Below are 56,673 nucleotides of genomic sequence, written 5' to 3' on the forward strand. Positions count from 1 at the left end.
GGCATCATTCCGCTCGGTAGACTCGGGGAATGCCCGCGCTCGATCTGTCGCTGTCCTCTGCTGAACTCACTCGCATCATCTGCGACATTCCGAGCGAGTCGGGCGATGAGAAGCTCCTCGCCGACGCGATCTTCGCGGAGATCTCCGCGCTGGATCACCTGGAGGTCTACCGCGACGGTGACACCATCGTCGCGCGCACGAGCCTCGGTCGCGCGCAGCGCGTCGTGATCGCCGGGCACATCGACACCGTGCCGATCAACCGCAACGTCCCGACGAAGGACGTCGAGCTCGAGGGGCAGCCGTTCATCTGGGGCCGTGGCACGGTCGACATGAAGGCGGGCGTTGCAGTGCAGCTCAAGCTCGCCGCCGAGCTGATCGCTCCACGCGTCGACATCACGTGGATGTGGTACGACCACGAAGAGGTCGACGCCGACCTCAACGGTCTCACCCGCTTGGCACGCACGCGCCCCGACCTCTTCGCCGGCGACTTCGCGATTCTCGGCGAGCCGTCGAACGGCGAGGTCGAGGGCGGCTGCAACGGCAACCTCCGCGCCATCGTGCGCACGCACGGCGTCCGCGCCCACAGTGCGCGGGCCTGGATCGGCGAGAACGCGATCCACAAGGCGGCGCCCGTGCTCGGCCGGCTCGCCGCCTACGAGCCGCGCGATGTCGCTGTCGAGGGACTCGTATACCGGGAGGGCCTCAACGCGGTCCGCATCGGCGGCGGCGTCGCCGGCAACGTCATCCCCGATCTGTGCGAGGTGGAGGTCAATTACCGCTTCGCTCCGAGCCGCGATGCCGCTGAGGCCGAGGCGCATGTGCGCGAGGTGTTCTCCGGCTTCGATGTCGAGGTCGTCGATGTGGCGGCGGGCGCTCGTCCGGGTCTCGACGCACCGCTGGCGCAGGAGTTCCTCTCAGCGGTCGGCGCCGAGCCCCGCCCGAAGTACGGCTGGACCGACGTCGCCCGCTTCAGCGCGCTGGGCGTGCCGGCCGTCAACTATGGACCGGGAGACCCGCACCTCGCCCACCACGACGAGGAGCGGGTGCCGGTGGCTCAGATCGAGGCGGTCGAGCAGGGCCTGCGGGCGTGGCTGGCGACGAGCTGACGGCCGATACCGCGCCCCGCCCCTCGTGGCGGAGTATCGCACTGCGGGTGGCGGCGATCTACCTGGGCGCGCGCCTGATCACCACGCTGTTCCTCTTTCTCGCGGCCGAGCTGTCGGGTTTCCAGAGCCGCATGGGAGCGGATGCCGGCCTCGGCGACACCGTCGTCGCGTGGGATGGCGCGTGGTATTGGCTGGTCGCGTTCTCGGGCTACCCGACCTCGCTTCCGCTGACGGATGCCGGGCAGGTGGCGGAGAACGCATGGGCGTTCCTTCCGCTCTACCCCTACCTCGCGCAGGCGGTCGCCGTGCCGTTCGGCGGCCAGTGGGGGACCGGTGCCCTGATCGTGTCGCTCATCGCGGGGTACGGAGCATCCGTCGCCCTCTACGGTCTGCTGCGGAGCCGCCTCGACGAATCGGCGACGCTCTGGGCGGTGGCGTTCTTCGCCAGTGGCCCGCTCGCCGCGCTGTTCCAGATCGGCTATGCCGAGTCGCTCAACCTCTTGTGGCTGTTCTGCGCTCTCTGGTGCGTGGCGCGGCGGCGCTATGGCTGGCTGTACCTGCTCATCCCTCTGATGGCGTTCACGCGTCCCGGCGTGCTGGCGTTCGCGTTGTTCCTGGCCCTCTTCGGCATCTGGAGGTGGTTCCACCGGGCGCGCGAACCGCTGCGCAGGGCCGAGGTCGCCCACATCATCGCGCTGGGCCTGCTCGCCGCCCTGGCTGGGTTCGCGTGGCAGCTCATCGCCGGCTGGGTGACCGGCGAACCCGGTGCCTACCTTGCCACCGAACTCGCCTGGCGCCGGAACTGGGTGCCCGGTGACCCGTCCTTCGCTCCGCTCGAACCGTTCCTCGCGGGGGTGTCGTTCTGGTTCGAGTCGATGTGGCATCTGCCGCTCGCTCTCGGCTACGCCCTTGTCGGCGCCGGGGTCCTGCTGATCGCGGCGGCGCTCGTCCTCCTGCCGCAGGTGCGCCGCCTGGGAATCGAGATCCGGCTGTGGAGCGCCAGCTATCTGGTTTACCTGCTGTTGGTCTTCTTTCCACAGTCGAGCATCTTCCGGCTGCTCGTCCCGCTCTCACCGTTGTGGGGTGCGTTCGCGGTGCCGCGGTCGCGTGTATGGCGTAGCGGGGTGCTCTTGCTGTGCCTGATCGGCCAGTGGTGGTGGATCTACAACATGTACGCGCTCGGCAACAGCACGTGGCAGGTGCCATGACGCGACATGACGGATGCCGCTTTCCCCAGGCGTGCCCGGGGCACGTGCCCTCACGATAAACTTGATCCGCAGACCATCGATGAAAAGGAGCCGCAATGGCAGCCATGAAGCCGAGAACCGGAGACGGGCCGATGGAGGCCGTGAAGGAGGGTCGACTCATCATCGTGCGCGTGCCGCTCGAGGGAGGCGGTCGCCTGGTCGTCTCGGTGAACGACGCTGAGGCCAAGGAGCTCTACGACGTACTGGGTGGCGTCGTCAACGCCGCGTAGTTGCACGTTGCGCGAATGGCCGGTCCCGACGGGACCGGCCATTCGCGTCTCTCCGGGACTGTCTCAGGAGAGGGCGACGGTGGTGAGCTGCAGCAGCCCTTCGCCGGTGATCGACAGTGCTCCGATCACGGCGGGCGATGCCTGCGTCTCCTGGATGAGCGAGCGGTAGGCGGTGGTCACCGAGTCGCGGCGGACCGGGTCGGCGACGCCGCCGCCGGCGAGGACGCGGGGGACGAGCACCGTGCCACCGGCGCGCACGAGGCGGAGGCCGTGTTCGACGTACTCGATGACGCCATCGGGATCGGCGTCCACGAGCACGATGTCGTAGGACGCCTCGTTCATGCGGGGCAGCACCTCTGCGGCGCGGCCGGTGATGAATCGGGCACGGGCCGGCGGGATCCGCGCTTCAGCGAAGGCCTGACGCGCGGCTCCGAGATGCTCGGGTTCCTTGTCGATGGTGGTGAGGGTGGCGCGGGGCGAACCGTGCAGCAGCCAGAGACCGGACACTCCGGCGCCCGTGCCGATCTCGACGATGTTGAGCGCCTGCGACGCGGCGGCGATGACCGCACATTGCGCGCCGATGGCGGGACTGATCGGCGCGGCTCCGAGCTCGAGCGCGTGCGCACGAGCTCGCGCGATGTGCTCCGGCTCGCTCGTCGCCTCATCGACGAACCGCTGGTTCGCGTTCTGCTCTCCCATCAGCATCCCTCCGCCCGCCAGCCTACGCGGCCCCGCGGTGCTGACCGCACAGGCACGGCGGTAATCTGAAGGCATGATCTTCGGCCTCACGATCGAGAAGCTTCTGCTGATCGGACTCGTCGCGGCACTCATCCTCGGACCCGAGCGTCTGCCGCGGTATGCGGAGTCCCTCGCGGGACTGACGAAGCGGGCGCGGGAGTGGGTGACCACCGCGCGCACGCGTGTGCGCGACGAGATGGGCGAGGACTTCGACGACGTCGACTGGCGCACCCTCGACCCGCGCCAGTACGATCCGCGGCGGATCATCCGCGAGGCGCTGCTGGACGATGCGCCGGTGGCCAGTGTCGCCGCCGCAGCGCAGGCCGCGCCCGCACCGACGCCCCCGACCACGCCCGTGGCGTCGCCCTTCCGCGGTCCGGCGGACGGGCCGACGCCCTACGACACCGAGGCGACCTGACGCCGAGCTGATGTCACCGCGGGCGGAACGGGAGCGAGCGTCCCGACAGGCCCCGCGGCGCACGCGCCAGTTCTGCGGCGATGCGTGCGATGACCTCGGCCGCCGGATCGCCGGGGTGTGCGAGGACGGCCGGGACGCCGGCATCCGCGTCCTCCCGCAGCGTCGGGCTGAGCGGGACCGAGCCCAGCAGCGGAACCTCGGCGTCGGGCTGAGACAGCGCCGCGGCGACCGCGGCGCCGCCTCCGGCGCCGAACAGATCCAGCGTCGTGCCGTCGGGAAGAGTCAGCGCGGACATGTTCTCGATCACGCCGATCACCCTCTGGCCCGTCTGACGCGCCACCAGGCCGCTGCGCACAGCGACATCCGAGGCCGCGGTCTGCGGCGTGGTCACGACCAGCACGTCCGCGTTCGGCAGCAGCTGGCCGACCGAGATCGCGACGTCGCCGGTGCCCGGGGGCATGTCGAGCAGAAGCACGTCGAGATCGCCGAAGTACACATCGGTGAGGAACTGCAGCACGGTGCGGTGCAGCATCGGCCCGCGCCATGCGACGGCGCCGACCGGGCTGTCCCCGTCCCGTCCGCGCAGGAACATCCCGATCGAGATCACCTTCACGCCGTGCGCGACGGGGGGCAGCATGAGGTCGTCGACGCGCGTGGGCTGCGGGACGCTGCCGTCGGCGGCCACGAGACCAAGCTGACCGGGGATCGAGAAGCCGTGCACGTCGGCGTCGACGAGCCCGACGGCCAGGCCGCGCTCGGCGAGCGCGGCGGCGAGGTTCGCCGTCACAGTGGACTTGCCGACACCACCCTTGCCGCTCGTGACGGCGATGACGCGCGTCAGGGTGCCGGGGCCGAACGGCATCTCGCGCGTGCGTCCGCCGCGGAGTCGCTCGGTGAGCGCGTGCCGCTCGGCCGGAGTCATGACGCCGACATCGAGCGCGACATCCGTGATGCCCGGGACGGATGCCGCGGCCGCGCGCACGTCGGAGGCGATGCGGTCGGCAGCCGGGCATCCGACGATGGTGAGGGCGATCGCGACATGGGCGACGCCGCCGTCCACCGAGATGTCGCGGACCATGTCGAGCTCGCCGATCGGACGGCGCAGCTCCGGATCGGGCACAGCGCCGACGGCGGTGCGGACGGCGTCCGCGTCCGTGGGAACGCTCATCTGGTGGCGCCCTCGTCGACCTCGGGGTTGTTGTCGAGCTTCTCGAGCAGGGCGCGCAGCTCGGTGCGGAGCACCTCGCGCGTCACGACCTGGTCGGCGAAGTCGTTTACGGCCATGCGCAGCGCCACGACCTCGCGCGCGAGGTACTCGGTGTCTGCGAGGTTGCGCTCGGCGCGCTGACGGTCCTGCTCGATCTGGACCCGGTCGCGGTCGTCCTGCCGGTTCTGCGCCAACAGGATCAGGGGGGCCGCGTACGACGCCTGCAGCGACAGGATCAGCGTCAGCAGCGTGAAGTTGGTCGCGGCAGGGTCGAACTGCAGCTGCGGGGGCATGAAGATGTTCCACGCGAGCCACACGGCCACGAAGACGGTCATGCCGATGAGGAAGCCCGACGTGCCCATCGCGCGGGCGAACGCCTCGGAGAAGCGCCCGAACCTGTCGCTGGACTGCTGCGGGCTGCGCTGCAGCATGCCGGAGCGGCCGCGCGGCGCGTCGAGTGAGGGCTGGCGGTTGGCGCGTGCCATCAGCGCCTCCTGCCGGTGCTCTTGGGCGTGCCGAAGGTCAGCGTGCTCGCCGTGTTCGTCGGTACGGGTTCGGATGCCGGGCGGCGTTCATCATCCTCCGCATCGTGAGATCGCCAGTCCTCGGGCAGCAGGTAGTCCAGCACGTCGTCGACGCTGATCGCGCCGACCAGCCGGTGGGCCGGATCCACGACAGGAAGCGAGACGAGGTTGTACGACGCGAGGAGTCGGGCCACCTCGGCGGCCGATGCGGTGGCGGGCACCGGGTCGAGCGTGTCGTCGATGATCGCGCCGAGGCGCTCGTGGGGCGGGTAGCGCAGCATCCGCTGGAAGTGCACGGTGCCGAGCAGCCTGCCCGTCGGCGTCTCGTACGGCGGCAGCGTCACGAAGACCGCGGCCGCGAGTGCGGGGTGCAGTTCGTGGCGCCGGATGAGGGCGAGCGCCTCGGCGATGGTCGCGTCGGCGGACAGCACGATGGGCTCGCTCGTCATGAGACCGCCCGCGGTGTCGGGGCCGTACTTCAACAGCGCGCGAACGTCCTCCGCCTCCTCGGGCTGCATGAGCTCCAGCAGCTCCTCGCGCTGGTCCTCGGGCAGCTGGCCCAGCACATCGGCGGCATCATCGGGCTCCATCGCATCGAGGATGTCGGCGGCGCGCTCGTCGTCGAGCGCCTCGAGGATGTGAACCTGCTCGTCCTCGGGCATCTCCTCCAGCGCGTCGGCGAGACGGTCGTCGGGGAGCTCTTCGACCACTTCGAGGAGCCGATCCTCGGGGAGGTCGAGCAGCGTGTTCGCCAGGTCGGCGGGGCGCAGCTCGGAATAGGTCGCGACGAGCTGCTCGGCCGACTGGGCCTCGCCCGGCACCTGGCTCTCGCGCACCGCATCCCAGTTGGCAAAGGTCGTCGGTCCCTTGGCGAAGGGAGAGGCGCTCGTCTTCGGCTTGCGCAGGAAGAGCTGTCCGACATCCCACTCGCCCAGACGGTTGCGCTCGATGGCGACGTCCTCGATCACGGCGGTGCCCGAGCCGTCGGCGAAGAACACCTTGCGCCCGAGCATCTCGGCCATCACGCGCACCTCGCCGCCGCGCTGCTGGAAGCGTCGCACGTTGATGAGTCCGGTGGTGATCACCTGGCCGGTGGCGATGGAGGTGACGCGCCCGATCGAGACGAAGACGTGGCGTCGGCCGGGAATCTCCACGACCAGTCCGATCACGCGGGGCGGATCGTCTTTTCGATAGATGACGACGACGTCGCGGACCTTGCCGAGACGGTCGCCGGCGGGGTCGAAGACCGAGCACCCGGAAAGGCGCGCGACGAAAACCCTCTGCGTGCTCACACGTCCCAGCGTAGTCCGCGTGCCATGGGAGGATGGGGAGATGACCATGATGGGAGGGCGCTCTCCGCAGGGTTCCGACGCGGTCGGCCAGACCGTGGCGAGTTTCCCGACGTACGAGGCGGCGCAGAAGGCGGTGTCGTCGCTGATCGCGGCCGACATCCCGGCGCGCGACATCGCGATCGTGGGTCAGGGGCTCCGTTCGATCGAGCGGATCACCGGTCGCCTCGGCTACGCGTCGGCGGCGCGTTCCGGCGCCGTGAACGGGCTCCTCCTCGGACTGCTGTTCTCCGCGATCCTGGTGATCGGATCCCCGTCGGTGCCTATCCAGGCTTTCGTCGGGGTGCTGTTCGTGGGCATCGCGATCGGCATGCTGCTGAGCATCGTGACGTACTCGTTCGTGCGCCGCCGCCGCGACTACGCGTCGGTGATGCAGGTCGTGGCCGACCACTATGAGGTCACCGTCACCGACAACAGCGTCCATCGCGCACGTCAGGTGCTCGGCCCACAGACGCCAGCGGCGCCGGTCGCGCCCGCGGCGCCCGCGACTCCGACGGCGCCTGCTGCGACTGCCGTGCCCGCTCCGGCCGCGTCGACGACGGAGCCGCCGAGGTACGGCGAGCGTGTCGTGCCGAACGCGGATGCCGACAGGCAGGATTCGCACCCTCCGGCGCCCGAGCCGCCCGCCGCAGAGGCATCCGCGGCTGAACCGGACGACGTCTCCGGTGCGCCTGCGGACGCCGCCGCCCCGGATGCCGCCCCCGGGGATCCGGCCCAGGGCGACGAGCAGGACGCCGTCGACGCGTCGAAGAAGTCGCGCGCCGGAGACAGCGAGCGCGCATGAGCGCAGGCGGGGACTCCTCACGGATCACCGTTGCGCTCCCGAACGGAAGCGCCGACATCTCGGCCGACCTCGTGGCGCCCGCGGCGCCCTGGGCGTTCGCCGCCCTTGCGCACGGCGCAGGCGCCGGCTACCGGCATCCGTTCCTGACAGGCTTCGCCGACGCGCTCGCGCACGAGGGCGTCGCGACGCTGCGCTTCAACTTCCCCTACCTGGAGGCAGGGCGACGGATGCCGGGCCCTGCGGCTCACGCCGTCGCGACGTGGGCCGCTGTGCACGCCGCCCTGAGGAAGAACGCGGCCGGGGCGCCGATCTTCGCGATGGGCAAGTCGTACGGCGGACGCATGGCGTCGATGGCTGCCGCGGAAGGCGTGATCGATCCGTCGGGGCTGATCTACCTCGGCTATCCGCTCCACCCGCCGGGGAGTCCCGACAAGGCCCGTACCGCGCACCTGCCGGATGTCTCGCAGCCGCAGCTGTTCGTCGAGGGCACCAACGATCCCTTCATCGATCCCCACGACCAGCTCGACGCGGCGGTCGCCTCGTGCCGGGACGCCGAGATCATGTGGATCGACGGCGGCGGCCACTCGTTCGAGGTCAAGGGCCGGAAGCGCCCGCCGGCGGAGGTCGCCGCCGGGCTCGTCCCCCCGGTCGTCGCGTGGATGCGCCGGAATCACTCCGACGCAGGACCCACGTAACGACCCCGGGGCCGCAGCCGCATCGGGCGCTCGTCGTACTCGTCGAGCGCGTGGGTGATCCAGCCCGCGATGCGACCGACGGCGAAGACGACGGCGCCGGCATCGTCGGGCATCTGCGCCCAGAGCGCGAGCGCCGCGAGGGCGAGGTCGAGGTTCGGTCGTGCGTCGGCACGGCGGGCCACTTCACCGGCGACCGCGTCGACGGCCGCCATCACCTCTGCGCTGCCGGGCGTCTCCCGCAGCAGTTCCATCAGCACGGCTGCCCGCATGTCTGCGCCGGCATACAGCGCCTGGCCGAAGCCCGGGATGCCGCGCCCGCCGTCGCGCACCGCGCGGGCGATCGCCGTGGAGGCCGGGTCTCCCTCCTGCACGGCGCGCAGCATGCGCACGGCGGCACGGCTCGCCGTGCCATGCAGGGGCGCGTCGAACGCGCCGAGCGCGGCCGTGACGACGGCGTAGCCGGATGCCCGAGCCGAGGCGGCGACCCGGGCAGCGAGCGTCGAGACGGCGAGGTCGTGGTCGATCACGAGGACGAGTGCGGCGTCGAGCAGGCGCGGTCCGTGCGGATCGCCGGACGCGGCCAGCGCACGCCACAGCGTGGGGGCGATCGCGTCGGCGTCGCCCTGCGGAGAGAGAGACGCGGGAACGCCGGTGAGCAGCCGCGCACCGACGCGGATGAGCTGTGACGGGTCCGGGTCGTCGCGCAGGGGATCGGTGGCGCCCAGCGCCGCGACGGCGACCAGTATGCGATCCAGCGACGAGGCCGTTTCGCCGAGGGCCGCGATCGTGCGGCGCGCCACGGCGAGGTCGGCGTCCGACGGACCGCGCAGCGACGGCACATCCCAGAGCCACGTCACGACCTCTTCGAACGACTGCTCGCGTGCGAGGCGGGACGCAGACCGCTCCCGGTAGTGCAATTCGTCGTCGTCGATGTGGGCGAGGTTCGTGTCGAGCACCATGAGGGGAGTCCCCGCTGCAACCGTGCCCGGCGCGGCACGGGGCGACCGGCGACGCCGTCGGGCGAAGGCCTCGACCTCGAGCGGATCGAACGACGAGCCGGCGGCGTCCCGCTCGCGTGAGAGGAGTCCCCGTGACACGTAGGCGTACAGCGACTCCGGTTTGACGCCGAGCCGCGCGGCCGCCTCCACAGCGGTGAGGCGGGGGAGGTCACTCACGATGTTGATCCGATCAAGATTGACGAAAGCGTGATCAAGTTCCGACACTGACTGTAGCGGCAATCGCCCGCCCGACACCCGGACGGGCGGCCCGGAACGACAAGGAGCCGACATGAGCACGACGACACAGTCCGCCACGAAGGACATCCCGCGAGGTCTCGCCGGCGTCATCGTGGCCGAGACGACCGTGAGCGATGTCCGCGGCGCCGAGGGCTTCTACCAGTACCGGGACCGCTCCGCGATCGAGCTGGCGGCCTCGGCGACGTTCGAGGACGCCTGGCAGCTGCTCGTGACGGGCGAGACGGCGACGGGCGCCTCCCGCGCCGGGTTCGCCGCCCGCGTCGCCGCCGCAGCCGGCCGCCGTGGCGACATCGATGCCGTCGTCGACGCGGTCGCGTCGGCCACGCCCGAGGTGCTCGCCGGCCTCGCGGCGGCGTGGCCGCTGCTCGGCGCGCGGCGCGGCATCCGTCCGCTCTACGATCTCGACGAGGACCAGCGCCTCGACGACGCGATCGCGTTCGGCGCGTCGACGCCCGTCCTGGTAGGGGCGCTCTGGAGGCGGGGCCGTGGGGAGGCGGCGCTGCCCGGGCTCGACGGCCGAGGCCTCGTCGCGAACTACCTGTACCAGGTGACCGGCGCCGAGCCCGACGAGGAGACCGAGCGCGCGCTCACCACGTATCTCATCGCCGTCATGGACCACGGCTTCAACGCGTCGACGTTCACGGCGCGGGTCATCGCCTCGACCGGAGCGGATGCCGCCGCGTGCCTGGCCGGCGCCCTCGGCGCTCTGACCGGACCGCTGCACGGCGGGGCGCCGTCGCGCGCGCTCGACGGGCTGGACGCCGTGGGAAGCGCCGACCGCATCGAGCCGTGGATCCGCGGCGAGCTCGCGGCCGGGCGCCGGCTGATGGGCTTCGGCCATGCCGTGTACCGCACGGCCGATCCGCGCGCCGAGCTCATGAAGCGCGTCGCGCTGCGCACCGGCGGTCCGCGCGTCGAGCTGGCGGTGCGGTTCCAGGAGACGGCCGAGCGGATGCTCGCTGAGGCCAAGCCCGGCCGCGAGCTGCATGCGAACGTGGAGTTCTGGGCGGCGCTGGTCATGGAGCGATGCGGGCTGCCGCGATCGATGTTCACGCCGACGTTCGCGGTCGCCCGCACCATCGGATGGACCGCGCACATCCTCGAGCAGGCGCGCGACCCGAAGATCATCCGGCCGTCGGCGCGCTACGTCGGTCCGCAGGTGCGAGCCGCAGCGGCCTGACCTCGGCCGGCGCATGAGCGATGCGCCGGCGCAGGACTATCGTCCCGCGGCGTACCCCTGCATGCCGCGAGGGTTGGCGGCACCCCAGACGACGCCGGCGGCGGCATCCCGTCCCACGGCCGACACCCGGCCGAGCGCCCAGTCGCCCGCGCGCGTCACGACGTGTCCCCGGCGCTCGAGGCCTTCGATCAGGGCGTCGCCCAGGCGGTTCTCGACGACGGCGCCGGCGGGCGTCCACGTGCGCGGCCAGAACGACTCGGGCAGCGAGGTCGTGTGCAGCGCGGGGGCGTCGATCGCCTGCTGCGGCGAGTAGCCGCCGACGATGATCCGCAGGAGCGCCAGCAGCTGCCACTGGTCCTGCTGGTCGCCGCCGGGGGAGCCGATCGCGAACTCGGGGGCACCGCCGCGCAGGACGAGCGTCGGCGTGAGCGTCGTGCGCGGCCGCCGTCCCGGCACGAGCGAGGACGGGTGCCCGGGCTCGAGCCACGTCATCTGCAGGCGGGTGCCCAGGCAGAACCCCAGCGCAGGAATCGTCGGCGACGACTGCAGCCAGCCGCCCGACGGCGTCGCCGAGACGATGTTTCCCCAGCGGTCGATGACGTCGAGATGACACGTGTCGCCCCGCGTCTCACCGGAAGACGACACGCGCTGCTCGGCCGCCGTGACGGTCGGCTCGCCGGTGCCGAGCGCCGGCGCATCGTACGTCGTACGCAGCGGGGGACGGAACGCCGTGCGCCCCGGGAGCGGGCCCGGCCGGAACTGCGCCGAGGCGGTCTCGGTGATCAGCGAGCGGCGCGCGTCGAGATAGTCGGCGGACAGCAGCGCGTCGAGGTCTACGTCGTCATCGCCGAACCAGCCGTCGCGATCGGCGTAGGCGAGCTTCTGCGCCTCGAGGATCGTGTGGGCGCCGGCCTCCTGCGACGGATCGAGGAGATCGTCGGCGAGCGGCTCGAGCAGACCGAGGGTCTGCAGCAGCGCCGGCCCCTGCGTCCAGGCACCCGCCTTCGCGATCGTGCGCCCGCGGAACTCCCGCGTCACGGCCGGTTCATAGCCGGCGTCGAAGCCCGCGAAGTCGTCGGGCGTGATGACGCCCGCGTGCGCGCCGCCGTCCGAGTGCCGATGCGGCTGGGCCAGGAACGCCGACGCCTCGTGCGCGACGATCCCCGTCTTCCACTCTCGGCGTGCGGCGTCGATCCGGGCGGCGCGCCCGACCGGACCGTCGTCGCGCACGGTACACGATGCGTGCACCAGCCCGTCGAGGACGGCGGCATACGCCGGATTGCGCATGACCCGCCCCGCGGCGGGAGGTTCGCCGTCGGGCATCCACAGCTCGGCGGAGGTCGGCCAGTCATCCCGGAACAGCTCGGCCACGCGCGCGATGGTCGCGGCGGCGCCTGCCACCAGCGGGTGCCCGTCGCGGGCGTAGCCGATCGCATATGCGAGCACGTCGGTGAGCTCCCACGTCCCGTGGTCGCGCAGCAGCAGGAGCCAGGCGTCGACCGCCCCGGGCACCGCCGCGGCGAGGCCGCCCGCACCGGGTACGAGGTCGAGCCCCTCATCGCGGTAGTGCTCGATCGTCGCTCCCGCGGGTGCGGGTCCCTGGCCCATGAGCACCGTCGGGGCGGCGGCACCCGCCGGTTGGAAGATCCCGACGAGGTCCCCGCCGGGGCCGTTGAGGTGTGGTTCCACCACGTGGAGCACGAAGGCCGCGGCGACCGACGCGTCGAACGCGTTGCCGCCGCGCTCGAGAACCGCCTGCGCGGTGGCCGTCGCAAGCCAGTGGGTCGATGCCGACATGCCGAACGTGCCGGTCAGCGTCGGGCGCGTCGTGAACGGCGCCGGAGCGGTGTAGGCCACGGGCTCAGCGCCCGCCGGCCGCGATCCAGGCCTCGACCTCATCCGCGGTACGCGGGATGGCGGCCGACAGGTTGACGGGGCCGTCATCGGTCATCAGGATGTCGTCCTCGATGCGCACGCCGATGCCGCGGTACTCCTCGGGAACGGTGAGGTCGTCGATCTGGAAGTAGAGTCCCGGCTCGATCGTGAAGACCATGCCGGCCTCGAGGATGCCGTCGTAGTACATGTCGCGGCGGGCCTGAGCGCAGTCGTGCACGTCGATGCCCAGGTGGTGGCTGGTGCCGTGCACCATGTAACGACGGTGGTGGCCGCCGCTGTCGGCGTCCAGCGCTTCCTCCGCCGTCACCGGCAGCAGGCCCCATTCGGCGACCCGTGCCGCGATGACCTGCATGGCGGCCTCGTGGACGGAGCGGAACCTCACGCCCGGGCGAGCCGCGGCGAAGGCGGCGTCGGCGGCTTCGCGCACCGTCTCGTAGACCTTGCGCTGCACATCGGTGAAGCGGCCGCTCACCGGAAGCGTGCGCGTGATGTCGGCGGTGTAGAGGCTGTCGACCTCGACGCCGGCGTCGATCAGGATGAGGTCGCCCGGCACCACGGCGCCGTCGTTGCGTGTCCAGTGCAGGTAGCACGCGTGGGGACCGGATGCGGCGATCGTGTCGTAGCCGACCGCGTTGCCGTCGCTGCGGGCCCGCTGATGGAACACGCCCTCCACGACGCGCTCCCCGCGGGGGTGCTCGACGACGGCGGGCAGGTTCGCGACGATGTCGTCGAAGCCGGAGGCGGTCACCTGCACCGCGAGCTCCATCTGCCCGATCTCGTACGCGTCCTTCACAAGCCGCAGCTCCGACACGAATCGCGTGAGGTCGTCGTCCTCGTCGAGAACGACATCGCCGTCGCCGGACTCGAAGTCGTCGATGTGGGCGGTCGCAAGGGCGAGATCGGCGGCTACGCCGGCGAGCGCAGGCCGGGGGCCGATCCAGAACTCGCCGATCGAGGCATCCGAGTAGAACTCGCTCGTCGTGCGGTCGGCGCGCTCGCGGAAGTACAGCGTGACGTCGTGGCCCCCCGAGGAGCGGGGCTCGAAGACCAGCACGGCGCCGGGTTCGGAATCCGACGCCCACCCCGTGAGGTGCGAGAACGCCGAGTGGGCGCGGAAGGGGTAGTCGGTGTCGTTGCTGCGCGGCTTCAGCTCACCGGCGGGGATGACCAGGCGCTTGCCGGGGAACGCGGCCGAGACCGCGTCGCGGCGCCGCGCCGCGAAGGGCGCCTGCGGACGCGCCGGGGGTGCGGTGTCAGGGCGCTCGGCCCACCCGGTGGAGATCGTGTCGAGGAAGCCCTGACCGAACGGCTGGCGCCGGTTGGTGCTGGTCGTCGGCGGTGTGGCGGTCTCCGTGGTGCTCGTGGCGCCGGTGGACTGCTCGCTGGCTGCGCTGCTCATGCGTCCCAGTCTCGCATGCGCGGGCGGCTGCGAGACAGGCTCAGCCGGCCGGCTCGTACTGGACGATCAGCGGGCGATGATCCGACCCGGAGTCGTCGAGCGACCGCAGCACGAGCGACCCCGATGCGCGCCACTGCGGGGTGGCCATCACATGGTCGATCGGCGTGCCGAGGACGGCAGGGAGGTCGGCCGACCAGGTGCCCAGCGCTCCGTTGCCCGTCTCGACGGCGGCGTCGGTGCAGTGGCCGAGGGTGGCGCCGTCGAGCCCCAGACCCGCCATGTGGTCGACGGTCGCATTGAAGTCGCCGGCCATGATCACGTTGCCGTCGCCGCACTGGTCCGCCAGCCACTGCAGGTCGTCGCGCCAGCTCTGCATGTAGCTCGGCCGCGGCGCGACCGCGTGGACGGCGACCACGATGGGGCCGTTGCCCGAGACGGGCATCGCGACCGCGCTCGGCACGGTGGAGGTGTTGCTGGTGCCGTCGAGTGAGGACTCGATGACCGCGTAGTCGCCCAGGTCGGGCGAGATCAGGAGGGTCGTAGACCCGGCGTCCCATTCTGTCGACGGATCCGAGGCGTGGTGCGCCCACATCCGGTGGCCGAGGTCGCGCATCGCGAGCGCGACGCTCTCACCTGTCTCGATCGTGGTCTCGGGCAGGGCGACGATGTCGGCATCCATCGCGACGGCGATCTTCGCGATGGTCTCGGGTGGCGTCGCCGGGCCGGCCGTGTTCCACGTCATCACCCGGACGCTGGCATCCGTCTTCGCCGGCAGCGGGTCGGTGCCGAGGCCGCCGCGCGCCGACAGCACGGCGACGTTCGCCACGGTCGCGACCCCGGCGACGAGCGCGATCGAGAACGCCAACGGCCGCAGTGGCCGTGCGATCGCGAGGAGCAGCGCGAGCAGCGCGGCCGCGGCGAACGCGAGCGCGAGGATGCCACGGAACGACACGATCTGGGCGATCGGGTAGATGCGCTCGACCCGGAAGAACCCGGGGAACGTGAGCACCGCTGCGGCGATCGCGCACAGCACGGTCACGAGGATCCCGAGCAGGCGAAGCACGACGGCGACTCTATGCGAGCAGGCTGGGAGATCCGTCAGCGCACCGGGCGTGGCGCGAGGTAGCGCCCGCGCTACGCTCGGAGGATGCCCGGATCGTCCCGACGCCCGTTCCATACGTCGCCGACGCGGCGCGCGGAGCCCCGGGACGCGGGCGCGCAGCGCTTCGAAGGGCCGAGCGATCTGCATCTGCACTCCGCGAACTCCGACGGCACGCAGCCGCCCGCCGAGGTGATGGCGTCCGCGCACCGCTACGGGGTGCGGACGGCGGCTCTCACCGACCACGACACGACCTCGGGGTGGGCGGAGGCCGCCGACGCCGCGACGTCGCTCGGCATGACCTTCATCGCCGGCATGGAGCTCTCGGCCCGTCACGAATGGCGCAGCGTCCACGTGCTGGCGTATCTGCCGGATCCCGATGAGCCGGCGCTCCGCGCCGAGACCACCCGCATCCGCTCTTCGCGTCTGGATCGCGCCCGGCTCATGGCCGACCGGATCTCTCGCGACTACGACCTCGTGTGGGACGACATCCTCGAGCAGACGAGCGACGGGGCGACCGTGGGGCGGCCGCACATCGCGGACGCGCTCGTGGCTCGCGGGCTGGTGCGCGACCGCGCAGAGGCATTCGCCGGCATCCTCAGCCCGGGCGGCGACTACTACGTCGCGCTGTACGCTCCCGACCCGGTGACCGCCGTGGGCCTCGTCGCCGGTGCCGGGGGAGTGCCCATCATCGCCCATCCCGCCGGACGGGCCGGCCTGCTGCCGGTGCGGCTGATGGAGCGGATGCTGGATGCCGGCCTCGCCGGCTTCGAACTCGGACACCGTGAGAACCGGGATCCGGCCCTCACCACGCTGCGCGACCTGTGCCGCGAGCGCGATCTCATCGTCACCGGCTCGAGCGACTACCACGGTCTGGGCAAGCCCAACCAGCCGGGCGAGAACACGACCAGCGACGACATGGTGGCGCGGATCATCGAGCGGGCGACCGGAAACGCCCCTGTCTACCCGTGAGGGCGGACAGAGGCGTCTCCTTGCAGTGCGTGCCGCAGCTCAGGTGATCAGCTCAGCGCCTTGGCCTTGAGCGCGTCGTACTCGGCCTGCGTGATCGTGCCGGCGTCGAGCAGACCCTTGGCCTTGGCGATCTCGTCGGCGGCGCTGGCGCCGCCCGATCCCGCGACGGACTTGATGTAGGCGTCCTGGGCGCTCTGCAGCTCGGAGGCCTGCTTCGCGCTGCGCTGGGCCATGCCGCTGCCGCGTGCGATGAGGTAGACCAGCAGCGTCAGGAACGGCACGAAGATCAGGAAGATGATCCAGACCGCCTTCCACCAGCCGTTCAGCTTGTGGTCGCGGAACAGGTCGCCGATGACGGCGAACAGCGCGAACAGGTACGCCATGAAGAAGAAGATCCAGAGGAACCACCAGATGATGTCCCAGAAGGAGCCCCAAAAGCCCTGGTACTCATATCCGGTGGTGACGGCATCGAGGATGTGCACGATACGCCTTTCTTGACTGCGAGGTAGCGGCGCGACGTGCGCCGCTTGCGCTCACCATAGCGCGGTCGCGGTGCCGCATGACGGCACCGCGACCGGACAAGACGAATCAGGCGCCGACCGTGGCGCCGCCCGCGGGCGCGGACCCGCCGCCGCTGCCGCCGCGACGGCGACGGCGCCGACGCGGCGCGGGCTTTCCGTCGTGGTGCTCCTTGCCGCCGCCGTCGTGGGTCCCGCCGCCGTCGTTGGAACGGTCGCCGTCGGTCGACGGCCCGCTCTGCCCGGCCGAGGCGGATGCGCCGCCGCCGGCGGGCTCGAAGGTCGAGCCCACACGCTCGGAGTCGCCACCGCGACGCCGGCGACGCCGGCGGCCCGGGGCCTCGCCGTTGGTCTCGACCTCGGCCGCGGCATCCGCTGCTCGTTCGGGCTGCACGCGAACCGCCTGCGTCTTCGGGGCGGTCACGATGCGCCCCTTCGTGCCGGCCGGGATGTCGAGATCGCTGAACAGGTGCGGGCTGGAGGAGTACGTCTCGACGGGCTCCGGCTGCCCGAACTCGAGCGCGCGGTTGATGAGGGCCCACTTGTGCAGGTCCTCCCAGTCGACGAAGGTGACCGCGATGCCGGTCTTCCCGGCGCGGCCGGTGCGGCCCGCACGGTGGAGGTACGTCTTCTCGTCGTCGGGGATCGTGTGGTTGATGACGTGGGTGACGTCGTCGACGTCGATGCCGCGCGCGGCGACGTCGGTGGCGATGAGCACGTCCTTCTTGCCGGCCTTGAAGGCGGCCATCGAACGCTCGCGCGCCTCCTGGCTCATGTCGCCGTGCACCGAGGCGGTATTGAACCCGCGGTCGCCGAGCTCGTCGGAGAGCCGCTGCGCTGCGCGCTTGGTGCGCGTGAAGATCACCGTCTTGCCGCGGCCGTCCGCCTGCAGGATGCGGGCGATGACCTCGTCCTTGTCGAGCGAGTGCGCACGGTAGACGAGGTGGTTGATGTTCGCCTGCGTGAGGCCCTCGTCGGGATCGGTCGCGCGGATGTGAATCGGGTTCGACATGAACCGGCGGGCCAGCGCGACGATCGGCCCGGGCATGGTGGCCGAGAAGAGCTGCGTGTGGCGGATGGCGGGGACCTTCGAGAAGATCTTCTCGATGTCGGGCAGGAATCCGAGGTCGAGCATCTTGTCGGCCTCGTCGAGCACGACCTCGGTCGCGTGCGAGAGGTCGAGCAGCCGCTGGTTGTTGAGGTCGATCAGGCGGCCGGGGGTGCCGACGACGATCTGGGCGCCGGCCTTCAGCTGGTCGATCTGGCCCTCGTACGCCTTGCCGCCGTAGATGGCGACCACACTGGTCGGGCGATTCGACGTGAGCATGTCCATGTCTTCGTAGACCTGGACGCACAGCTCGCGGGTCGGCACCACGATGAGCGCCTTGACGCCCGGCGCGGGGGTCGGACCGAGCCGCTGGACGACGGGGATGCCGAAGCCGAAGGTCTTGCCGGTGCCGGTCTTGGCCTGGCCGATGATGTCCTGGCCCGGGAGGCCGAGGGGGATGGTCTGCTCTTGGATGGGAAATGCGTCGACGATGCCCTTTGCGGAGAGCGCCTCGACGATGTCCTGATCAACGCCGAGTTCGGCGAAGGTCGTCACGATGTGTGCCTGTCCGGCAGTGAGATGCTGCCTGGGTTCTTGCCCGGGCGCGGTTCCGGCCTCTTCGAGGTCGCCGCGCGGGCGGAAGTGCGATCCACGCCCTTCTCTCCCACAGGCGCGGGCGCCCCGATCCGACGCCGGGGACGTGACCCACGATACCGGAGGTATCCGGCGTGAACACGTGAAGGGCGCCGCCTCGTAGGCTTTCGTGCATGGTGAAGTGGTTCTGGGAGCGGCGCGAGACCGGCCGCAAACTGCAGCTGCGCTCGCGGGACGAGCTGAGCGGCGGCAATCGTGTGGACTTCGAGGAGCTCGCCCCCGACATCGACACGTTCCTCGGACAGGCCGCCTATCTGCAGCTGGGGTTCTTCGAGACCCTCACCGAGCTGATCCAGACGACTCCGGAGCTCGGAGAGAAGGAGGCGGTCTCCCGCGCCGCCGGCGCCGCGCTCACCAAGCACGAGGCTCTGGTCGCGCTCATCCGGGAGCGCGGCGACGATCCGACCGAGATCATGCGGCCGTTCCGCGAGCCGCTCGACGGCTTCCGCGCGGCGACCCACGGGGTCCGTTCTCAGGAGACGATGCTGTCGGTGCACATCACGGCGGGCATGCTCGACGACTTCTACCTCGCGTTGTCGGCGAGCTACGGCGAGACCGGCGACCGCGTCGCCCGCATCCTGCAGGCCGACGACGACCGGCAGGCCATCGTGGAGCTGATCACCGAGACCATCGCGAGCGACGCCGAGTGGAAATCGCTGCTGGCGCTGTGGGGCCGCCGGCTCGTCGGCGACACGCTGCTCATCGCCCGTGCCGCGCTGCGGCCGATGTCACTGGGGCGCGCGGAGGAGCAGAAGGTCGAGCCCGTCTTCACCGAGCTGATGGCCGCTCACTCGCGCCGCATGGACGCGATGGGGCTGGCGGCCTGAGCCTCCGGCTGCAAGCCGCTGACTGGCGCGGGCGTTCGCCCGCGGTCGCGGTGGGTCCGATGTCCGGCGACGCTGCGCCAGATCAGCCGATGCCGAGGCGGGTCTTCTCGCGCGCGTCGTGAGCGACACGGATGCGGGAGATCGCGATGATCGCCGGGTAGGTGACGACGATCGGGACGATCAGCGCCGCGAGCCACGGCCACGGGGTGTCGATGCCGACCCCCGCCCACGTCAGGATCGCCCACGCGAGTCCTGCCGAGACGGCGCCGATCATCGGGGCGACCACGACACCGCGCGTCAGCCGCTGGTGCAGCTGGAAGTGGATGCCGAGGCCGATGACCGCGCCGACGATGAAGGCGATGAGGATCTGCACGTCGAGAGTCCGATCAGGCCACGAAGCCGACGCGGCGGGACTCCTCGGAGCCGAGCTCGATGTACGCCAGGCCGGCGGTGGGGACGATGTACGAGTTGCCCTTGGCGTCGGCGAACGTCACGTGCGTCGCGCCCGCGTCCAGCGCCGCGGCGACGGACTTCTTCACGTCGGCCGCCGGCTCGTTCGTCTCGAAGTTGAGCTCGCGGCCGGTGTTCGCGATGCCGATGCGGATCTCCACGTGACTGACCTCCTGCGCGGGGCGACGGTGTACTAGCCGAAAGGCTGAGGGCTCCCCGGACGCATGGCAACTCTACGACACAGCGGAGGGGCATCCGCCCGCCCCGGACACGCTCTGGGCGAACGGCCGATGTCGGCCGGCCGCGCTACCGTCGAAGGGTGAACTCGGGGAGCCAGCAGCGCGCGACGTACGCGCCGGACGCGCCGCAGCGGTCCGTGCTGGCCCTCCCCGTCGAGGCATCGGGTGTCGTCGTCGGCGCACCCGGAACGGGCAAGACCGAGACGCTGGTCGCCCGGGTGGCGGCCCTCGTCGAGGCGGGCGTCGACCCCGACACCGTGCTCGTCCTGACACCCTCCCGCCAGACCGCGACGGCCCTGCGCGACCGGCTCGGACTCGCCGTCGAGGTGGCGACGACCGGTCCGCTCGCACGTTCGGTCGCGTCGTACGCGTTCCAGATCGTCCGGGCGCACGCGGTAGCCGTCGACGCCGACCCGCCGCAGCTGCTCACCGGTGGCGACGAGGACCAGATCATCCGCGATCTCCTCGAAGGCGACGAAGAGGACGAGGCGGCCGGGGCCGTGCGCTGGCCGGACTGGCTCGGCGCCGCGATCCGCGGCACCGCCGGCTTCCGCACGGAGGTGCGCACCTTCCTCGCCGAATGCACCACGCTCGGCATCGGACCTCGGCGCCTGCGCGAGCTGGGCGAGCGTCACGAGCTGCCCGCCTGGGTCGCGCTCTCCTCGTTCTTCGCCGAGTACCTGCAGGTGCGCGACGGCATGCGCGGCGCGCATCGGGATGCCGCGGGACTGGTCCGCGAGGCCGTCGGCCTGTTGCGCACGGCGCCGGCCGGCAGCCCGGCAGTCGACCGGGTGGGAGTGGTGCTCGTCGACGACGCGCAGGAGCTGACGCTCGGCGGTGTCGAACTGCTGGAGGCCGTGCGCGCGCGCGGTGCCGCCGTGCTCGCCTTCGGCGATCCGGATGTCGGCTCCGGCTCGTTCCGCGGCGCGACGCCCGAGAACTTCGCGCGCCTGGCGGCGTCGCTCGGCACGGTGCACGTGCTCAGCGGCGGGCATCGCGGCACGGTGTGGCAGCGCGAGCTCGTGGGAGGGGTGACCCAGCGCATCGGCGCGGTCGGCGTGGTCGCCCATCGCGGCGCCGCCGCCGACACCGAACCCGACGCGTCGGTGCGGGTGCTCACCGTGAACTCGACGGCCGAGGAGTACGACGCCGTCGCCCGCGTGCTGCGTGAGCGTCACGTGCACGACGGCGTGCCGTGGCGGGAGTGCGCGGTGATCGCCCACGACACACGCCAGGTGGCCGCGCTCGAGGCCGAGCTGTCGGCCAGAGAGGTGCCCGCGCGCTCGAGCGGCCCGGGCCGGGCGCTCGGCGCGGTGCGGCCCGTGGCCGACCTGCTGCGGCTCGTCGAACTCGCCTCCCGCGACGAATGGACCTTCGAGGAGGTGTCGGCGGCCTTGGTCGGCACGTACGGCCGGCTCGACGTGATCGAGCTCCGCCGGCTCCGTTCGGCCCTGCGCCACGCCGAGCTGCGTCGCGTGCTCGATACGGGCGCCGACGAGGTCGAGGACGCGGATGACGCGCAGGACGGGCGGACCGCGGAGCGCTCGGGGCGCGACCTGGTGCTGTCGGCGATGCGGCAGCCGCTGGAGTTCGATCTGCTCGACACGCGCGAGGCGCGGCGCGCGGGGTCGCTCGCGCGCACCCTCCAGGCGCTGCGCGACGACCTCGACCGCGGCGCGACCGCCCACGAGCTGCTCTGGACCGCGTGGGACCGCAGCGGGCTCGCGCGCCCCTGGGCGGAACTGGCGCGAGGGAACGGCCCTCTGGCCGAGCAGGCCCACCGCGACCTCGACGCCCTGGTCGCGCTGTTCCAGGCCGCGAAGCGTTTCGTGGAGCGCTCGCTCGACGCCGATCCGCGCGTGTTCGTACGGTCGATCCTCGACAGCGGCGTCGCGGAGGATCGCCTGGAGGCTCCGACGCGCGACGACAGCGTCCGCATCATGACGCCGGCCGGCGCACTGGGCCTCGAATTCGACACCGTCGTCGTCGCCGGTGTGCAGGACGGCGTGTGGCCGAACACGCGACTGCGAGGGAGTCTGCTCGACACCTGGCGACTGGCGGATGCCGCCACCCGCTCCGACGGCGAGACGCTCGGCGCCTTCGACCGTCGCCGCGCGGCGATGCACGACGAGCTGCGGCTGCTCGCGCGGGCTCTGTCGCGCGCCACTGCGCAGCTGATCGTGACCGCCGTGGACGATGACGACACCGGCCCGAGCGTCTTCTTCGAGCTGCTCCCCGACCCTGAGCCGCTGGAGCTCGACCATCCGGTGTCGCTGCGCGGACTCGTGGCGCGACACCGGCGGACGCTCACCCAGCAGGGATCTCGCACGCTCATTGCGGCCGGAGCGCGTCCGGGCACGGCACCGGCGGGTCCGTGGGCGACCTCCGCGGCACGCGCCGCCGAACAGCTCGCCCTGCTGGCGGATGCCGGAGTACCCGGCGCCGCTCCGCGCGAGTGGTACGGCGTCTCCCGTCCGACGTCCACCGGCCCCCTCCGGGACCTGTCGCGAGAAGACGTGCGCGTCTCGCCATCCCGCCTGCACGCTCTCGAGGAGTGCGAGCTGAACTGGGTCATCGGGGATCTCGGCGGCGACCCGGGCGGGACGACGGCAGGCCTCGGCACGATCATCCATGCGGCACTCGAGCACGCTTCGGGTCACGACGAAGCGGCTCTCTGGGCCGAGGTGGAGGCGCGGTGGGGCGAGCTGACGTTCGAGGCCGCGTGGCGGGACCGCGCCGAGCAGACCCGCGCGCGCGACCTGGTGCGGCGCCTGCATCTGTATCTGCGGCGTTTCGAGGACGCGGGAGGCGCGCTGATCGGGGCCGAGCCCCACTTCGAGGTGCACATCCCGCTCTTCGACGGCGAGGTCGTACAAGCTTCGGATGCGAGGCTTGCCGATCCCGCACCCGACGGCACCGGCGCCGACGACCACCGCGTGATCCTGTCGGGCTACATCGATCGCGTGGAGCTCACGCCCGAGGGGACCGTGGTCATCATGGATCTCAAGACGGGCAAGCGAGAGCCGCAGACCGATGCCAAGGTGCTCGACAATCCGCAGCTCGCGGCCTATCAGCTGGCGTTCGAGGCCGGCGCGATCGCCGAGGCGAACGGATACCCCGCCGGCGGCGCGAAGCTTCTCGTCCTCCGCCCGACCGCGACGAAGTCCGACTATGCGACGCCGTGGCAGCCTCCGTTCGACGAGGAGCGCCGGGACGCGTTCCTCGGCCGCATCCGCACGGCCGTGGCGGTCATGCGCGGAGAGACCTTCACCGCACCCTACGAAGAGCACTGCCGCGACGAGCACTCCTACGGACTGTGCCGCATCCACACGGTGGGCGCGGTGAGCGCCTCGTGACCGTCGTGCAGGGTGTGTCCACCCAGCCGACGCTTGCAGACCCCATCGCATCCACGCCGATGCTGTCGGCGCGCGTCATCGCGGCCGCGCTCGGCCAGTTCCCCCCGACGGACGAGCAGACCGCGGTCATCGAGGCACCCCTGGCACCGGCTCTCGTCGTCGCGGGTGCCGGCAGCGGCAAGACCGAGACGATGGCTGCGCGGGTCGTGTGGCTGGTGGCGAACGGCATCGTCCGCCGCGACGAGGTGCTCGGTCTGACCTTCACCCGTAAGGCGGCCGGTGAACTGGCCGAGCGCATCCAGAAGCGTCTCGCGCGGCTGGCCGAGTTCGAGCGCCGTGGCCTGCTTCCCGCGCTGCCGGGCCTGGCCGAGGCCGGAGCCCTTGCCCCGTTCGGCGAGCTCGAGAGGTCCGGAGCAGATGGCGCTCGCGCGACCGCCGAGCGCCACCGGCTGCTCGATGCCCTCGCGCACGCGGTGGATGCGACCCCGCAGGATTCCGCCGACGACGCCCTGCTTCATCGGCCGACGGTGGCGACGTACAACAGCTTCGCCGACCAGATCGTCCGCGAGCATGCGCTGCGGATCGGGCGGGATGCCGAGGCCGCCGTCCTCTCGGAGTCGGCGGCTTGGCTGCTCATGCGCCGCGTCGTCTTCGCCTCTGACGATCCGCGCCTCGAGGCGCGTGGTGAGGCGGTGCGGTCCATCGTCGACGCGGCGCTGCGGATCGCGCGCGACGGGGTCGACAACCTGGTCGACTTCGACGCGCTCGCCGCGTTCCCCGAGCGCTTCCGCACGGTGCGCGAACTGCCGTCGACCAACCGCCGGACGACCGTCTACGCCGACGTCGCCGACGCGGTGGAACGGGTCGATGCTCTGGCGCTCCTGACCGATCTCGCCCGGGAGTACGCCGCAGAGAAGCTCCGGCTCGGAGTCATCGACTTCTCCGACCAGGTGGCCGGCGCGCTCGAAGTCGTCGCCAGTCATCCCGCTGTGGCGGACGAGCTGCGCGACCGCTATCGCGTCGTCCTCCTCGACGAGTATCAGGACACATCGGTGGCGCAGACCGACCTGCTGGCGGCGCTCTTCGCGGGCACCGGGGTGATGGCCGTCGGCGATCCGCATCAGGCGATCTACGGCTGGCGCGGCGCGAGTGCCGGCAATCTGGGCGGCTTCGCCGACGCGTTCTGCCCGGGCTCGCCCTGCCCGCGGTACGCGCTCCTGACCAGCTGGCGCAACAGTGCCTCCGTGCTGACGGCGGCCAACGCCGTGCTCGCGCCGCTCGCGGCGTCCGCCGGAACGGTGGCGGTGGAGGAACTGCGCGCGAGGCCCGGTGCTCCGGCGGGTGACGTCGAGCTCGGCTTCGACGCCGACCTCGACACCGAGGCCGATCGCGTGGCCCACTGGTTCGCGCGCGTGCGCGCAGAGCGCGCGCAGGAGGGTCGGCCGACGACCGGCGCCATCCTCTTCCGCAGCAAGAAGCACATGGTGCGCTTCGGCGACGCGCTCGGGCGGCGCGGCATCCCGCATCGGATCCTCGGCCTCGGCGGACTGCTCTCGACGCCCGAAGTGGTCGACGTGGTCTGCGCATTGCGGGTCATCAGTGATCCGTCCGCGGGCTCGGCGCTCATCCGTCTGCTGTCGGGTCCTCGCTGGTCGATCGGCCTGCCGGATCTGCGTGAGCTGGCGGCGCTCTCGCGACGCCTCGCACGGCACGACACCGCCCTTCAGCCACTCGCGCCCGAGGTCGTCGAACGCATTCGCGGCAGTGCCGGCGACGATGACGGCTCGCTCGTCGACGCGCTCGACTTCGTGCTGCGGCAGAAGCCCGACCACAGCTGGCTGGCGGGATTCACGCCCGAGGCCCGCGAGCGACTGCGCGACGCCGCATCCGTCTTCGCCGGACTCCGGCAGGCGAGCGGGATGCCGATTCCCGAACTCGTGCGACTGATCGAACTAGAGCTGCGCCTGGACATCGAGCTCGCCGCGAACGAGACGCGAGGACCCGCGCGCATCGCGTCGGCTCAGCTGCGGGCGTTCGTCGACGAGGTGCACGCCTTCCTCGCGGCAGACGAGACCGGCTCGCTCGCGAGTCTGCTCGCCTGGCTCGACCACGCCGAGCAGCTCGACGAGTTCGCGCCGCGCACCGAGCCGCCCGAGGACGACGTCGTGCAGCTGCTCACCATCCACGGCTCGAAGGGCCTCGAGTGGGATGCCGTCGCGGTCGTGCGCCTCGTGAAGGATGAGCTGCCGAGCGCACCCCGCGACACCAAGGCCTGGCTGGGTTTCGGCGTGCTGCCCTACGCCTTCCGCGGAGACTCGGCCTGGCTGCCGGCTCTGGGCTGGCAGTCCGCCCAGACGCAGCAGGAGCTCAAGGAGGCGATCGACGCGTTCGTCGAGGCGAACCGGGGCCGACAGCTCGAGGAGGACCGACGCCTCGCCTACGTCGCGGTGACCCGCGCCCGCGATCACCTGCTCCTCACCGGGGCGACGTGGTCGGGCACGAAGCGGCCGCGCACACGGAGCGTCTTCTTCGCCGAGATCGCCGAGGCGCTCGGCGTCACGCTGCCGGACGACGAGGCCGGTGACGATCCGTACCAGGGGGAGCGTCGCATGCTGCAGTGGCCGATCGATCCGCTCGGTGGCCGCCGCGCGGCAGTCGAGGATGCCGCGCGCGCCGTCGAGGCCGCCTCGGCGGCGCCGCGCGGAGAACTCGACCCGCAAGCGGCGCTGCTTCTCGCCGAACGCGACGCGCGCCGCGCGCGACCGGTGCACACCGCTCCGACCCGCATCGCGGCGTCGCGCTACAAGGAGTACGTGGCCGATCTCGAAGGAACCCTGGCGGGCATCGCGCGTCCCATGCCGGAACGTCCCTTCCGGCAGACGCGGCTCGGCACGCTCTTCCACGCCTGGGTCGAGCAGCGGTCCGGACGCGCCGGTCTCGGCGGCTCGCTCGACGACGCACTGTGGGAGACCGACGAGGAGGTTCCCGGCACCGAGGCGTCCGTCGAGGACGCCGCCGCGCTGGCGGCGCTGCGCGAGCGGTTCCTCGCATCGGAGTGGGCGTCACGGCAGCCGATCGAGGTCGAGACCGAGATCGACTTCACGACGATCGGCCCGGACGGGCTCCCGCACATCGTCATCTGCAAGCTCGACGCGGTGTACCGACGCGAAGACCGCGGCGGCCGCATCGAGATCGTCGACTGGAAGACGGGCGTCGCGCCGCGAACGCCGGCCGAGAAGGACGAGCGGATGCTGCAGCTCGAGCTCTACCGTCAGGCCTACCACGCCAAACACGGCGTCCCGCTCGACGAGATCGACGTCACGCTCTACTACGTCGCGGAGGACGTCATCCTGCGCGGCTGACCTCGGGACGGCGGGGGCCAGCCTCCGCTGGGGGGCTCGCGACGCGGTGCCGGTGTGGGCGCACGGCGCGCCACCATTGCGGCGCGCGGCACCTCCGTGTCGCGACGCAGGTCGAACGGCGGGACCAGCGTCGCGCCGTTCGACGTCGAGTTCAGTCCGCGCGCCAACGGCGGAGCGCCGCCTCGGAGGCGCGTTCGGCCTCGGCCGCGGCATCCGTCCCGGTCTCGTCGTCGTGCGTCGCGGGCGCAGGGAACTGCGCGGGCGACAGATGCGGCAGCGCGATCGGTGCCGTGGAGACGTCATCGGAGGGAGGGATCGCCTCCGCCGCCGCAGTGACGGGGGCGCGGTCGGCGTCACGGACCACGTCGCGGAAGGCGGCGAGGTCGGCCTCGGTGAGCTCCTCGGTGTCGAAACGTGCTGCACTCTCCCGCACCGGACCCGTGTCGGCCTCTTCGTCGGCCACCCACTGTGCGAGCTCTTCCGGATCGTACGCGTCGGTGTGCATCGAGGTGTCGACCGTCGACGGCGTCGCGTCGGGCGTCCGTTCGAGGAGGGCGATGGCGTCATCGACGTCGAGCGCGGCATCCGACACGATGTCGTCTCCGGACACTCCTGCGGCCAGCGATTCCAGGAGTTCGACGGCATCGGCGACGATGTCGTCGCGGTCCACGTCGTGCCCGTGCACCAGCCACTTCGCGAATTCGAGCTCTGCGTACAGGCGCGAGCGCTCGCGGGCACGGGCATCCGGGGCACGATCGCTGCCCGCCACGTAGGCGGCGTACACGTCGGCCGCCGCCTCAGGGGCGGACGCCAGCCACTGCAGATCCGTCGCCGGGTCGCCGATCGACAGTCCGTGCCATTCGAGCAGGCCCGTGACCGTGGGCACGCCGTCAAGGTCCTCGAACAGGAACGAGGCTGCACCCGCGCCGCCGAGCACGACGGCGGACTCGAAGCGCCAGAGGTCGTCGGAGTCCGCCGCGCGATGCCAGCGGCGCGCGAGACTCACCGGGAGCCGGCGGGTCGCGACGGCGCGTTCGATGAGGCGCGTGACGTCGGCGCGGACCTGGGGCGGTGTGCGGGCCGGGAGCCCCTCGCCTTTGACGATCGACTGCGGCAGTGCGTGGAGCGCGGCCAGCGCGGCACCGAGAGAGGTGGCTGCACCGCGGCCGGCCGGCAGGTGCGCGGCATCGACCCGGTAGCCGGGAAGGAAGTCGACGACCACGACGCGCGTATCGCCGAGTCCGGCTTCGCCCAGCAGCTCCGGCGCGCGGAAGGGAAGCAGACCCCGCACACCCGGGGTCAGTGCGCGCAGCGCGCGCACCTCGGCGGCGAGCTCGGTTCCCGCCGACGGATCCGCGGGAACCCGCACCACGACGCGCCGGCCGTCGTCCAGGTCGGCGACCGCGGCGTCGTAGCGACCGGTCGATCCCTCGGTGAGGGCCCCGACCCCGACGACGCCGACCCGAGGCAGAGCCGACGTGACCGACGCGGCTAGAGTGAGGGGTGAGCGTGCCATGTGCCCAGGGTAGGTCGGTCGCGCTCGTCCGTCCCCGCGCCACGCCCGGCCCTGAACGACGAAGCGGAGCATGTTCGATGACGGCGCCCGACAGCACGAGCCTTCCTCCGCTGGCACGCCCCGGTCTCGACCGCGCGGCCGAGGAGCGACTCACGCCCGGTCTGGTCGAAGCGCTGAAGTCGGATGCCGCGACCCGCGTGCTGGTGATCGCGGGCGACTCGGCACCGCTGGTGACACCTGATGCACTGCTGTGGCGGGCGCCGGCGGACGTGCCCGACGGTGCCGAGTGGGCCTTCCTCGGGCGGCACCCCGACGGTGGCGCGCTGCTGGCGGCGGTGTTCCCGACGCCGGAGGACGAACTGTTCTCCGCTCCGGCGGGCTGGGCGGGCCTGCGCTCGGCCGGTGCGGCGCTCTCGGCGGCGGAGGCGGGCGCCTTCGTCGAGGCCCTGAGCCTCGGGCGGTGGCTGCTGGACGCCCCGTTCTGCCCTGCGTGCGGCCACCGGACCACCCTCGGCGACGCCGGCTGGTCCCGCCGATGCCCGAACTGCGGGCGCCAGCACTTCCCGCGCACCGACCCCGCGGTGATCGTCGCCATCACGAGCGCCGAGGACCCCGACCTGCTGCTCCTGGGCTCCAATGCCCTGTGGGGCGCCGACCGGTTCTCATGCTTCGCCGGATTCGTCGAGGCCGGGGAGTCGCTGGAGGGGGCCGTGCGCCGCGAGGTGGCTGAGGAGGCCGGAGTGGAGGTCGGCGTCGTCACCTACCGCGGTTCGCAGGCATGGCCGTACCCTCGCTCGCTCATGGTCGGCTTCTTGGCGGCCGCGCTCGACGACGCCGCGGCGGAGGCCGACGGCGAAGAGATCGCCGCCGTGCGCTGGTTCACCCGCGACGAGATCGGCCGTGCGCTCGCGGGCGAAGGCGATGTCGTGCTGCCCGGTCGCGCCTCCATCGCGCATCGCCTGATCGCCGACTGGCACGCGGAGCACGCATGAGCGTCGACGTGCTCGCGGGGCTCGACGACAACCAGCGGGAGGCGGCGACCGCGCTGCGCGGGCCGGTCGTCGTGCTCGCCGGCGCCGGCACCGGGAAGACCCGCGTCATCACGCATCGCATCGCCCACGGGGTCGACACAGGCGCGTACTCGCCGGGACGCGTGATGGCGGTGACATTCACGACCAAGGCGGCCGGCGAGATGCGCGGGCGGCTGCGGGCGATGGGCGTCGGCGGCGTCGCGGCACGCACCTTCCATGCGGCGGCGCTCGCGCAGCTGAACTTCTTCTGGCCGACGCTGGCCGGTGACAGCGCTCCGGGGATCATCGACAACAAGGTGCGCCTGCTCGCGCACGCGGCCGACAGCATCGGCCTCTCGCCCGACGTGGCGACGCTGCGCGACGTCGCCTCCGAGATCGAGTGGCGGAAGGTGTCGATGCTCAGCGTCGACGGCTACGTCGCGGCGCGGCCCAACGGCGTGGGGCGCCTCGGCGTGGATCGGGTCGTCGCGCTGCAGCACGCGTACGAGAAGCTCAAGGACGAGCGGCGGCAGCTCGACTTCGAGGACGTCCTCCTCGCGTGCGCGGGCATGCTGGAAGCGGAGCCGCAGGTCGCCAAAGCGGTGCGCGAGCAGTACCGGCACTTCACGGTCGACGAGTTCCAGGATGTCTCGCCGCTGCAGAACCGACTGCTCGAGCTCTGGCTGGGGGACCGCCGCGACATCTGCGTCGTGGGCGATGCCAGCCAGACGATCTACTCGTTCGCCGGCGCCGATGCCTCCTTCCTCCTCGACTTCCCGTCGCGGTACGAGGCCGCCCGCGTCGTGCGGCTCGAGACGAACTACCGTTCGGATGCGCCGATCCTGGCGGTCGCGAACGAGCTGATGCGCGGACGCCCCGGCGCCCTCCACCTGACCGCGGCCGCTCGGCGATCCACGGAGGCCGCCGCCGAGGCGCCCGTCCCGACGGTGACGGCGTTCGAGGACGACCGCTCCGAGGCTCGTGCGGTGGCCACGCGCATCGCCGAGCAGATCGCGGGAGGCGCCGACCCCGGACACATCGCGGTGCTCTACCGCGCGCACGCGCAGTCGGCCGAGCTCGTCGCGGCTCTGGCCGACGCCGGCATCGCGACGAGCGTGCTGGGCGGGCGGCGCTTCTTCGACATGCCGGAGGTCCGGCAGGCGGTCATGGAGCTGCGTGCGGCGTCGGTGGCGCCCATCGAGAGCGGCTTCGTCGACACGGTGCGCGACATCCTGCGCTCCCGGGGCCTCACCGATGAGCCCCCGGAGGCCGGCGGTGCGCTGCGCGATGCGTGGGAGGCGCGTGCCGCGCTGCTGCGTCTGGCGCAGGAGGCGCCTGCTGGCACCACCCTGCGGGCGTTCACCGACGAGCTCACCGCTCGGGCGAAGGTCCACGACGAGCCGGCGATGCGCACGGTCACCCTGGCGACGCTGCATGCGGCGAAGGGTCTGGAATGGGACCACGTGCATCTCATCGGCGTCGCGGAGGGGCTGCTGCCGATCTCGTACGCGACGACCTTCGAGCAGGTCGACGAGGAACGGCGCCTGGCGTACGTGGGCATCACGCGGGCTGGGCGAACGCTGTCGCTGACCTGGTCGCGAGGCGTACGGGAGCGGCAGCCGTCGCGGTTCCTGCGAGAGATCGGCAGCGGCACTCTGCGTGCGGGCGGTGCGACCGGACGTTCCGGTGGAGCGAACCGGCGCGCAGGGTCACCGACCGCGTCCGCGACGCCGAGGGACTCCGCGCGCGCTCCGCGATGAGCCGCGCCGCCACGATCCCCGCCTCCCACAGCACTGCCGGCTCCGTCTCGACCGGTCGTCCGAGCAGCTGCGCCGCGACGGCCGGCCACGACGGGTCGTCGTCGCGGCGCTGTGCGGCCACGCATGCGAGGCAGGCCGTGCGACCCGGCTCCACGAAGGGGCCGATCTCCGCCCCCGAACCGGTGAGCGCCACCGGCACGTGGGCGATGTCGGCGCCCATCAGGGCGGCGGCCGCACCGGGCGCGACGAGGCGGTGCACCACGAACACCACGGCAGCCGCGTCGGGGTCGGCATTGTCGAGGCGATCGAAAGGATGGGCGACATCGACGTCGCAGCCCGCCGCCGCGAGACCGGTGCCTACGACGTCGCGATGATGTGCGGGCACGTCGGGCGCGCAGTGCAGCGCGACGCGACGCCGGGCTGCGGCATCCGTCGTCAGCGCACGCCGGATCCGGCTGAGGAACCGGGTGGCCGCGGCGGCGTCAGGCGCGCCGAGCGCCCGCGCGAACGGGTCGAACGCGCCGTCGGGGACCCCGCGCTCGAGTTCGCGCAGCACGCGCAGCTGCCAGGGCTCGGGGTCCTCGAGGATCGCGACCGGCTCGGAGCCGAACTGGAGGGCGGTGTCGGTACGCCACACCGGCGGATACGAGGGGTCGAGTCGCAGCATGCGCCCGATCCTGCCGCACGCGATGTCGGGCTCGGCCGGTTTCCACAGGCGCCGCTCCTGTCCAGCGGGCTGTCACGGCCTGGGGAGGAGCCGCCCCCGACCGGTCACACCGGCCGGTGATCGTCGGGAGCGCCGCCCCCGTCCTCCTCGTCCGACGCGTCCTCCGGCGCGGTTCCCTCGGATCCGCTCCCGGCTGCCGGCGCCGCACCGCCGGGCTCGGCCTCGGCCGCCCCTGGCTCCTCGCCCGCGAGGAGACGGGCGAGAGCATCGTCCATCTCGTCGCGCGCCGGTTCCTCGCCCCGTGCGCGGGCCTCGAGGCGGGCCACGAGAGCGGCCGGGTCGTCGATGTCGGCGGCGGCCGGCATGAGATCGGGGTAGTCCCACAGCGCGTCCCGCGCCGCCGGACCCACGGCATCCGTCACGGCACGCCACATCGCCGCGGCCTCGCGCATGCGGCGCGGACGGATCTCGAGGCCCACGAGCGAGCCCAGCGCGCGCTCGGCGGGGCCGCCGACCGCGCGACGACGACGCACTGCCTCGGCGATACGCTGGGCGGCGGGCAGGCGCGATGTCGCATCCTCGGTGACGACCTCGACCCAGCCCTCGATGGTCGCGAGGAGGTTCTCGAGACGCGCGAGGGCGGCGTCCTGCGCCTCCGAGCGTGCCGGGAGCAGCGCGCCGCTCTCGATGGCCTTGCGGAGCTCTTCCGGCTCGGACGGGTCGAAGCGGGTGGCGAGATCCTCCAGCGCGTCCGTGTCGACGTGCACGCCCCGCGCGAAGTCAGTCACCTGCGAGATCACGTGCAGACGCAGCCACCGCGCGTGGCGGAACAGGCGCGCATGCGCAAGCTCGCGTGTGGCCGCATACAGCGCGAGCTGGTCGTCGGGCACTTCGAGGTCGCGGCCGAAGTCGGCGAAGTTCTGGGGGAGGATGGCGGCCTCGCCGTCGGGCATCAGCGGGATGCCGACGTCGCCGCCGCTCACGACCTCCTTGGAGAGGTTGCCGACGACCTGGCCGAGCTGCGACGCGAAGAGTGAGCCGCCCACCGTCCGCATGAGGCGTCCCGCGCCCTGCACGAGGCCCTGCATGTCCTCGGGCGCCTGCTCGCTCAGCGCTGTGGTCAGCGCATCGGCGATGCTCGTGGCGACGGGTGCGGCGAGCTCCTCCCACACCGGGAGGGTGGCCTCGACCCAGGCGCCGCGCGTGAGCGTCACCGGGGGAGCGGGCAGCTCCGAGATCGTGGTCGCCTCGCTCAGCCACAGGGTGGCCAGCGAGAACGCCTGATCCAGGTCGGTGCGCTGGCCGGTGGTGACGCCCAGTCCCTCCTGGTTCGCGATGTGCAGTGCCTGGCGCTTCGCCATGTCCCACGAGATGCCGCTCTCGTCTGCGTTCTCGAACGCGCCCTGGAGCTGGCGCATGACCGCCTGCATCATGGCGGGATCGATGTTCATGCCCGACAGTCGGGAGAGCTGCTCCGGATCGAAGTCGCCCGCGGAACCGCCGAACAACTGGCGGATGAGCTCCTGGAAGTCGTCCTCTGGGCTGGGCCCGTCGCCAGGAGTGTCGTCGTCTGCCACTTCAGCCGCCTTTCAGCCGGTCGATGACGTTGCGCTCTACGCTAGTCGCAGCATCCGTCGCACTCCCCGGCAGGGACCCCGAACGCCTTACGCCGGTCGCGAACGACCGCGCATCCATCGACAAGGCACGGAAGAGAGGTCCCGCGTGGCCCTGTTCGACGAGAACACGACGATCGAGCCCGCCCCGCGACAGCGGATGTCCCGGCGCACCCTCGTCGGCGTGTGGGCGCTCGCCGTCGCGATGGTCGTGCTGCTGATCATCACGTTCCTGCCGACGTCGTACGTGATCCAGCGGCCCGGACCGGTCTACAACACCCTCGGCACCGCCGAGAACGCGGACGGCGAGGAGGTGCCGCTCATCTCCGTCGAGGGCGCGGAAACCTTCCCCACCGACGGCTCCCTCGACCTTCTCACCGTGCAGGTGCAGGGCAACCGCGAGCACACGCCGTCGTGGTTCGAGCTCGCGATGGCGTGGTTCGACCCCAGCCGCGCGGTCATGCCGATCGACACCGTGTTCCCCGCGAACCAGACCACCGAGGAGCGCAACGAGGAGAGCGCTCAGATGATGGTCGACTCGCAGCACGAGGCGACGGCGGCCGCGCTCACCGAGCTCGGCTACGACGTGGGCGCGCAGCTGTCGGTGTACTCGGTCATCGACGGGGCCGCCGCCGAGGGCATCCTCGAGGACGGCGACATCATTCTCGAGGCCGATGGCGAGGCGGTGACGGAGGTGTCGACCCTGCGCAGAGTCATCAACGACGGCGACGGCGCCCCGGTGGAGCTCGTCATCGAGCGTGGCGGGCAGCAGCAGACGGTCTCGGTGACACCGAAGGAGCTCACCGACGAGAGCGGCGAGACGGCGTGGGTGCTCGGCGTCAACCTCATCACCGACTACGACTTCCCGATCGACGTCACGATCCAGCTCAACAACGTCGGCGGCCCGAGCGCGGGAATGATGTTCGCGCTCGGCATCATCGACACCCTGACGCCGGACGAACTGAACGGCGGCGAGCAGTTCGCCGGCACGGGCACGATCACGGCGGACGGCGAGGTCGGCCCGATCGGCGGCATCCGTCAGAAGATGTGGGGCGCACTGGACGCCGGCGCCGACTGGTTCCTCGCGCCCGACGCGAACTGCGACGAGGTGGTCGGCCACATCCCGGGCGATCTGCGGGTCTTCTCGGTCGAGGACCTCGACGACGCGCTCGCCGTCCTCGACGCCGTGCGCGACGGAGGCGACCTCGACGCGCTGCCCACCTGCAGGGCGAAGTGACGCGGGGGATCGTGCCCGAAACGTTGCGCGATTCCGAGAGTTCGCCCAGGGAGGACAAGGCGGCCGCCCTGAATCCGCCGCCTAGGATGGGACGGTGACCACGACCTCGTCGCCGACTCCGGCCACACCCTCCCGCACCCGCCGCGTCATCGCCATCACGCTCGCGATCATCGCCGCCCTCGTGGTGGCGTTCTTCGTCTTCGCGAGCCTCTACGCGGACTGGCTCTGGTTCGACCAGCTCGGGTTCACGGAGGTGCTGCTGACCCAGTGGGTCGCTCGTGTCGTGATGTTCGTGGTCGGCTTCCTCGGGATGGCCGTGCCGGTGTGGCTGTCGATCCAGCTCGCGTACCGCCTCCGCCCCGTCTACGCACGGCTGAGCTCGCAGCTCGACCGCTATCAGGAGGTCGTCGAGCCGCTGAGGCGCCTCGCGATGTGGGGCATCCCCGTCTTCTTCGGCTTCTTCGCCGGCTTCGCGGCCTCGGCCCAGTGGGAGACGACGTGGCTGTGGTTCAACGGCGTCGCCACCGACACCACCGACCCCGAGTTCCACCTCGACACCGGCTTCTACATGTTCGCCATGCCGTTCTGGAGCTCGCTCATCGGCTTCGCTTCGGCAGTGCTGCTGATCTGCCTGCTCGTGACGGCTCTCGTGTCGTACCTCTATGGCTCGGTGCGGGTGGGCCAGCGAGAGCTGCGGATCTCCAAGTCCGCACGCATCCAGCTCGCGGTCATCGCGGGCCTGTACCTCCTGGTGCAGGGCGCGAGCCTCTGGCTCGACCGGTACAAGACCCTCGTCGAGTCCGGCGCGGACGACCGCATCACCGGCCCCGGCTACACCGGCGTCAACGCCATCATCCCCGGGCAGACGATCCTTGCCATCGTGGCGGTCATCGTCGCGATCCTGTTCTTCGTCACCGCCATCATCGGCCGCTGGCGCTACCCGCTCATCGCGACGGCCCTCCTCGTGGTCTCGGCCATCGTCGTCGGCGTCGGCTACCCGTGGGTCGTCAACACGTTCCAGGTGCAGCCGAACCGCTTCTCGCTCGAAGAGGAGTACTACCAGCGCAACGTCGACATGACGCATCAGGCGTACGGCGTCTCCGGCCTCGAGCAGGAGGACTTCGCCGCGGTGACGGATGCCGAGCCCGGCCAGCTGCGCGACGATGCGGCCACGACCGCGCAGGTGCGGATCATGGACCCCGCGATCATCTCGCCCAACGTGCGCCAGCTCGAGCAGTATCGGTCGTACTACCAGTTCGCCGATCCGCTCGACGTGGACCGCTACGAGCGGGACGGCGTATCGCAGGACACCGTCGTGTCGGTCCGGGAGCTCAACCTGGACCAGCTCGGCAATGCCGCGGACTGGCAGAACTCCGCGGTCGTGTACACGCACGGCTACGGCATCGTGGTGGCGAAGGGCAACGACCGCACCGGCGACGGCGACCCGGTGTTCCTGGAGCGCGGCATCCCGGCCAGCGGCTTCCTGACGGATCAGGACGACTTCCAGCCCCGCGTGTACTTCGGCGAGTCCTCGCCGCCGTACTCGATCGTCGGCGCGCCCGAGGGCACCCCGCCGGCCGAGCTGGACTACCCGGAGGGCGGCGACGCCGCCTCGGGCGAGCAGAAGACGACGTTCGAGGGCGACGGCGGGCCGAGTCTCGGCAACGTGTTCAACCGCCTCGTCTACGCGCTGAAGTTCCAGGCCGAGCAGATCCTGTTCTCGGACTACGTCAACTCCGAGTCCCAGATCCTCTACGACCGCAACCCCCGCGAGCGCGTGCAGAAGGTGGCCCCCTACCTGACGCTCGACAACGACGCCTACCCGAGCGTCGTCGACGGCCGCATCGTCTGGATCATCGACGGCTACACGCTGAGCGCCAACTACCCGTACTCGTCGACGGTCAGCCTGACGTCGGCGATCTCGGACTCCAGCAACCCCGCGCCGCGCTTCGCGCTGGACGACATCAACTACATCCGCAACTCGGTGAAGGCCACGGTCGACGCGTACGACGGTTCGGTGAAGCTGTACGCGTGGGATGAGGAGGACCCCATCCTCCAGGCGTGGCAGAAGGTGTACCCGTCGACGATCGAGCCGATCAGCGAGATGTCGGCCGACCTGATGAGCCACGTGCGGTACCCGACGGACCTCTTCAAGGTGCAGCGCACGATCCTCGGCGTGTACCACGTGGACGACGCGCGGTCGTTCTACCAGAGCGACAACCGCTGGCAGACGCCGAACGACCCGCAGGACGACACCGCGCTGCAGCCGCCCTACTACCTGACGATGCAGATGCCGGGTGAAGAGGCGCCGACGTATTCGATGTTCACGTCGTTCATCCCGTCGTCGACGGGAGGGAACGCCCGCAACGTCCTCATGGGCTACCTCGCGGTCAACTCGAATGCCGGAAGTGAAGCCGGCGTGAAGAACGACGACTACGGCAAGCTCCGGATGCTGGTGATCGACGCCGACACACCCGTCTCGGGACCCGGTCAGGTGCAGAACGACTTCGACTCGCAGCCAGAGGTGTCGTCGTTCGTCAACATCCTGAAGCAGGGCGACTCGGATGTGCTGAAGGGCAACCTGCTCACGCTGCCCGTCGGCGGTGGTCTGCTCTATGTGCAGCCCGTGTTCGTGCAGTCGTCCGGCGCGACGAAGCTGCCCAAGCTGCAGAAGGTGCTGGTCTCCTTCGGCAAGGACATCGCGTTCGAAGACACGCTGAACGAAGCGCTCGACACGCTGTTCGGCGGCGATTCGGGCGCTGACGCCGGTGACACCGACGTCGAGCCCACCCCGGGCGCGACGCCCGCACCCGAGCCGTCGCCCGAGCCCACCGAGCCCACGACGCCGGAGGAGCCGACCGACGAGTACCAGGCCGCGCTGCAGGACGCGCAGCAGGCGCTGGTCGACCGGCAGACCGCACTCGAGCAGGGCGACTGGGCGGCCTACGGAGAGGCCGACGACCGGCTCACCGCCGCCATCGAGAAGCTCATCGAGCTCGGCGAGCAGTAAGCCCAGATCGACGCGAAGGGCCGTCCAGCGGAAGCTGGACGGCCCTTCATGCATGCGGGCGACTCGCGCCAGGGCCGGCAGGGCTGGAACCGCCGGGCAGTAGCCGGGCTCAGCCGGTGAGGACGGCGTACCAGATGAGCAGCAGCGTCACCACGAAGCCCGACAGCTGGTTCAGCCAGAGGAAGCGCCTCCAGCCGCCGGTGGCGGTGGCCGCGTCGGCGTCGGTGACGGAGCGGTACGGCCAGACCGTCACGAGGTAGGGGATGGCGAGCACCGCGGCCAGCGGTCCGGGCCAGGTCGTGGCGAGCATGGCGAGGCCGGCCGCGACATAGCAGGCGAGCGCGAAGCGCACGGTCCAGCGCGCCCCTCGTGCCGTCGCGATCGACGCGATGCCGGCCTCCCGGTCGGCGACGACATCCTGAACCGCCCCGAACGCGTGGGAAGCGACGCCCCACAGCGCGAAGGCGACGATCAGTGCCACGAGCGGGAGGGTCCAGGTCGCGCCGGCGAGCACGAGCGCGTACACGGCGGGGGAGAAGAAGTGGATGCTGCTGGTCGCCGAGTCCAGGAACGGCCGCTCCTTCAGCCGCAGCGGCGGCGCGCTGTAGAAGACGACGAAGAACAGGCTCGCGGCGAGCACCAGCCACGAGACGGGTGAGCCGATCACCAGGAGGTACGCGACGAAGGGGAGGCACAGCAGGCCTGCGGCCCACAGCGTCACCCGGTGCATCCGCCGGTCGAGCACGGCACCGTGCGCGCCTCCCTTGCGGGGGTTGCGCAGGTCGGACTCGTAGTCGAACACGTCGTTGATGCCGTACATCGCGAGGTTGTACGGCACGAGGAAGAACAGCGTGCCGATGACGAGCGTCGCGTCGACCTGGCGTGTGGTGAGGAGGTACGCGGCGGCGAACGGGTACGCGGTGTTGATCCAGCTCACCGGCCGTGAGGCGATCAGCAGCTGCCGTGCCGCGGCGCCGGCGCGAAGCGGTGGTGCGGCGGTCACGGTCGCGCCTCCTGCCGCGGCGACCGCGCCGCCCCGAGGAGCGTGTACACCGAGGGCACGAGGAACGCCGCGCACACCGGGTACGCGAAGTCCTCGATCGGAGCCAGGCCGATCCGCACCCCCGAGATGAGCGATGCGGGATAGGTGAAGAGACCGGCGGCGATCATCAGGTTGTCGAACACGGCGGTCAGGACGACCAGGAGTCCGGCGGCGATGGCAGACGCCGTCATCCTCCGCGCGAAGCCGGGCCGCCGGGCCGTCAGCAGGGTGACGACCGCCGTGATCGCCACGAACGGCAGGACGATGAGGGGATAGGTCATCGGGCTGCCTCCGACGGCGAGGCGGCGGCATCCGTCCGGCGACGCTCCAGCATGCGCTGCGCGCCCGCCCAGGCCACCAGCGCGAGATAGCTCAGGAAGGCCAGGAAGAACGGCTCCTCGAGCGGGAGGTGCGGTGCGAGGTCGATTCCGAGCAGCAGCGGACTGTCGCCTTTGACGAAGACGCCCGTGGCGATGCCGACGGCATCCCAGACCAGGAAGAACGCCGTGCCGATGCCCACAGCTGCCAGCGTCCGGCCACGCGCCGCCCACGCGGCGAGCCGCCAGCGTCGATCGATCAGCAGCACGCCCACTGTGGAGGCGAGGATCGCCGCGAGGTAGATTCCGGGCACCGTCACACTCTCGCAGGTTCCGCGAGGGGACCGGGAGACCGGTCACCGCGGAGCCGCTTGACGACGAGCTCGGCAGAGATGAGGCACATCGGCAGGCCGATGCCGGGAAGCGTCGAGGCGCCGACGTAGGACAGTCCGTCGACCGTGCGAGAGGCGTTCCGGGGCCGGAAGACGGCGCTCTGACGGAGCGTATGTGCGAGGCCGAGCGCGTTGCCGCGCCAGGCGCCCAGGTCGTCGGCGAAGTCGCCCGGCGCGACCGTGCGGCGCACGACGATGCGGCTCGCCAGGTCGGGGATGCCGCACCAATCGGCGATCTGCGCGATCACCCGGTCGGCGGCGGTCTCGATGCGAGGCTCTCCGTCGCCGTCTATGCCCCCGTGCCCGAGGCTGGGGTCCGCGGGCACGGGGACGAGCACGAAGAGATTCTCGTGCTCGGGAGGCGCCACGTTGGGGTCTGTGGCGCTCGGGCGGCAGATGTAGAGGGAGGCAGGATCGGGGATCCGCGGATGCGGGCCGAAGATGTCGTCGAAGCCGGCGCGCCAGTCCTGCCGGAAGAGCAGTGTGTGGTGGGCGAGCTGCGGCAGTGCGCCCTCGACGCCCAGCATGACGAGCAGCGCGCCCGGGCTCGGCGTGCGCGAACGCCACCACTCCTCGGGGTACGTCTGCTCGGCGCGAGCGACGAGCTGCGTCTCGGTGTGGTGCAGGTCCGCGCCCGACACCACGAGATCGGCGCTGACACAACGCCCGTCGGCGAGTTCGACGCCGGTCGCAGCCCCGGCTTCCGTCGTGATCGACGTGACGCGCGCTCCCGTCTCGATGACGACTCCGGATGCCTCCGCCAGGCGCTCGACCGCCCGGATCAGCTCGGTGAAGCCGCCGCGCGGATACAGCACGCGATCGTCGAGATCGAGGTGGCTCATCAGGTGGTACAGGCTGGGCACGCCGTACGGCGATCCCCCCAGGAACACGGCGGGGTACTCGAGGATCTGACGCAGGCGTGGATCTGCGAAGCGGGTCTCGACGTGGCGCGCGAGCGTTCGGGTGAGCAGGGGCGCGAGGCGCGGCATGCGGCGCAGCAGGGCGGGGTCTCTGAGTCCCGCGGTCGTCTCGTACGTGTCGTACAGGAAGCGGTTGACGGCGAGGTCGTACGCGTCGGCGGCGGAGTCCAGGTAGGCGTCCAACCGTGCTCCGGCACCCGGCTCCACGCTCTCGAAGAGCGCCGTCGCGGCGGCGCGTCCGGATCGGACGTCGAGTGGGTCGAGACCGGTGGACGGGTCCGAGTAGACGCGGTACGCCGGATCGAGCGGCACGAGGTCGAGCTCGCGATCGGCGGTCGTCCCGAGCAGCCGGAAGAAGTGGTCGAACACCTCGGGCATGAGGTACCAGCTGGGCCCCGTGTCGAAGCGGAAGCCTTCGTGCTCCCACGATCCGGCGCGTCCGCCCAGCTCATCCCGTGCCTCGAACAGAGCGGTGTCCCAGCCCTCGGCGGCCAGCAGCGCCGCTGCGGCCAGCCCTCCGATGCCGCCCCCGATGACGACCGCGCGTCGCGGCGAATCCTGCGTGCTCATGCGCGTGCCTCCCGTGGAGCGAATCCCAGCAGCGCGCGTGCCGCGAGCCGCGCCTTGACGGCGTCGGGTACGCGCACCCGGGCGTCTCCGTCGGCGCAGGCCCGAAGGCGTGCCGCGAGTTCGGCGAACAGGTCGTGTGCGGCGGTCACGGCGCGGCGGCAGTCCGCCGGCAGCGCCGGGATGGCGCGGGCGGCGGCGGCGAGATCCGCGTCGATGCGATCGAGGACGGCGGCACGGTCTCCGTCGCCGGCGGCCGGGCCCAGGTAGTCGCGGCCGAGCACCGCGTCGTCGTGGCTGCGGTCCCGCAGGAAGTTCACGTCTTGAAAGGCGGCGCCGAGCCGTCGGGCGCCGTCCACCAGCTCCGCTGACGGAGCGACGGGATGCGGAGCGCCCGCGTTGACGAACACCTGCAGGCACATCAGGCCGATGACCTCGGCCGAGCCGTAGACGTAGGCGTCGTGCGAGGCGGCGTCGTGCCGGTGCGTGTGGAGATCGGTCCGCATGGACGCGAAGAACGGTGCCACCAGGTCGGCGCCGATCCCGCATTCGCGCGCGGTGCCGGCGAAGGCGTGCACGACGAGGTTCGAGCTGAAACCGCGGAGCGTCGCGTCGAGCACCTCCTGCTCCAGCTGGTCCAGCACGTCCTCCATGGCTTCCCGCGACAGCCCCGCCTCGGCGGCCGGCCCGTCGACGATCTCGTCCGCGATGCGCGCGAGCGCATAGATGTTCCGCACGTGCGGGCGTGGCCGCGGCCCGAGAAGGCGGCACGCGAGCCCGAACGAGGTCGAGTAGCGGGCGATCACGATGGCGGCGGCATCCGCAGCAGTCCGGTCGTAGAGCGCCAGCCCGGTCGCCGCGCGGCCGCGGGTGCCGCTCACGGGACTCGCCCTTCGATGCCGTCGGCGAGAGTGCGCAGGAGGACGCCGGCGCGAGCCGGCAGAGCCGGGTCGTCGGATGCCGTGCGCACCGCCTCGAGGGTCTCGCAGATCAGAGCGACCATGCGTTCGCGCGCACCACTGGACTCGAGGACGGACTGCGCCTCGCGAACCGCCACGGGGCCTGTCCGGGCGAGGGCGAGGGCTTCGTCGACGCGGCCGGCGGCGGCGGATTCGCGCGCCAACGCGACCAGCGGTGTCCGCTTGTTCTCGCGGAGGTCAGGCCCGGTGTCCCGGCCCGTCTGCTGCGTGGTGCCGAAGGCGCCAATGAGGTCGTCGACGAGCTGGAAGGCGAGTCCGAGGCGTCCGGCCGCGTCTCCGAGCACGCGCAGCGCTTCGGCGTCCGCGCCGCCCAGCAGAGCGCCGGCCTGCATCGGCGCGCGGAACGAGTACACGGCCGTCTTGTTGAACGCCGTGTCGAGCGTCGCGCCGCGGGAGGGATGCCGCGTCGCGACGCTGTTCTCCACATCCGCGAGCTCGCCGGCGGCGGAGACCAGGATGGCGTCGTCGAGAAGCGTGAGGAGGCGATCGCGGGTCCCGTCATCGGTGTGCGCCATCGCGACCAGCCGGAACGCCTCGTGGAGCAGGATGTCGCCGGCGAGGATGGCGGCGGCGTCGCCGAGGAGTGCCGCGCCCTCCGCGCCGGCGCCGCCGTCCCGCGCGCGCAACCGGAACTCACCGCCGATGTTGGGCACGCCGCGGCGCACGGTGTCGTGGTCGATCACGTCGTCATGCACCACGAACGCGGTGTGGAGCAGCTCGAAAGCGGCCGCGACGGAGAGTGCGGCCGAGCCGTTGGCATCGTCGGTGCGGAATGCGTCGAACGATGCCGTGACCAGAGCCGGACGCAGCCGCTTGCCGCCGTGCGCGGCGCGGGTGATGGCGTCCGCCAGCGCGCCGAATGCCGGACCCAACTCCCCGGCGCGCTCGCGGATCCTCGCCAGCGCCCCGTCGATGGCGATCTGCAGGTCGGGGTCGGTCGCCGCCGGGATCATGATGCGCGGCGCTGACGTGAGGGCGCGTCGAAGAGGTGGAGCTGCTCGGCCTGGAGCACCAGCCACGGGCTGAACGCCCAGGGCGTCGCCTCGAGCGAGGTCGCGATCGCCTCGGGCTCGACCCAGCGGGCGTCGACGACCTCGAGCGGGTTCAGCACCGGCTCGTCATCGGTGTGCGCGATGTAGACGGGGCACACCTCGTGCTCGACGATGCCGTTCGCATCGGTGGCGCGGTAGCGGAACAGGGGGAGCGCCACCCGGATGTCAGTCAGCGTGATGCCGAGCTCGAAGTCCGCGTGGCGCCGGACCGCGGAGAGGACGGGCTCTGCCGGACGAGGATGACCGCAGAACGAGTTCGTCCAGACGCCCGGCCAGGTGCGCTTGCTCAGCGCCCGGCGGGTGAGCAGGACCTGCCCCTCGCTGTTGAGCACGTGGCACGAGAACGCCAGATGCAAAGCGGTGTCAGGACCGTGCACGCTCGACTTGGGCGCGGTGCCGATCGGGTTGCCCTCGTCGTCGAGCAGCACCACGTGGTCGGTGTCGGGCATCCGATCACTCCCTTTCTTAATTGCTAGCCAAACTAGCAATTTCTCTTATGCGATGCTACAACGGGTCGGAGGGAACGTCCATGAAGTCCGAGCGCTGGCAACCGCAGACGAATCATGAGCACGCGGTGATGCGTGTGCTCACGTCGATTCGCGCCGTCAGCGACGCCATGGAGCGCATGCACAGCGGCATGAAGGACGACATGCACATGAACGCCACCGACGTCGCGGCGCTTCGGCTGCTGGTCATACGCGAGCGCCAGGAGCAATCGGTGAGCCCGCGCGACATCGCCCGGCACCTGCGGATCTCCACTGCGTCGACGACCAAGCTGCTGGACCGGCTCGTCGATTCCGGGCACGTGGAGCGCCGCCCGCACCCGACCGACCGCCGCGGTCGCGTCGTGGTGCTGACGGAGGCGGCCCGCCAGGCCTTCTTCCGGGTCTTCGGCGAGCGCCTGCGTGCCATGCGCGCGATCGCCATGCAATACGACGAGTCCGAGCTCTCGGTCATCGAGCGCTTCCTCGACGACCTCAGCGGCGCAATGGATCCGCCCGAGTGACTCCGCCCTCCGCGGCGCGGGACCTCGAGAAGCAGGTTCGCGGCGCCGGTCTCGTAGGACAAGACGAAGAAGAGGGCGTCCCTGACGGGACGCCCTCTTCTTCGTTTTCTGTTGCGGGGACAGGATTTGAACCTGCGACCTCTGGGTTATGAGCCCAGCGAGCTACCGAGCTGCTCCACCCCGCGGCACAAGGAATAGCCTAACACGGGTTTCGAGTGCACATGAACACGGCAGGGGGCGGGTTGCTGTGCCGCCGCCCCGCGCGACAGGATGAGCGCATGCCCGTCGACCGCGACACCGACCCACTGGACGACCGCGTGGACGGTCGCGACGAGACGCCGGAGGAGCGCGCCGACCGGAATTGGAACGAGGTGCTGCAGGAGCTGCGTGTGCTCCAGACCGGCACGCAGATCCTCACGGGCTTCCTGCTCGCGCTCGCGTTCCAGCCCGCGTTCGCTGATCTGTCGGACAGCCAACGAACCGTCTACCTCGGCCTGGTGCTCCTCTCCGCGATCAGCTCGATCGTGGCCCTCGCCCCGGTCGCCCTGCATCGCGTCCTCTTCCAGCAGCGCGCCAAGCCCGCGGTCGTCCGCTACGGCCACGGATGTCTCATCACCGCACTGCTGACGGTGTCGGTGCTGGTCGTCGGCGTGGTGGCGTTCGTGTTCGACGTCGTCCTCGGCGGGTCCGCAGGGTGGTGGGCGCTGATCCCGCTGGCCGTGCTCATCCTGGCGCTGTGGCTCATCGCGCCGGCCATCATGCGCTCCCGGATCCGCACGAACGGAGAGCGCCGATGACCGACACGCTGCCGATCGGGGTCGCGCAGTTCGCCCCCACCGCCGACGCTGCGGGCAACGTCGAATCGATCGAGCACCTCGTGGCGACGGCATCCGCTCGCCGCGCGCGGGTGGTGGTCTTCCCCGAGTACTCGAGCTACTTCGTCGACCCGTTCGACGAGTCGCTCGCCGAGAACGCCGAGGACCTCGACGGCCCGTTCGTGCGCGCCCTGACGGATATTGCGGGCAGACACGACGTGGTGATCGTGGCGGGCCTGCTCGAGCGGGCGAGCGACGAGCGCCGCGTGCGCAACACCGCCGTCGCCGTCGATGCGACCGGGCTGATCGCGCACTACCGCAAGCTGCACCTCTACGACGCCTTCGGGCAACGCGAATCGGACTGGGTGGAGCCCGGGGATCCGGCACCGCCGCAGACGTTCGAGCTCGCCGGTCTGCGATTCGGCCTCATGACCTGCTATGACCTGCGCTTCCCCGAGGTGGGCCGGCTGCTGGTCGATGCGGGAGCGGACGTCTTCGTGGTGCCGGCCGAGTGGGTGCGCGGGCCGCTCAAGGAGCACCACTGGCGCACCTTGCTGCACGCGCGGGCGATCGAGAACACGGTGTTCGTCGCCGCGGCGGACCATCCGCCGCCCCTGGGCGTGGGCAACTCGCTCATCGTCGATCCGCTGGGCGTCGAGCTCGCCGCCGTCGGCACGTCGACCGACGTCGCCGTGGCGCATCTCGACATCGGGGCGATCGAGCGCGTGCGGCGCGTCAATCCTGCGCTCGCGCTCCGCCGCTACCGGGTCGAGAAGCGCTGAGCGCCGGCCTCACCTGAGGCGGGCGAGACGGGAGGCCGCCTCCTCGAGCACGTCGACGCGCTTGCACGCCGCGAACCGCACCAGCGTGGCGTACTCGCTGCGGCGCTCGGGCGTCGCGAATGCAGTGAGAGGGATCGCGACGACCCCGGCGCGCTCGGGGAGCGCGCGGCAGAACGCCGCGGCATCCGTCGCTCCCAGCGCTCGGGCGTCGGCGACGGTGAAGTACGAACCGGCCGGTGTCGACACGTCGAATCCCGCCGTGCGCAAGCCCTCGCCGAGCAGATCGCGCTTCGCCCGCAGGGTGTCGGCGATGCCGCGGAAGAAGTCGTCGCCCAGGCGGAGTCCGGTCGCGATGGCGGGCTGGAAGGGGCTGCCGTTGACGTAAGTGAGGAACTGCTTCACCGCGAGCACGGCGTCGATCAGCGGGGCGGGGCCGGAGACCCAACCGATCTTCCAGCCGGTGGTCGAGAAGGTCTTGCCGCCGGATGAGATCGTCAGTGTGCGGTCGCCCGCTCCCGGCAGAGTCGCGAGCGGGACATGCGGCTCGTCGAAGACCAGATGCTCGTACACCTCGTCGGTGATGATGACGGCGTCATGGCGCGTCGCGAGGCGCACGATCTCGTCGCGCACGTCCGGGTGGAACACAGCGCCGGTCGGGTTGTGCGGGTCGTTCACCAGGATCACGCGCGTGCGGTCGCTGACGGCGGCACGGAGGTCGTCGAGGTCGGGCTGGAAGTCCGGCCAGCGCAACGGCACGGTCACCAGGCGCGCGCCGGCCAGCGCCGCCACCGCCGCGTACGAGTCGTAGTAGGGCTCGAAGACGACCACCTCGTCCTCGGGGTCGTCGAGCAGCGCGAGCAGCGCCGCGGCGAGCGCCTCGGTCGCCCCGGCCGTCACGAGCACCTCGCGGGTGGGGTCCAGCTGCAGACCGTAGAACCGCTCCTGGTGCTCCGCGATGGCAGACAGAAGATCCGGGATGCCGCGCCCCGGCGGGTACTGATTGGCGCCGTTCGCGATCGCCGCGCGGGCGGCGTTCAGCACCTCGGCCGGCCCGTCCTCGTCGGGGAACCCCTGACCGAGGTTGATCGCGCCGGTGTGGGCCGCCAGGGCCGACATCTCCGCGAAGATGGTGGGGTGGATCGACCCGTCGGCGCCGACGAGTCCGGCACCCGCCGCCGTGCGGTGCCATGCTCCGGGGATCTGTCGCATCGCTTCACCGTACCGGGCAGGCTCATCCCTCTTGCATAGGCGAGTCCCACTCCCGACATAAGAAACGCACAGCATCGATGGGCACAGTGGTGAGTGCTTGGCAGAAGGAGCAATCATGAGCGACATCCAGGGCGATCGCCCGGAAGACCAGACCCCCGCCGTCCCCACACAGTCGGCCGCGGAGGCCGCCGCGCAGACGCCCGCCGAGCCGGAGACCCCGGCCGCGGCTGCGGTCGCACCGGAGGCGACCGCGCCGTCGGCCGCACCCGAGCCGCCCGCCGCTCCTGCTGCCCCGCCGTCGTCCGACGCTGCGGCCGCACAGGCCGCGCCCGCCGAGACGGCGGCGCAGCCCGCGTCGCACGTGCAGGCGGCCCCGCCCGCGCCGCCCGCCGGCTACCCGGCGGGCGCCCAGGCCTACGCCCGCCCGCAGGGCTACGCCGGTCAGCCCGCGCCGTACCCCCACTCGTACGCCGGACAGCAGGCACCGGCCGCACCGGGTGCGGCGTTCGGCGTGACGCCCTCGGACGCTCAGCCGACGCTGCCCCTCGGCGGCGCCACCGGCGCCGTCCCGACCGCGACGGCGACCACCGCACCGAAGAAGCAGACGGCGGCCGGCAAGGTCGTCGGACTCATCGTCGCCGCCGCGATCGTCGGCGGCGCGGCAGGTCTGGGCGGCGCCTACGCAGGCGTCAACTGGTTCACGCCGGTGAGCACCTCGCCGGTCGCCGGGCCGACGACCGTCACCGTCAACGACACCGACGCGGTCAACCAGACCACCGCGATCGCCGCGAAGGTGCTGCCCAGCGTCGTCACGATCGCAGCGACGGGCGGGTCGAGCGCCGGCACCGGCTCGGGCGTCGTGCTCACCGAGGACGGCTACGTCGTCACCAACACCCACGTCGTCACGCTCGACGGTGCCACCGGCGACGCGGCGATCCGCGTGACCACCTCCGACGGCCGCGTCTACGACGCCGAGGTCGTCGGCACGGACCCGACGTACGACCTGGCCGTCATCAAGCTCACGGACGCCGAGGGTCTCACGCCGATCGACTTCGCGGACTCGAGCAAGCTCAACGTCGGCGACACGACCGTCGCGGTCGGCGCTCCGCTGGGCCTCGCGAACTCCGTCACCGAGGGCATCATCAGCGCGCTCAACCGGTCGATCTCCATCGCCTCGTCGGCTGCGCCCGACGGCGGTGACACGGAGGACCAGGACCCGCAGGAGGAGAACGGCCAGGAAGGACCGTTCCGCTTCGACTTCGGCCAGGGCGACCAGGGCACCACGGCGACCGAGAGCATCTCGATCGCGGTGATCCAGACGGACGCGGCCATCAACCCCGGCAACTCGGGCGGTGCGCTCGTCGACTCCGACGGCAAGCTGATCGGCATCAACGTCGCCATCGCGACCGCGGGCGGTTCGTCCTCGGACGGCTCCGGCTCGATCGGTGTGGGCTTCTCGATCCCCTCCGACATCGTCCAGCGCATCACCGACGAGATCATCGACAGCGGAGAGGCGACCCACGGTCTGCTCGGCGCGAGCGTGAAGCCGGCGGCATCCGTCGAGGAGTCGACGATCACCGGCGCGTACATCGCGGAGGTCACCGACGGCGGCGCGGCGGCTGAAGCCGGCCTGCAGCAGGGCGACGTGGTCACCGGCTTCAACGGTGTGCCGATCACCGACGCGACCGACCTCACCGCGCAGGTGCGCGCGGCGGCGGCGGGAAGCAAGGCGGAGGTCACCTTCGTCCGCGACGGCAAGACGCAGACGGTGGAAGTGACGCTGGGCTCGCTCCAGCAGTAGCTGTTCCCACAGGACGCCATCTCGCGAGTCAGCGAGCCCCGACACGGGCTCGCAGGTAGGCTCGCGGGATGGCGTCCTTCTCTTTCGGCGCGGGGAATGCGCGAAAGCTCGCGACGATCCCGCTGTATGCCGCAGGACGCATCTTCACGCTCGTGGTGCCCCGCACGCGCGACGAATGGGTGTTCGGCTGCGCTGTCGGCATCGGCGACGGCGCGCTCGCGCTGTGGGAGGCGGCGGCCGCCGACGATCGCACGGCGGTGTGGCTGGTCGGCTCGAAGCGAGAGGCGACGGATGCCGCGGCCCGCGGCATCCGTGCCGTTCCGAAGCGTTCGGTGCAGGGGTTGTGGCGCACGGCGCGCGCCCGCGTGATCGTCGTCACCCACGGCTTCGGCGACGTGAACAGGTACGCCGTGTCGGGCGCGTTCGTGGTGCAGCTGTGGCACGGCATCCCGCTCAAGCGCATCGGGCTCGACTCGCCCGAGACCGTCCGCGTGCCGGGTGCGATCGCGGCGACACCGGCCGCGGGCGTCGTCAGGACGCTGTTGCGGACGATGTACCGCGGCGCGGCACGGCGCATCCGGATCCTTCCGGCGGCTTCGCATGTCGTGCGCGGCCGGCTCGAATCGGCGTTCGGCCTGCGTGACTCCGATGTGCCGGTCACCGGCGAACCCCGCGTCGATGTGCTCTCGCGCGGCACGGCGGAGCTTCGCCGTGCCGATGCTCGCGCGGCCATCGGCCGCGCGGTGCCGCTGGCCACGCCGGACGCGCGCTTCGTGCTGTACGCGCCGACCTGGCGCGACGGCGCCCCCGATCCTGCGGTGCCGACCGCCGACGAATGGACCGCCATCGTCGACGTGCTGACGCGGCATGCCGCCACACTGCTCGTGCGCTCGCATCCGCTGGGCGCGGGCGAGTACCGCCCGCCGTTCCCCACCGATCGCGTCCAGCCGCTCGGCAGCGACCTCGTGGCCGACGTCACGCCGCTGCTCCCCGGCCTCGATGCACTCGTGACGGACTACTCGTCCCTCGCGTTCGACGCGGCCCTGGTGCCGCTGCCCACGCTCTTCCTCGCGCCCGACGTCGAGGAGTACGCGTCGCGTCGCGGGTTCTACGGCACCTATGCCGATGTCGCCGGCGACGACTGGGCCGTGGAGTGGGCGCAGACCGCGGCGCAGCTCGACGCGGTTCTCGGCGACGCCGCCGAGCGCGGCCGGCGGATGGATCGCGCCGCCGCCCTCAGCGGGCGCGTCCACGCGTTCCGCGACGGTCGCAACGCCGAGAGGGTGTACCGTGCGATCCTGGCCGGGGCGGTACCGGCTCCCGCTGGCCGTATCGCCGGCGCGGTGCGCGGAGCCGCTGGGCGTCGGGGCTCGGCAGACGCCCGCCCGAGGGAAGGAGACGGATGACCGAGGCGAGCTTCACGACGGACGAGGTGCCTGCGCTGGTGCTCGCGGGCGAGGGGGAGCGACCTGCGTCCGTCGAGATCGTCGGTGCCCGCGCCCGGGTCGTCGCTCGCGTGACCGGGCGCGGCAAGACGTGGAGGGCGACGCTGCCGCTGCGCGCCGCCCGCTGGGGCGGCCCCGAGCTGCCGTTGCCGTCGGGGTCGTACGAGGTGCGCATCGCAGACGCCGAGGCGAAAGGCATCCACCCTCCGGAGGCGCTGCCCGTCACGCAGCTGGGCACGGTGCGCGCGAATCTGGAGGGGTGGACGCTGCGCGTGGCCCCGCCCATCGACCCCGCGTACGACTCCGGCGAAGGGCAGGACGCCCTCGAGCGCCGGTACGCCACCCGCCCTGCGTCCGGCTTCGAGAACGCCGTGTTCTTCGAGAGCTTCTACGGCCGCAACGCCAGCTGCAACCCCCTCGCGATCGATCGCGAGCTCGCGCGTCGAGCGCCGCATGTCACCCGGTACTGGAGCGTCGTCGACCTGTCCGTCGCCGTGCCGGACGGCGCGATCCCGGTCATCGAGGGCAGCCCCGAATGGTGGCGCGCCCGCGGCGCCGCGCGACTCCTCGTGGTCAACGACTGGCTGCGACGGCGGTTCGCGCGACGCAAGGGGCAGGTGGTGCTGCAGACCTGGCACGGCACGCCGCTGAAGCGGCTCGCGCTGCACCGTCCGGGATTCGACCCGCGTCGCATGGCCGCCGTGGTGCGTGAATCGCGTCGCTGGAACGTCCTGCTCGCCCAGAACCCGTACGCCGCGCGCATCCTGGGCAAGGCCTATGCGTTCCTCACCCGTCCCGTCTGGGTCGAGGGCTACCCGCGCAACGACGTGCTCGCCCGCGGAGACGGGACCGCGACGCGAGAGGCACTCGGCATCCGTCCCGGCGAGAAGGTGGTGCTGTACGCGCCCACGTGGCGCGACGACCGCGACGAGATCGTCGACTTCGTCGACCCGGGTGCGCTCGCCGCGGCGACCGACGCCGTCGTCCTCGTGCGCGGCCATTCGCGCACGCTGCTGCCGGGACGCGACGCCGAAGGCCCCCGCGTGATCGATGTGACAGGCTTCCCCGACACCTCGCTGCTGCTGCTCGTCGCGGACGCGCTCGTCACCGACTACTCCTCGGTGATGTTCGACTTCTCGGTGACCGGCAAGCCGATGTACTTCCTCGTGCCCGACATGGAGCACTACCGCGGCGAGCTGCGCGGCTTCTACTTCGACCTCGCCGCACACGCGCCCGGACCGATGGTGGGCACGCAGGACGAGCTGGTCGCGGCGCTCGCCGCAGATGACGCGGACGCCTACGCCGACCGCTACGCGCAGTGGCGGAAGAAGTTCAACGCCCGCGACGACGGGCATGCTGCGGAGAGGGTCGTGACGCGGATCCTGGACCAGGGGTTCATCGAGATCTGACGCACGCGGGGAGGACCGACGTCACGGCAGCGGCGTGTTGCGGCTGCCCAGTCGTGACGTGTCGACCGTGTCGTGCGCGCCGCCGATCACGCCGAGCAGGAACCCCCAGCCCCACGCGAGGTGCATGGTGGGCAGCACGGCGACCGTCCAGAGCTTGTCGCGCCAGCCGTGTCCACCGCCGCGGCCCGCGGCGACGCCGATGATGAGGACCGCGTACGCGATCACGGGGAGATACACGGCGGATGCCGCCATCGCCCACCATCCCTGCAGCACGCCCGTCAGCTGCAGCACGCCGACGACGAGCCCGAGCAGGATCGTGAGCACGAGTGCGGGCGGCGCGAAGAAGCGCAGGGAGTTGCCCCGGCCGAACCGGCGGACCAGCTCGCCGCGCCAGCGTCCGGTGGCCGAGAACTGGCGCACGAGCCGCGTCCAGCTCTCGCGCGGCCAGTACGTGACCGCAAGGGTCGGGTCGAACCACACGCGGTAGCCGGCACGCCGGATGCGGAGGTTCAGCTCCCAGTCCTCGCCGCGGCGGATGCTCTCATCGAACAGACCGACTTCGTCGAGCACCGCGCGGCGCATGACGCCCAGGTACGCCGACTCGGCCTCGCCCTCCTGCGTGCCGCCGTGGTACGCGCCGCCGCCGAGTCCGATGGGGGAGTTGTAGGCGCGCGCGACGGCCCGCTGGAAGGGCGTCCGACCGTCCGCGCGCATGACGCCGCCCACGTTCGCGGCGCGGACCCGCTCGAGCGTCGTGAGCGCGCTGCGGGCATAGCTGGGGTCGAGTTCGGAATGCGCGTCGACCCGGACCACGGTGGGGTACCGCCCGGCGCCGATCGCCAGATTCAGGCCGATCGGGATGTCGGCGGCGGGGTTGTCGATCAGCACGATGCGGTCGTCGTCCCGAGCGAGTTCACGAGCCAGTGCGCTCGTGCCGTCGGTGGACGGACCCAGCGCCAGGATCAGCTCGGTCGGACCCGGCACGTCCTGCGCCAGCACGGTCTCGACCGCCCGGCGCAGGTAGTCGCGCTCGTTGAGCACCGGCATCACGAAGCTCACGCCGGCACCGGGCGGAGGGACCGGAGCGTCCCTGCGCCCGTGTTGCTCGACATGCACGCGTCGATCATGTCACGGGTGCCGCTGGGTAGGCTGGACGCGTGGGTCTCGTCTCGGATGGAAAGAAGGCGGTCGCGCTCGTCCGCAAGGCGGTGCGCAACCGCTCGGCCGTCATCGACGTGCGGCGCACGCTCGCAGCCCGGCCGCAGCATCCGCCGTTCCACTACCGGGTCGCGGTGTACTTCGCCGACGGCGCGGTCAACATGTACCAGATGCGGCAGTGGTACAAGCCGCTCGCCGGGCTGGCGAAGACCTGGCCGGTCGTGGTGCTCAGCCGTGCCGCGACCGGTGCCGAGGCGCTGCTGGCCGACGGCGCGCTGCCGGTCGCCTTCGTGCCGACCGTGCGCGACCTGGAGCGCTTCATCGCCAAGCAGGACATCCGCGTCGTGCTGTACGTGAACCAGAACACGCGCAACTTCCAGATGTTCCGGTACGGACGCCGGTGGCACGTGTTCATCAACCACGGCGAGTCCGACAAGATGTACATGACCACCAACCAGTACAAGGCCTACGACTACGCGATGATCGCGGGCGACGCGGCGCGCGAGCGGCTCTCGCGGGTGCTGTGGGACTACGACATCGACCGGCGCACGATCGAGATCGGTCGCCCGCAGGCGGACCACTACTCGGGCACCCTGCCGTACACGCCCGACGAGCGCACCGTGGTGCTCTACGCGCCCACCTGGGAGGGGGATCGCCCCTCGGCGCACTACGGTTCCATCGCGACGCACGGTGAGGCGCTGGTCGGTGCCCTCCTCGCGACCGGGCGCCACCGGGTGATCTACCGTCCGCACCCGCGGTCAGGCGTCGTGGACCACGAGTACGGCGCCGCCAACAAGCGCATCATCTCCGCCCTTGCCGCGGCGAACGCCGCGGACCCCGCCGCGCAGCACGTCTTCGACGACGGACCCGACCTCGGCTGGCAGCTGGCCGCCGCCGACGTCGCGATCGTCGACATCTCCGCGATGGTCTACGACCGGCTGGCCGCCGACCGGCCTCTGCTGATCACACGGCCCGCCGACCCCGCAGCGGCCATCGACACGCACGGCTACCTGTCGGCGTGCGAATGGCTGGACGCGTCCGCCGCCGCGGACATCGTCGCCGAGACGGAACGGGTGCTGGGCGACCCCGAGGCGGTCGCGCGCCTCGAGGAGTGGGTGACGCGCTACTTCGGCGACACGACCCCTGGCGCGGCGACGGCACGGTTCCACGCGGCCGTGCAAGGGCTCATGGACGACTGGGAGACCTGGTACGCCCGCTCGGTCGCCGACAGTGACGACGACGAGCAGGAGGACGAGGCCGACCTCGACGAAGAGGGCTGAGCGGCCGAGCCGTCACCGGCGCCGATGAGTGCCGGCCATCTCGTCTCTCACGCCACGGGGGCCGGACGCTCGACGAGCCGCGAGATCGCCCGCAGCGGGATCGCGACCCACGTCGGCCGGTTGCGCGCTTCGTAGATCGCCTCGTACACCGCTTTGTCGAGCTCGAGTGCGGCCAGGAGCGGATGCCGGGGGTCGAGGCCGTTCCCCGAGGTCGCCGCATAACCCTCGACGAACGCCGCTCGCGCATCGAGGGCCCAGGCCCGCACCGCGTCGGCAGAGCGCTCCGGATGATCCAGGCGCAGCGACCCGGCGACGTAATCGAAGGAGCGGAGCATCCCGGCGACATCCCGCAGGGCGAAATCGGGCTGCGTACGCTCGGCCATCGGCCGGAGCGGCTCTCCCTCGAAATCGACGACCACCCACCCGCGGTCGGGGGAGTGGAGCACCTGGCCGAGATGGTAGTCGCCGTGGATCCGCTGCAGCGGCGGCCACGGCACTTCGAGTGCGCGGCGGTACACGGCGGTCGCGGCGTCGCGCTGGCCGGAGATCTCGGGCACCTCCGCCATCGCGATCGCGAACCGCCGCTCCCAGGTCGCCGCCGTGGCATCGCGATCGGCTGCGGTCGGCTTGCGCGTGGGGAAGCACTGCGACAGGGCGACATGGACGTGGGCGGTCGCAGTGCCCAAAGCGCGCGCAGAATCGCGGAAGTCCTCGCCCTTCGCCGCGGCGAGGAGGGCGACCCGCCACGCATCGTCGACGCCGGGGAGATACTCCTGGGCGAAGGCCAGTGACCCGCGGACGCTGCCGTGGGCGGTGGCGAGGTCGGGCCACGTGCCTTCGATGGACCCGATGGGTCGCGGCACGTGGGGCGACCCGGCGCGTGCCAGGGCCTCCTGCAGCTCGATGTCGGGATTCAGCCCGGCGTGCAGCTGCCGATAGACCTTGCAGATCACAGGAGTGCCGACGCCTTCGTAGATGAGCGACGTGTTGGACTGCTCGCCGCTGATCACCCGTGCCGTGGCCTCGGTCGGTGCGTTGCCGACAGCGGCCGCTCGTCCGATCGCGGTCGTCTGCGGTCCGCGGGCGGTGCCGCCGCGGGCGATGAGGCGCAGGAGCGCGCCGGCGTAGGCAGGATCGAACGGCCCGTCGATGAACGTCGTCCCGGGAGCGGGGCTGCCGATGATGTGGTCTGGGTCCGCATCCACGGTCTCGGTCGCTCGCTCGACGACGGGGATCTGGTACAGCACCGCCGGGAGGGACCCCTCGTCGGCGACCAGGAATGTGCGGATGCGGGCTCCGCCCGGCGCCACGGCGGGGTCGTCGGGATCGACGGTGAGGTCCCACCACGACAGCAGGCGCAGGCTCGGCGGACGCCCTTTCGCGGCGTACCACCGCTGCCGCGGCATCCACGCCGCCAGGCACGCCAGGGTGCTGTCCATACCTGTGAGCGTATGCCCGGGACGGCCGGCATGTCGAGGTGGGAGTGCAAGCGCTTGCAGAACGAGCTCCGCGAACGGTCTCGGACTACGCGTCCTCGCCCGATTCCTGCGACTCGGCGATCTCTATGACCGGCGCCACGGGGATGACGATGGACTCGACCGCCGGAGCCGCACCCAGCCCGACGTCGCCGACACCGAGGCCGCCGAGATCGACGGCGGCGGCCTCGGCCAATCGCTCGGCCTGGGTATCGGTGCGTTCAGGTTCGGACGGCAGCCCCGCCCATTCGGCGGGTTCTTCCGGAAGCTGACTGAACAGACCCATGACGCCATTCTCACCCCGCGCGATGGCGGGCGGGAGCGAATCACTCGGCGGGCGGAGCCTCGATCTCGGGCTTCCTGCGGCGCACGACGTTGCCGACAGCGGCTGTCCCGCGCGTCACGCCGTGGATCACGAACCCCCCGGCGCGACGGATGCCGCGACCGGCGAGGCGCTCGACGCGGTCGGCGCCGGGCCGGGGCTCGAGGTCCTGCGGCAGCTCGAGCGGGGGCGCGCCGAACGCGCGGCGGGAGCCGACGAGGACGCGGCGCCCCAGGATGTTGTTGCCGGCACCGCCGATCGCGGCGCCGATGCCGAAGGGCAGCGCCTTGCCGATCCACGACGCGCCGCCGCGGGCCGCGAACTGCCGGATGAATGTCGACTTGAGCCGGTCCACGAGCGGGCCGACCGCGGCGCGCGGGAGCGACTTGGTGATGAGCTCGCCCCAGTACCCGGAGCGGCTCGGGCCTCGTCCGGCGGCCTGCCCGGCCAGCTGCGCGACGAGGTCGACGCCTTCCTTGCCCAGCATGAGGGTCAGCACCAGCGCCCGTGCGCGGTCGGGATCCGACACCGGGATGCCGTGCACCTCGGTGACCGACTGGGCGAACAGGGTGGTCGCCTCGAGGAACGCCACCGTCTCGACGCCGCTGAGCGCGAGGGTGACCCCCGTGCCGATGCCGGGGACGACGGCGGTCGCGCCCACCGCTGCGCCGCCGGTCGTCACCGCCGCGAGGTAGCGGCGCTCGAGGATGCGGACGATGTCGGCGGGGGAGGCGTCCGGGTGCCTGAGGCGGATGCTGCGCAGGTGCGCGAGCACGACCGGCCGCTGGATCGACAGCACGCGGTCGAGCGCGCGGATCGTGAACGGGTGCTCGTCCGACCCGGTGGGCGGCAGACCTCCCTGCCAAGGCGCGTCGCCGGGCAGGGAGTGGATGCGGTGAACCTTCTCGCTCATCGCGCCGAGTCTATTCGCCGGGATCGGGGCGTCGGCCCGGGTTGACAGCCCCGCGCCGAGGGGTCAGACGTAGAGGTTCGCGCGCTCGAGGTCCTCGGCGAAGTCCACCTCGACGGCGTAGAGGTCGGAGATGTCGAGCGGCTGGAGCAGTACGCCGTCCTCGGCGATCGCGAGCTCGAGGCCGCGCTCGAAGTAGTCCTGGTCATCGACACGCGTCAGGTGGCGCATGAACGACTTCTTGTCGCGGCTCGAGATGTAGTTGATCCCCACGGCTTCGCCGATGCCGCCCTTGACGGTCTTCGAGAGCTCCTTGATGTGGCCCTCCGGCGTGACCGTGTACTTGACCTCTTCGTCGCTCACCTTCGAGGTGTTGACGGTGACGAAGGACTTGTCGCGCTCGATGAGCTCGATGGCGCGGCCG

At 71.6% G+C, this 56,673-nt stretch carries 49 protein-coding genes and 1 tRNA gene (1 of these 50 only partly in view); 22 read left to right on the forward strand and 28 right to left on the reverse strand.

Going from position 1 to position 56,673, the window contains the following annotated elements; genetic code table 11:
- The first annotated feature begins 29 nt into the window (after positions 1-29).
- The 3 genes from dapE (at position 30) to Q9R08_RS04510 (ending at position 2,583) form a co-directional block, all read left to right on the forward strand.
- Positions 30-1,106 (forward strand): succinyl-diaminopimelate desuccinylase, encoded by a 1,077-nt coding sequence (dapE, locus tag Q9R08_RS04500; protein WP_308866663.1) that lies wholly within the window; start codon positions 30-32, stop codon positions 1,104-1,106.
- Entirely contained in the window at positions 1,088-2,314 is a 1,227-nt protein-coding gene (locus tag Q9R08_RS04505) for a hypothetical protein (RefSeq protein WP_308866664.1), read from the forward strand. The genes dapE and Q9R08_RS04505 overlap by 19 nt, the downstream gene beginning before the upstream one ends.
- Positions 2,315-2,409: 95 nt before the next feature.
- Positions 2,410-2,583: a DUF3117 domain-containing protein gene (locus Q9R08_RS04510; protein ID WP_019179788.1), complete on the forward strand. Its 174-nt coding sequence runs from the start codon at positions 2,410-2,412 to the stop codon at positions 2,581-2,583.
- A 63-nt stretch (positions 2,584-2,646) separates the two neighbouring features.
- On the opposite strand, the gene Q9R08_RS04515 is transcribed toward Q9R08_RS04510, so the two are convergent.
- Entirely contained in the window at positions 2,647-3,282 is a 636-nt protein-coding gene (locus Q9R08_RS04515; RefSeq protein WP_308866665.1) for an O-methyltransferase, read from the reverse strand.
- 73 nt (positions 3,283-3,355) lie between these two features.
- Between Q9R08_RS04515 and Q9R08_RS04520 the strand changes: the two genes are divergently transcribed.
- The gene (locus Q9R08_RS04520) at positions 3,356-3,739 is read left to right on the forward strand and encodes a Sec-independent protein translocase subunit TatA/TatB (protein ID WP_308866666.1); all 384 of its coding nucleotides are present in this window, start codon (positions 3,356-3,358) and stop codon (positions 3,737-3,739) included.
- Positions 3,740-3,752: 13 nt separating this feature from the next.
- Here the strand turns inward: Q9R08_RS04520 and Q9R08_RS04525 are convergent, their stop codons facing one another.
- From Q9R08_RS04525 to Q9R08_RS04535, 3 genes are read right to left on the reverse strand one after another with little or no spacing between them, the layout of a single operon-like run.
- Entirely contained in the window at positions 3,753-4,907 is a 1,155-nt protein-coding gene (locus tag Q9R08_RS04525) for an Mrp/NBP35 family ATP-binding protein (RefSeq protein ID WP_308866667.1), read from the reverse strand.
- Positions 4,904-5,431: a DUF1003 domain-containing protein gene (locus Q9R08_RS04530; protein WP_308866668.1), complete on the reverse strand. Its 528-nt coding sequence runs from the start codon at positions 5,429-5,431 to the stop codon at positions 4,904-4,906. Before Q9R08_RS04530 ends, Q9R08_RS04525 begins: the two co-directional genes overlap by 4 nt.
- Complete coding sequence (locus Q9R08_RS04535; protein WP_308866669.1) at positions 5,431-6,762, reverse strand: magnesium transporter; 1,332 nt, start codon at positions 6,760-6,762, stop codon at positions 5,431-5,433. The genes Q9R08_RS04530 and Q9R08_RS04535 overlap by 1 nt, the downstream gene beginning before the upstream one ends.
- A gap of 40 nt (positions 6,763-6,802) precedes the next feature.
- Here Q9R08_RS04535 and Q9R08_RS04540 point away from each other — a divergent pair, with 40 nt between their 5' ends.
- Both Q9R08_RS04540 and Q9R08_RS04545 read left to right on the forward strand, forming a co-directional pair.
- Complete coding sequence (locus tag Q9R08_RS04540; protein WP_308866670.1) at positions 6,803-7,603, forward strand: YflT domain-containing protein; 801 nt, start codon at positions 6,803-6,805, stop codon at positions 7,601-7,603.
- On the forward strand, positions 7,600-8,298 hold the full coding sequence (locus tag Q9R08_RS04545) for an alpha/beta hydrolase family protein (RefSeq protein WP_308866671.1): 699 nt from the start codon (positions 7,600-7,602) through the stop codon (positions 8,296-8,298). Before Q9R08_RS04540 ends, Q9R08_RS04545 begins: the two co-directional genes overlap by 4 nt.
- On the opposite strand, the gene Q9R08_RS04550 is transcribed toward Q9R08_RS04545, so the two are convergent.
- Positions 8,274-9,473 (reverse strand): citrate/2-methylcitrate synthase, encoded by a 1,200-nt coding sequence (locus tag Q9R08_RS04550; protein ID WP_308866672.1) that lies wholly within the window; start codon positions 9,471-9,473, stop codon positions 8,274-8,276. The genes Q9R08_RS04545 and Q9R08_RS04550 overlap by 25 nt on opposite strands.
- Positions 9,474-9,585: 112 nt before the next feature.
- On the opposite strand from Q9R08_RS04550, the gene Q9R08_RS04555 reads away from it, so the two are divergent.
- Entirely contained in the window at positions 9,586-10,734 is a 1,149-nt protein-coding gene (locus tag Q9R08_RS04555) for a citrate/2-methylcitrate synthase (protein ID WP_308866673.1), read from the forward strand.
- Positions 10,735-10,770: 36 nt separating this feature from the next.
- On the opposite strand, the gene Q9R08_RS04560 is transcribed toward Q9R08_RS04555, so the two are convergent.
- From Q9R08_RS04560 to Q9R08_RS04570, 3 genes are read right to left on the reverse strand one after another with little or no spacing between them, the layout of a single operon-like run.
- The gene (locus Q9R08_RS04560; RefSeq protein ID WP_308866674.1) at positions 10,771-12,591 is read right to left on the reverse strand and encodes a gamma-glutamyltransferase family protein; all 1,821 of its coding nucleotides are present in this window, start codon (positions 12,589-12,591) and stop codon (positions 10,771-10,773) included.
- A 4-nt stretch (positions 12,592-12,595) separates the two neighbouring features.
- Complete coding sequence (locus Q9R08_RS04565; RefSeq protein WP_308866675.1) at positions 12,596-14,029, reverse strand: aminopeptidase P family protein; 1,434 nt, start codon at positions 14,027-14,029, stop codon at positions 12,596-12,598.
- 40 nt (positions 14,030-14,069) lie between these two features.
- Positions 14,070-15,092 (reverse strand): endonuclease/exonuclease/phosphatase family protein, encoded by a 1,023-nt coding sequence (locus tag Q9R08_RS04570; protein WP_308866676.1) that lies wholly within the window; start codon positions 15,090-15,092, stop codon positions 14,070-14,072.
- 84 nt (positions 15,093-15,176) lie between these two features.
- On the opposite strand from Q9R08_RS04570, the gene Q9R08_RS04575 reads away from it, so the two are divergent.
- Positions 15,177-16,100 (forward strand): PHP domain-containing protein, encoded by a 924-nt coding sequence (locus Q9R08_RS04575; RefSeq protein ID WP_308866677.1) that lies wholly within the window; start codon positions 15,177-15,179, stop codon positions 16,098-16,100.
- A 47-nt stretch (positions 16,101-16,147) separates the two neighbouring features.
- Here the strand turns inward: Q9R08_RS04575 and Q9R08_RS04580 are convergent, their stop codons facing one another.
- Positions 16,148-16,582: an SHOCT domain-containing protein gene (locus Q9R08_RS04580; protein ID WP_308866678.1), complete on the reverse strand. Its 435-nt coding sequence runs from the start codon at positions 16,580-16,582 to the stop codon at positions 16,148-16,150.
- A gap of 106 nt (positions 16,583-16,688) precedes the next feature.
- Positions 16,689-18,221: a DEAD/DEAH box helicase gene (locus Q9R08_RS04585; protein WP_308866679.1), complete on the reverse strand. Its 1,533-nt coding sequence runs from the start codon at positions 18,219-18,221 to the stop codon at positions 16,689-16,691.
- Positions 18,222-18,433: 212 nt separating this feature from the next.
- Here Q9R08_RS04585 and Q9R08_RS04590 point away from each other — a divergent pair, with 212 nt between their 5' ends.
- Positions 18,434-19,147 (forward strand): ferritin-like fold-containing protein, encoded by a 714-nt coding sequence (locus Q9R08_RS04590; RefSeq protein WP_308866680.1) that lies wholly within the window; start codon positions 18,434-18,436, stop codon positions 19,145-19,147.
- An 82-nt stretch (positions 19,148-19,229) separates the two neighbouring features.
- Here Q9R08_RS04590 and Q9R08_RS04595 read toward each other — a convergent pair whose 3' ends face one another.
- A complete protein-coding gene (locus tag Q9R08_RS04595) occupies positions 19,230-19,520 on the reverse strand; it encodes a hypothetical protein (protein ID WP_308866681.1) in 291 nt (96 codons plus the stop codon).
- A gap of 13 nt (positions 19,521-19,533) precedes the next feature.
- Positions 19,534-19,758, reverse strand: coding sequence for a DUF3107 domain-containing protein (locus Q9R08_RS04600; protein ID WP_045296833.1), 225 nt, complete (start codon positions 19,756-19,758; stop codon positions 19,534-19,536).
- Positions 19,759-19,916: 158 nt separating this feature from the next.
- Here Q9R08_RS04600 and Q9R08_RS04605 point away from each other — a divergent pair, with 158 nt between their 5' ends.
- A complete protein-coding gene (locus Q9R08_RS04605) occupies positions 19,917-23,192 on the forward strand; it encodes an ATP-dependent helicase (RefSeq protein ID WP_308866682.1) in 3,276 nt (1,091 codons plus the stop codon).
- A gap of 59 nt (positions 23,193-23,251) precedes the next feature.
- A complete protein-coding gene (locus tag Q9R08_RS04610; protein WP_308867662.1) occupies positions 23,252-26,554 on the forward strand; it encodes an ATP-dependent DNA helicase in 3,303 nt (1,100 codons plus the stop codon).
- Positions 26,555-26,705: 151 nt separating this feature from the next.
- Here the strand turns inward: Q9R08_RS04610 and Q9R08_RS04615 are convergent, their stop codons facing one another.
- Complete coding sequence (locus Q9R08_RS04615; RefSeq protein WP_308866683.1) at positions 26,706-28,070, reverse strand: phosphotransferase; 1,365 nt, start codon at positions 28,068-28,070, stop codon at positions 26,706-26,708.
- Positions 28,071-28,147: 77 nt separating this feature from the next.
- On the opposite strand from Q9R08_RS04615, the gene nudC reads away from it, so the two are divergent.
- Together nudC and Q9R08_RS04625 are read left to right on the forward strand one after the other, a co-directional pair.
- Positions 28,148-29,062: an NAD(+) diphosphatase gene (nudC, locus tag Q9R08_RS04620; protein WP_308866684.1), complete on the forward strand. Its 915-nt coding sequence runs from the start codon at positions 28,148-28,150 to the stop codon at positions 29,060-29,062.
- On the forward strand, positions 29,059-30,840 hold the full coding sequence (locus tag Q9R08_RS04625; protein ID WP_308866685.1) for an ATP-dependent helicase: 1,782 nt from the start codon (positions 29,059-29,061) through the stop codon (positions 30,838-30,840). The genes nudC and Q9R08_RS04625 overlap by 4 nt, the downstream gene beginning before the upstream one ends.
- Before the next feature lie 771 nt (positions 30,841-31,611).
- Here Q9R08_RS04625 and Q9R08_RS04630 read toward each other — a convergent pair.
- The gene (locus tag Q9R08_RS04630) at positions 31,612-33,084 is read right to left on the reverse strand and encodes a zinc-dependent metalloprotease (protein ID WP_308866686.1); all 1,473 of its coding nucleotides are present in this window, start codon (positions 33,082-33,084) and stop codon (positions 31,612-31,614) included.
- 145 nt (positions 33,085-33,229) lie between these two features.
- On the opposite strand from Q9R08_RS04630, the gene Q9R08_RS04635 reads away from it, so the two are divergent.
- Positions 33,230-34,357, forward strand: coding sequence for a YlbL family protein (locus tag Q9R08_RS04635; RefSeq protein WP_308866687.1), 1,128 nt, complete (start codon positions 33,230-33,232; stop codon positions 34,355-34,357).
- A 94-nt stretch (positions 34,358-34,451) separates the two neighbouring features.
- Entirely contained in the window at positions 34,452-37,367 is a 2,916-nt protein-coding gene (locus Q9R08_RS04640) for a UPF0182 family membrane protein (protein ID WP_308866689.1), read from the forward strand.
- Between the two features lie 109 nt (positions 37,368-37,476).
- Here Q9R08_RS04640 and Q9R08_RS04645 read toward each other — a convergent pair whose 3' ends face one another.
- From Q9R08_RS04645 to idi, 7 genes are read right to left on the reverse strand one after another with little or no spacing between them, the layout of a single operon-like run.
- Entirely contained in the window at positions 37,477-38,370 is an 894-nt protein-coding gene (locus tag Q9R08_RS04645) for a prenyltransferase (protein ID WP_308866690.1), read from the reverse strand.
- The gene (locus Q9R08_RS04650; protein ID WP_308866691.1) at positions 38,367-38,690 is read right to left on the reverse strand and encodes a lycopene cyclase domain-containing protein; all 324 of its coding nucleotides are present in this window, start codon (positions 38,688-38,690) and stop codon (positions 38,367-38,369) included. The genes Q9R08_RS04645 and Q9R08_RS04650 overlap by 4 nt, the downstream gene beginning before the upstream one ends.
- Entirely contained in the window at positions 38,687-39,040 is a 354-nt protein-coding gene (locus Q9R08_RS04655; protein WP_308866692.1) for a lycopene cyclase domain-containing protein, read from the reverse strand. The genes Q9R08_RS04650 and Q9R08_RS04655 overlap by 4 nt, the downstream gene beginning before the upstream one ends.
- A 2-nt stretch (positions 39,041-39,042) precedes the next feature.
- Positions 39,043-40,608 (reverse strand): phytoene desaturase family protein, encoded by a 1,566-nt coding sequence (crtI, locus tag Q9R08_RS04660; RefSeq protein WP_308866694.1) that lies wholly within the window; start codon positions 40,606-40,608, stop codon positions 39,043-39,045.
- Positions 40,605-41,486 (reverse strand): squalene/phytoene synthase family protein, encoded by an 882-nt coding sequence (locus Q9R08_RS04665; RefSeq protein ID WP_308866695.1) that lies wholly within the window; start codon positions 41,484-41,486, stop codon positions 40,605-40,607. The genes crtI and Q9R08_RS04665 overlap by 4 nt, the downstream gene beginning before the upstream one ends.
- On the reverse strand, positions 41,483-42,538 hold the full coding sequence (locus Q9R08_RS04670; protein WP_308866697.1) for a polyprenyl synthetase family protein: 1,056 nt from the start codon (positions 42,536-42,538) through the stop codon (positions 41,483-41,485). The genes Q9R08_RS04665 and Q9R08_RS04670 overlap by 4 nt, the downstream gene beginning before the upstream one ends.
- Complete coding sequence (idi, locus tag Q9R08_RS04675) at positions 42,535-43,086, reverse strand: isopentenyl-diphosphate Delta-isomerase (protein WP_308866698.1); 552 nt, start codon at positions 43,084-43,086, stop codon at positions 42,535-42,537. The genes Q9R08_RS04670 and idi overlap by 4 nt, the downstream gene beginning before the upstream one ends.
- Positions 43,087-43,166: 80 nt before the next feature.
- Between idi and Q9R08_RS04680 the strand changes: the two genes are divergently transcribed.
- Positions 43,167-43,643 carry a MarR family winged helix-turn-helix transcriptional regulator gene (locus Q9R08_RS04680; RefSeq protein ID WP_308866699.1) on the forward strand — a complete coding sequence of 159 codons (477 nt, stop codon included), beginning with the start codon at positions 43,167-43,169 and terminating at the stop codon, positions 43,641-43,643.
- A 111-nt stretch (positions 43,644-43,754) separates the two neighbouring features.
- On the opposite strand, the gene Q9R08_RS04685 is transcribed toward Q9R08_RS04680, so the two are convergent.
- Positions 43,755-43,828, reverse strand: a tRNA-Met gene (locus tag Q9R08_RS04685).
- Between the two features lie 93 nt (positions 43,829-43,921).
- On the opposite strand from Q9R08_RS04685, the gene Q9R08_RS04690 reads away from it, so the two are divergent.
- Both Q9R08_RS04690 and Q9R08_RS04695 read left to right on the forward strand, forming a co-directional pair.
- On the forward strand, positions 43,922-44,440 hold the full coding sequence (locus Q9R08_RS04690; RefSeq protein ID WP_308866700.1) for a DUF6328 family protein: 519 nt from the start codon (positions 43,922-43,924) through the stop codon (positions 44,438-44,440).
- Complete coding sequence (locus tag Q9R08_RS04695; RefSeq protein ID WP_308866701.1) at positions 44,437-45,240, forward strand: carbon-nitrogen hydrolase family protein; 804 nt, start codon at positions 44,437-44,439, stop codon at positions 45,238-45,240. The genes Q9R08_RS04690 and Q9R08_RS04695 overlap by 4 nt, the downstream gene beginning before the upstream one ends.
- Positions 45,241-45,249: 9 nt before the next feature.
- Here the strand turns inward: Q9R08_RS04695 and Q9R08_RS04700 are convergent, their stop codons facing one another.
- Positions 45,250-46,449, reverse strand: coding sequence for an aminotransferase class I/II-fold pyridoxal phosphate-dependent enzyme (locus Q9R08_RS04700; protein ID WP_308866702.1), 1,200 nt, complete (start codon positions 46,447-46,449; stop codon positions 45,250-45,252).
- Positions 46,450-46,564: 115 nt separating this feature from the next.
- On the opposite strand from Q9R08_RS04700, the gene Q9R08_RS04705 reads away from it, so the two are divergent.
- The 3 genes from Q9R08_RS04705 to Q9R08_RS04715 all read left to right on the forward strand — a co-directional run bounded on the left by Q9R08_RS04705 (position 46,565) and on the right by Q9R08_RS04715 (position 51,104).
- Complete coding sequence (locus Q9R08_RS04705; protein ID WP_308866704.1) at positions 46,565-48,250, forward strand: S1C family serine protease; 1,686 nt, start codon at positions 46,565-46,567, stop codon at positions 48,248-48,250.
- Positions 48,251-48,318: 68 nt separating this feature from the next.
- Complete coding sequence (locus tag Q9R08_RS04710; protein WP_308866706.1) at positions 48,319-49,656, forward strand: CDP-glycerol glycerophosphotransferase family protein; 1,338 nt, start codon at positions 48,319-48,321, stop codon at positions 49,654-49,656.
- Positions 49,653-51,104, forward strand: a complete 1,452-nt coding sequence (locus Q9R08_RS04715; protein WP_308866707.1) for a CDP-glycerol glycerophosphotransferase family protein — start codon at positions 49,653-49,655, stop codon at positions 51,102-51,104. The genes Q9R08_RS04710 and Q9R08_RS04715 overlap by 4 nt, the downstream gene beginning before the upstream one ends.
- A 21-nt stretch (positions 51,105-51,125) precedes the next feature.
- Here Q9R08_RS04715 and Q9R08_RS04720 read toward each other — a convergent pair whose 3' ends face one another.
- Positions 51,126-52,151 (reverse strand): glycosyltransferase family 2 protein, encoded by a 1,026-nt coding sequence (locus tag Q9R08_RS04720; RefSeq protein ID WP_308867663.1) that lies wholly within the window; start codon positions 52,149-52,151, stop codon positions 51,126-51,128.
- Between the two features lie 110 nt (positions 52,152-52,261).
- On the opposite strand from Q9R08_RS04720, the gene Q9R08_RS04725 reads away from it, so the two are divergent.
- A complete protein-coding gene (locus Q9R08_RS04725) occupies positions 52,262-53,542 on the forward strand; it encodes a CDP-glycerol glycerophosphotransferase family protein (protein WP_308866708.1) in 1,281 nt (426 codons plus the stop codon).
- 47 nt (positions 53,543-53,589) lie between these two features.
- On the opposite strand, the gene Q9R08_RS04730 is transcribed toward Q9R08_RS04725, so the two are convergent.
- The 4 genes from Q9R08_RS04730 to Q9R08_RS04745 all read right to left on the reverse strand — a co-directional run.
- Positions 53,590-54,981 (reverse strand): phosphotransferase, encoded by a 1,392-nt coding sequence (locus tag Q9R08_RS04730; protein WP_308866709.1) that lies wholly within the window; start codon positions 54,979-54,981, stop codon positions 53,590-53,592.
- Positions 54,982-55,066: 85 nt separating this feature from the next.
- Complete coding sequence (locus Q9R08_RS04735; RefSeq protein ID WP_308866710.1) at positions 55,067-55,303, reverse strand: hypothetical protein; 237 nt, start codon at positions 55,301-55,303, stop codon at positions 55,067-55,069.
- Between the two features lie 40 nt (positions 55,304-55,343).
- The gene (locus Q9R08_RS04740) at positions 55,344-56,252 is read right to left on the reverse strand and encodes a hypothetical protein (RefSeq protein WP_308866711.1); all 909 of its coding nucleotides are present in this window, start codon (positions 56,250-56,252) and stop codon (positions 55,344-55,346) included.
- 63 nt (positions 56,253-56,315) lie between these two features.
- On the reverse strand, positions 56,316-56,673 hold the 3' portion of the coding sequence (locus Q9R08_RS04745; RefSeq protein ID WP_308866712.1) for a phosphocholine cytidylyltransferase family protein. The gene runs 335 nt beyond the window's last position; 358 of the gene's 693 nt are visible here — the last part of the coding sequence; its start codon lies beyond the right edge, outside the window; its stop codon occupies positions 56,316-56,318.

Source organism: Microbacterium psychrotolerans, from assembly GCF_031085295.1.
Lineage (GTDB): Bacteria > Actinomycetota > Actinomycetes > Actinomycetales > Microbacteriaceae > Microbacterium > Microbacterium psychrotolerans.

Excerpts from the sequence above, each read along its gene's own strand:
- Q9R08_RS04615 (WP_308866683.1), bottom strand. The coding sequence starts at position 28,070 with ATGGCACGCTCACCCCTCACTCTAGCCGCGTCGGTCACGTCGGCTCTG.
- Q9R08_RS04515 (WP_308866665.1), bottom strand. The coding sequence starts at position 3,282 with ATGGGAGAGCAGAACGCGAACCAGCGGTTCGTCGATGAGGCGACGAGC.
- Q9R08_RS04695 (WP_308866701.1), top strand. The coding sequence starts at position 44,437 with ATGACCGACACGCTGCCGATCGGGGTCGCGCAGTTCGCCCCCACCGCC.
- Q9R08_RS04590 (WP_308866680.1), top strand. The coding sequence starts at position 18,434 with ATGGTGAAGTGGTTCTGGGAGCGGCGCGAGACCGGCCGCAAACTGCAG.
- Q9R08_RS04525 (WP_308866667.1), bottom strand. The coding sequence starts at position 4,907 with ATGAGCGTTCCCACGGACGCGGACGCCGTCCGCACCGCCGTCGGCGCT.
- idi (WP_308866698.1), bottom strand. The coding sequence starts at position 43,086 with ATGCCCGACACCGACCACGTGGTGCTGCTCGACGACGAGGGCAACCCG.
- Q9R08_RS04690 (WP_308866700.1), top strand. The coding sequence starts at position 43,922 with ATGCCCGTCGACCGCGACACCGACCCACTGGACGACCGCGTGGACGGT.
- Q9R08_RS04555 (WP_308866673.1), top strand. The coding sequence starts at position 9,586 with ATGAGCACGACGACACAGTCCGCCACGAAGGACATCCCGCGAGGTCTC.
- Q9R08_RS04520 (WP_308866666.1), top strand. The coding sequence starts at position 3,356 with ATGATCTTCGGCCTCACGATCGAGAAGCTTCTGCTGATCGGACTCGTC.
- nudC (WP_308866684.1), top strand. The coding sequence starts at position 28,148 with ATGACGGCGCCCGACAGCACGAGCCTTCCTCCGCTGGCACGCCCCGGT.
- Q9R08_RS04565 (WP_308866675.1), bottom strand. The coding sequence starts at position 14,029 with ATGAGCAGCGCAGCCAGCGAGCAGTCCACCGGCGCCACGAGCACCACG.
- Q9R08_RS04575 (WP_308866677.1), top strand. The coding sequence starts at position 15,177 with ATGCCCGGATCGTCCCGACGCCCGTTCCATACGTCGCCGACGCGGCGC.
- Q9R08_RS04735 (WP_308866710.1), bottom strand. The coding sequence starts at position 55,303 with ATGGGTCTGTTCAGTCAGCTTCCGGAAGAACCCGCCGAATGGGCGGGG.
- Q9R08_RS04650 (WP_308866691.1), bottom strand. The coding sequence starts at position 38,690 with ATGACCTATCCCCTCATCGTCCTGCCGTTCGTGGCGATCACGGCGGTC.
- Q9R08_RS04545 (WP_308866671.1), top strand. The coding sequence starts at position 7,600 with ATGAGCGCAGGCGGGGACTCCTCACGGATCACCGTTGCGCTCCCGAAC.
- Q9R08_RS04625 (WP_308866685.1), top strand. The coding sequence starts at position 29,059 with ATGAGCGTCGACGTGCTCGCGGGGCTCGACGACAACCAGCGGGAGGCG.
- crtI (WP_308866694.1), bottom strand. The coding sequence starts at position 40,608 with ATGAGCACGCAGGATTCGCCGCGACGCGCGGTCGTCATCGGGGGCGGC.
- Q9R08_RS04610 (WP_308867662.1), top strand. The coding sequence starts at position 23,252 with ATGCTGTCGGCGCGCGTCATCGCGGCCGCGCTCGGCCAGTTCCCCCCG.
- Q9R08_RS04540 (WP_308866670.1), top strand. The coding sequence starts at position 6,803 with ATGACCATGATGGGAGGGCGCTCTCCGCAGGGTTCCGACGCGGTCGGC.
- Q9R08_RS04510 (WP_019179788.1), top strand. The coding sequence starts at position 2,410 with ATGGCAGCCATGAAGCCGAGAACCGGAGACGGGCCGATGGAGGCCGTG.
- Q9R08_RS04715 (WP_308866707.1), top strand. The coding sequence starts at position 49,653 with ATGACCGAGGCGAGCTTCACGACGGACGAGGTGCCTGCGCTGGTGCTC.
- Q9R08_RS04730 (WP_308866709.1), bottom strand. The coding sequence starts at position 54,981 with ATGGACAGCACCCTGGCGTGCCTGGCGGCGTGGATGCCGCGGCAGCGG.
- Q9R08_RS04705 (WP_308866704.1), top strand. The coding sequence starts at position 46,565 with ATGAGCGACATCCAGGGCGATCGCCCGGAAGACCAGACCCCCGCCGTC.
- Q9R08_RS04670 (WP_308866697.1), bottom strand. The coding sequence starts at position 42,538 with ATGATCCCGGCGGCGACCGACCCCGACCTGCAGATCGCCATCGACGGG.
- Q9R08_RS04710 (WP_308866706.1), top strand. The coding sequence starts at position 48,319 with ATGGCGTCCTTCTCTTTCGGCGCGGGGAATGCGCGAAAGCTCGCGACG.
- Q9R08_RS04720 (WP_308867663.1), bottom strand. The coding sequence starts at position 52,151 with ATGCCGGTGCTCAACGAGCGCGACTACCTGCGCCGGGCGGTCGAGACC.
- Q9R08_RS04530 (WP_308866668.1), bottom strand. The coding sequence starts at position 5,431 with ATGGCACGCGCCAACCGCCAGCCCTCACTCGACGCGCCGCGCGGCCGC.
- Q9R08_RS04740 (WP_308866711.1), bottom strand. The coding sequence starts at position 56,252 with ATGAGCGAGAAGGTTCACCGCATCCACTCCCTGCCCGGCGACGCGCCT.
- Q9R08_RS04700 (WP_308866702.1), bottom strand. The coding sequence starts at position 46,449 with ATGCGACAGATCCCCGGAGCATGGCACCGCACGGCGGCGGGTGCCGGA.
- Q9R08_RS04680 (WP_308866699.1), top strand. The coding sequence starts at position 43,167 with ATGAAGTCCGAGCGCTGGCAACCGCAGACGAATCATGAGCACGCGGTG.
- dapE (WP_308866663.1), top strand. The coding sequence starts at position 30 with ATGCCCGCGCTCGATCTGTCGCTGTCCTCTGCTGAACTCACTCGCATC.